Source organism: Arachidicoccus rhizosphaerae, from assembly GCF_900107765.1.
In the GTDB taxonomy this organism is placed as follows: Bacteria; Bacteroidota; Bacteroidia; order Chitinophagales; family Chitinophagaceae; genus Arachidicoccus; species Arachidicoccus rhizosphaerae.
Map to the genome: position 1 here is coordinate 229,937 of NZ_FNQY01000002.1, position 57,671 is coordinate 287,607.

The 57,671-nt window shown below is 42.4% G+C and carries 48 protein-coding genes, 1 tRNA gene and 1 other RNA gene (1 of these 50 cut by a window edge); 34 read left to right on the forward strand and 16 right to left on the reverse strand.

Features of this window, described 5'->3' with window-relative positions; genetic code table 11:
* Positions 1-55 precede the first annotated feature (55 nt).
* The 4 genes from BLU80_RS03300 to der all read left to right on the forward strand — a co-directional run bounded on the left by BLU80_RS03300 (position 56) and on the right by der (position 3,619).
* Positions 56-808, forward strand: a complete 753-nt coding sequence (locus BLU80_RS03300) for a C40 family peptidase (RefSeq protein ID WP_091393345.1) — start codon at positions 56-58, stop codon at positions 806-808.
* Between the two features lie 181 nt (positions 809-989).
* Positions 990-1,061: transfer RNA gene (locus BLU80_RS03305), tRNA-Met, on the forward strand.
* Positions 1,062-1,250: 189 nt separating this feature from the next.
* Positions 1,251-2,123 carry a GTPase Era gene (gene era, locus BLU80_RS03310; RefSeq protein WP_091393348.1) on the forward strand — a complete coding sequence of 291 codons (873 nt, stop codon included), beginning with the start codon at positions 1,251-1,253 and terminating at the stop codon, positions 2,121-2,123.
* Between the two features lie 182 nt (positions 2,124-2,305).
* Positions 2,306-3,619: a ribosome biogenesis GTPase Der gene (der, locus tag BLU80_RS03315; protein ID WP_091393351.1), complete on the forward strand. Its 1,314-nt coding sequence runs from the start codon at positions 2,306-2,308 to the stop codon at positions 3,617-3,619.
* A gap of 118 nt (positions 3,620-3,737) precedes the next feature.
* Here der and BLU80_RS03320 read toward each other — a convergent pair whose 3' ends face one another.
* The gene (locus BLU80_RS03320) at positions 3,738-5,747 is read right to left on the reverse strand and encodes an LTA synthase family protein (RefSeq protein ID WP_091393354.1); all 2,010 of its coding nucleotides are present in this window, start codon (positions 5,745-5,747) and stop codon (positions 3,738-3,740) included.
* 51 nt (positions 5,748-5,798) lie between these two features.
* On the opposite strand from BLU80_RS03320, the gene BLU80_RS03325 reads away from it, so the two are divergent.
* The 7 genes from BLU80_RS03325 to aspS all read left to right on the forward strand — a co-directional run bounded on the left by BLU80_RS03325 (position 5,799) and on the right by aspS (position 12,223).
* Positions 5,799-6,488, forward strand: a complete 690-nt coding sequence (locus tag BLU80_RS03325; RefSeq protein WP_091393357.1) for a phosphatase PAP2 family protein — start codon at positions 5,799-5,801, stop codon at positions 6,486-6,488.
* Positions 6,485-6,958, forward strand: a complete 474-nt coding sequence (locus tag BLU80_RS03330; RefSeq protein ID WP_091393360.1) for a 23S rRNA (pseudouridine(1915)-N(3))-methyltransferase RlmH — start codon at positions 6,485-6,487, stop codon at positions 6,956-6,958. The genes BLU80_RS03325 and BLU80_RS03330 overlap by 4 nt, the downstream gene beginning before the upstream one ends.
* Before the next feature lie 128 nt (positions 6,959-7,086).
* Positions 7,087-7,659, forward strand: coding sequence for a rhomboid family intramembrane serine protease (locus BLU80_RS03335; protein WP_244518701.1), 573 nt, complete (start codon positions 7,087-7,089; stop codon positions 7,657-7,659).
* 202 nt (positions 7,660-7,861) lie between these two features.
* Positions 7,862-8,620, forward strand: a complete 759-nt coding sequence (gene hisF / locus BLU80_RS03340; protein WP_091393363.1) for an imidazole glycerol phosphate synthase subunit HisF — start codon at positions 7,862-7,864, stop codon at positions 8,618-8,620.
* Positions 8,621-8,699: 79 nt separating this feature from the next.
* Positions 8,700-9,305 carry a bifunctional phosphoribosyl-AMP cyclohydrolase/phosphoribosyl-ATP diphosphatase HisIE gene (gene hisIE / locus BLU80_RS03345; RefSeq protein ID WP_091393367.1) on the forward strand — a complete coding sequence of 202 codons (606 nt, stop codon included), beginning with the start codon at positions 8,700-8,702 and terminating at the stop codon, positions 9,303-9,305.
* Positions 9,306-9,424: 119 nt separating this feature from the next.
* Positions 9,425-10,318 (forward strand): TlpA family protein disulfide reductase, encoded by an 894-nt coding sequence (locus tag BLU80_RS03350; protein WP_170831127.1) that lies wholly within the window; start codon positions 9,425-9,427, stop codon positions 10,316-10,318.
* A gap of 72 nt (positions 10,319-10,390) precedes the next feature.
* The gene (gene aspS / locus BLU80_RS03355; protein WP_091393374.1) at positions 10,391-12,223 is read left to right on the forward strand and encodes an aspartate--tRNA ligase; all 1,833 of its coding nucleotides are present in this window, start codon (positions 10,391-10,393) and stop codon (positions 12,221-12,223) included.
* A gap of 83 nt (positions 12,224-12,306) precedes the next feature.
* On the opposite strand, the gene BLU80_RS03360 is transcribed toward aspS, so the two are convergent.
* Positions 12,307-12,909 carry a peptidylprolyl isomerase gene (locus BLU80_RS03360; protein ID WP_091393377.1) on the reverse strand — a complete coding sequence of 201 codons (603 nt, stop codon included), beginning with the start codon at positions 12,907-12,909 and terminating at the stop codon, positions 12,307-12,309.
* A 185-nt stretch (positions 12,910-13,094) separates the two neighbouring features.
* Here BLU80_RS03360 and BLU80_RS03365 point away from each other — a divergent pair, with 185 nt between their 5' ends.
* Entirely contained in the window at positions 13,095-14,012 is a 918-nt protein-coding gene (locus BLU80_RS03365; protein ID WP_091393381.1) for an alpha/beta fold hydrolase, read from the forward strand.
* A 36-nt stretch (positions 14,013-14,048) separates the two neighbouring features.
* Here BLU80_RS03365 and glgB read toward each other — a convergent pair whose 3' ends face one another.
* Complete coding sequence (glgB, locus tag BLU80_RS03370) at positions 14,049-16,016, reverse strand: 1,4-alpha-glucan branching protein GlgB (protein WP_244518703.1); 1,968 nt, start codon at positions 16,014-16,016, stop codon at positions 14,049-14,051.
* 135 nt (positions 16,017-16,151) lie between these two features.
* Here glgB and BLU80_RS03375 point away from each other — a divergent pair, with 135 nt between their 5' ends.
* Together BLU80_RS03375 and BLU80_RS03380 are read left to right on the forward strand one after the other, a co-directional pair.
* Complete coding sequence (locus tag BLU80_RS03375; protein WP_139188072.1) at positions 16,152-16,832, forward strand: GLPGLI family protein; 681 nt, start codon at positions 16,152-16,154, stop codon at positions 16,830-16,832.
* 245 nt (positions 16,833-17,077) lie between these two features.
* Entirely contained in the window at positions 17,078-19,393 is a 2,316-nt protein-coding gene (locus tag BLU80_RS03380; protein WP_091393390.1) for a GH92 family glycosyl hydrolase, read from the forward strand.
* A gap of 17 nt (positions 19,394-19,410) precedes the next feature.
* Here the strand turns inward: BLU80_RS03380 and BLU80_RS19370 are convergent, their stop codons facing one another.
* The 5 genes from BLU80_RS19370 to BLU80_RS03400 all read right to left on the reverse strand — a co-directional run bounded on the left by BLU80_RS19370 (position 19,411) and on the right by BLU80_RS03400 (position 22,222).
* Positions 19,411-19,620, reverse strand: a complete 210-nt coding sequence (locus tag BLU80_RS19370) for a hypothetical protein (RefSeq protein WP_139188073.1) — start codon at positions 19,618-19,620, stop codon at positions 19,411-19,413.
* A complete protein-coding gene (locus BLU80_RS20055) occupies positions 19,566-19,796 on the reverse strand; it encodes a CPBP family glutamic-type intramembrane protease (RefSeq protein WP_091393394.1) in 231 nt (76 codons plus the stop codon). The genes BLU80_RS19370 and BLU80_RS20055 overlap by 55 nt, the downstream gene beginning before the upstream one ends.
* Entirely contained in the window at positions 19,726-20,262 is a 537-nt protein-coding gene (locus BLU80_RS03390; protein ID WP_091393398.1) for a hypothetical protein, read from the reverse strand. The genes BLU80_RS20055 and BLU80_RS03390 overlap by 71 nt, the downstream gene beginning before the upstream one ends.
* Positions 20,263-20,309: 47 nt before the next feature.
* On the reverse strand, positions 20,310-21,023 hold the full coding sequence (locus BLU80_RS03395) for an SAM-dependent methyltransferase (protein WP_091393402.1): 714 nt from the start codon (positions 21,021-21,023) through the stop codon (positions 20,310-20,312).
* Between the two features lie 68 nt (positions 21,024-21,091).
* A complete protein-coding gene (locus tag BLU80_RS03400; protein ID WP_091393406.1) occupies positions 21,092-22,222 on the reverse strand; it encodes an AI-2E family transporter in 1,131 nt (376 codons plus the stop codon).
* Positions 22,223-22,315: 93 nt separating this feature from the next.
* On the opposite strand from BLU80_RS03400, the gene BLU80_RS03405 reads away from it, so the two are divergent.
* Both BLU80_RS03405 and BLU80_RS03410 read left to right on the forward strand, forming a co-directional pair.
* The gene (locus tag BLU80_RS03405) at positions 22,316-23,155 is read left to right on the forward strand and encodes an alpha/beta fold hydrolase (protein ID WP_091393409.1); all 840 of its coding nucleotides are present in this window, start codon (positions 22,316-22,318) and stop codon (positions 23,153-23,155) included.
* Positions 23,152-24,333: a glycosyltransferase gene (locus BLU80_RS03410; protein ID WP_091393412.1), complete on the forward strand. Its 1,182-nt coding sequence runs from the start codon at positions 23,152-23,154 to the stop codon at positions 24,331-24,333. Before BLU80_RS03405 ends, BLU80_RS03410 begins: the two co-directional genes overlap by 4 nt.
* Before the next feature lie 15 nt (positions 24,334-24,348).
* Here the strand turns inward: BLU80_RS03410 and BLU80_RS03415 are convergent, their stop codons facing one another.
* Genes BLU80_RS03415 through BLU80_RS03430 form a run of 4 tightly spaced genes read right to left on the reverse strand, consistent with a single transcriptional unit; the run spans position 24,349 to position 27,866 of the window.
* Complete coding sequence (locus tag BLU80_RS03415) at positions 24,349-24,699, reverse strand: metal-sulfur cluster assembly factor (protein ID WP_091393416.1); 351 nt, start codon at positions 24,697-24,699, stop codon at positions 24,349-24,351.
* The gene (locus tag BLU80_RS03420; protein WP_091393419.1) at positions 24,668-25,981 is read right to left on the reverse strand and encodes a cbb3-type cytochrome c oxidase subunit I; all 1,314 of its coding nucleotides are present in this window, start codon (positions 25,979-25,981) and stop codon (positions 24,668-24,670) included. Before BLU80_RS03420 ends, BLU80_RS03415 begins: the two co-directional genes overlap by 32 nt.
* A 49-nt stretch (positions 25,982-26,030) precedes the next feature.
* Entirely contained in the window at positions 26,031-26,909 is an 879-nt protein-coding gene (locus BLU80_RS03425; RefSeq protein WP_091393422.1) for a DUF2249 domain-containing protein, read from the reverse strand.
* Between the two features lie 30 nt (positions 26,910-26,939).
* Entirely contained in the window at positions 26,940-27,866 is a 927-nt protein-coding gene (locus BLU80_RS03430) for a DUF2249 domain-containing protein (RefSeq protein WP_091393425.1), read from the reverse strand.
* 238 nt (positions 27,867-28,104) lie between these two features.
* On the opposite strand from BLU80_RS03430, the gene BLU80_RS03435 reads away from it, so the two are divergent.
* The 7 genes from BLU80_RS03435 (at position 28,105) to BLU80_RS03470 (ending at position 38,384) form a co-directional block, all read left to right on the forward strand.
* Positions 28,105-29,151 (forward strand): agmatinase family protein, encoded by a 1,047-nt coding sequence (locus BLU80_RS03435; RefSeq protein ID WP_091393427.1) that lies wholly within the window; start codon positions 28,105-28,107, stop codon positions 29,149-29,151.
* Positions 29,152-29,173: 22 nt separating this feature from the next.
* Entirely contained in the window at positions 29,174-29,749 is a 576-nt protein-coding gene (locus BLU80_RS03440; protein ID WP_091393431.1) for a hypothetical protein, read from the forward strand.
* 221 nt (positions 29,750-29,970) lie between these two features.
* Complete coding sequence (locus BLU80_RS03445) at positions 29,971-31,272, forward strand: radical SAM family protein (RefSeq protein WP_091393435.1); 1,302 nt, start codon at positions 29,971-29,973, stop codon at positions 31,270-31,272.
* Between the two features lie 24 nt (positions 31,273-31,296).
* The gene (gene mtaB, locus BLU80_RS03450; RefSeq protein ID WP_091393439.1) at positions 31,297-32,577 is read left to right on the forward strand and encodes a tRNA (N(6)-L-threonylcarbamoyladenosine(37)-C(2))-methylthiotransferase MtaB; all 1,281 of its coding nucleotides are present in this window, start codon (positions 31,297-31,299) and stop codon (positions 32,575-32,577) included.
* A gap of 705 nt (positions 32,578-33,282) precedes the next feature.
* Positions 33,283-36,240 (forward strand): SusC/RagA family TonB-linked outer membrane protein, encoded by a 2,958-nt coding sequence (locus BLU80_RS03460; protein ID WP_244518705.1) that lies wholly within the window; start codon positions 33,283-33,285, stop codon positions 36,238-36,240.
* A gap of 43 nt (positions 36,241-36,283) precedes the next feature.
* Positions 36,284-38,017 carry a RagB/SusD family nutrient uptake outer membrane protein gene (locus BLU80_RS03465; protein ID WP_244518706.1) on the forward strand — a complete coding sequence of 578 codons (1,734 nt, stop codon included), beginning with the start codon at positions 36,284-36,286 and terminating at the stop codon, positions 38,015-38,017.
* A 163-nt stretch (positions 38,018-38,180) separates the two neighbouring features.
* Positions 38,181-38,384 carry a dodecin family protein gene (locus tag BLU80_RS03470; RefSeq protein WP_091393446.1) on the forward strand — a complete coding sequence of 68 codons (204 nt, stop codon included), beginning with the start codon at positions 38,181-38,183 and terminating at the stop codon, positions 38,382-38,384.
* Positions 38,385-38,514: 130 nt separating this feature from the next.
* Here the strand turns inward: BLU80_RS03470 and pgi are convergent, their stop codons facing one another.
* Positions 38,515-40,170 carry a glucose-6-phosphate isomerase gene (gene pgi, locus BLU80_RS03475; RefSeq protein WP_091393449.1) on the reverse strand — a complete coding sequence of 552 codons (1,656 nt, stop codon included), beginning with the start codon at positions 40,168-40,170 and terminating at the stop codon, positions 38,515-38,517.
* A 249-nt stretch (positions 40,171-40,419) separates the two neighbouring features.
* On the opposite strand from pgi, the gene BLU80_RS03480 reads away from it, so the two are divergent.
* The 4 genes from BLU80_RS03480 (at position 40,420) to BLU80_RS03495 (ending at position 45,346) form a co-directional block, all read left to right on the forward strand.
* Positions 40,420-42,321, forward strand: a complete 1,902-nt coding sequence (locus tag BLU80_RS03480) for a DNA polymerase III subunit gamma/tau (protein ID WP_091393451.1) — start codon at positions 40,420-40,422, stop codon at positions 42,319-42,321.
* 47 nt (positions 42,322-42,368) lie between these two features.
* Positions 42,369-43,166 (forward strand): undecaprenyl-diphosphate phosphatase, encoded by a 798-nt coding sequence (locus BLU80_RS03485; protein WP_091393454.1) that lies wholly within the window; start codon positions 42,369-42,371, stop codon positions 43,164-43,166.
* A gap of 16 nt (positions 43,167-43,182) precedes the next feature.
* The gene (locus BLU80_RS03490) at positions 43,183-44,487 is read left to right on the forward strand and encodes an MFS transporter (RefSeq protein ID WP_244518708.1); all 1,305 of its coding nucleotides are present in this window, start codon (positions 43,183-43,185) and stop codon (positions 44,485-44,487) included.
* Between the two features lie 127 nt (positions 44,488-44,614).
* A complete protein-coding gene (locus tag BLU80_RS03495; RefSeq protein ID WP_091393458.1) occupies positions 44,615-45,346 on the forward strand; it encodes a class I SAM-dependent methyltransferase in 732 nt (243 codons plus the stop codon).
* Positions 45,347-45,514: 168 nt separating this feature from the next.
* Here the strand turns inward: BLU80_RS03495 and BLU80_RS03500 are convergent, their stop codons facing one another.
* Together BLU80_RS03500 and BLU80_RS03505 are read right to left on the reverse strand one after the other, a co-directional pair.
* Positions 45,515-45,904 (reverse strand): SET domain-containing protein, encoded by a 390-nt coding sequence (locus tag BLU80_RS03500; protein WP_244518710.1) that lies wholly within the window; start codon positions 45,902-45,904, stop codon positions 45,515-45,517.
* Between the two features lie 66 nt (positions 45,905-45,970).
* Positions 45,971-46,855 (reverse strand): transglutaminase family protein, encoded by an 885-nt coding sequence (locus tag BLU80_RS03505; protein ID WP_091393464.1) that lies wholly within the window; start codon positions 46,853-46,855, stop codon positions 45,971-45,973.
* 197 nt (positions 46,856-47,052) lie between these two features.
* Here BLU80_RS03505 and ssrA point away from each other — a divergent pair.
* Positions 47,053-47,431, forward strand: a transfer-messenger RNA (tmRNA) gene (ssrA, locus tag BLU80_RS03510).
* A 143-nt stretch (positions 47,432-47,574) separates the two neighbouring features.
* Here ssrA and cobA read toward each other — a convergent pair.
* Positions 47,575-48,333, reverse strand: coding sequence for a uroporphyrinogen-III C-methyltransferase (cobA, locus tag BLU80_RS03515; RefSeq protein ID WP_091393467.1), 759 nt, complete (start codon positions 48,331-48,333; stop codon positions 47,575-47,577).
* A gap of 160 nt (positions 48,334-48,493) precedes the next feature.
* On the opposite strand from cobA, the gene nirB reads away from it, so the two are divergent.
* From nirB to BLU80_RS03545, 6 genes are all read left to right on the forward strand, one after another.
* Positions 48,494-51,016, forward strand: coding sequence for a nitrite reductase large subunit NirB (gene nirB / locus BLU80_RS03520; protein WP_091393471.1), 2,523 nt, complete (start codon positions 48,494-48,496; stop codon positions 51,014-51,016).
* Between the two features lie 52 nt (positions 51,017-51,068).
* The gene (gene nirD, locus BLU80_RS03525; RefSeq protein ID WP_091393474.1) at positions 51,069-51,485 is read left to right on the forward strand and encodes a nitrite reductase small subunit NirD; all 417 of its coding nucleotides are present in this window, start codon (positions 51,069-51,071) and stop codon (positions 51,483-51,485) included.
* A gap of 128 nt (positions 51,486-51,613) precedes the next feature.
* The gene (locus tag BLU80_RS03530; protein WP_091393476.1) at positions 51,614-55,114 is read left to right on the forward strand and encodes a nitrate reductase; all 3,501 of its coding nucleotides are present in this window, start codon (positions 51,614-51,616) and stop codon (positions 55,112-55,114) included.
* A gap of 44 nt (positions 55,115-55,158) precedes the next feature.
* Positions 55,159-56,640: a rubredoxin gene (locus BLU80_RS19825; protein ID WP_091393480.1), complete on the forward strand. Its 1,482-nt coding sequence runs from the start codon at positions 55,159-55,161 to the stop codon at positions 56,638-56,640.
* A 48-nt stretch (positions 56,641-56,688) separates the two neighbouring features.
* Positions 56,689-56,988 (forward strand): Rdx family protein, encoded by a 300-nt coding sequence (locus BLU80_RS03540; protein WP_091393483.1) that lies wholly within the window; start codon positions 56,689-56,691, stop codon positions 56,986-56,988.
* A gap of 41 nt (positions 56,989-57,029) precedes the next feature.
* On the forward strand, positions 57,030-57,671 hold the 5' portion of the coding sequence (locus BLU80_RS03545; RefSeq protein ID WP_244518714.1) for a molybdopterin molybdotransferase MoeA. 546 nt of this gene lie beyond the right edge of the window; 642 of the gene's 1,188 nt are visible here — the first part of the coding sequence; the start codon lies at positions 57,030-57,032; its stop codon lies beyond the right edge, outside the window.

A 57,671-nucleotide genomic window follows, 5' to 3' on the forward strand; every position in this document is an offset into this window, starting at 1 on the left:
GAAAGCTGTTCTCGGGCTAAAAGCAGCCTAAGATAATTAAATTTAGTGAGAATATATGTTTCACGTTATAGGTATTACACCCATTGCTCCGATCCGGCAGGAGCCGTCCCACCGCGCTGAGATGGTCAGCCAGTTATTATTTGGAGAAGTGGCTGAACTATTAAACCGGGATGGAGATTTCCTGCAGGTAAGAACTGTCTTTGATCAATATGTAGGTTGGGTACAGGCGAGTCAGGTAGGGGACGTGCTGGAAAGCTGGAGGGAGAAAACGACTGTCATCGGATATCTTGACAGACCTTTAACCATAAAGGTGGGCGGACAACCTATGTGCATTTATCCGGGGTCGCCCGTTTGGAAAAGCGACACGATAGCCGGTTTAAAATTGGATTATGGAAAACTGCCTTCTATAAGAACCAAAAGGAAATCTAAGGCAGGGTTGCAGCAGGCGGTGATGGCCTATATGAATACATCTTATTTATGGGGTGGTAAAACAACGGCGGGCACCGACTGCAGTGGACTGGTACAGCAGGTATATAAACTATTCGGAATAAATTTACCCAGAGATGCCTATCAACAGGCTGAAGTAGGAGAAGTGGTTGGTTTTCTGGAAGAATCACAACCTGGCGATCTGGCTTTTTTTGATAATGCTGAAGGCAGAATAACGCATGTCGGGATTTTACTGGGTCCGAATAAAATTATTCACGCTTCAGGGCAGGTCAGAATTGATATGATCGATTCTCAGGGAATCAAGCAAAAAATCAGTCGGAAGCGCACACATTTTTTAAGAATTATAAAAAGAGTTTGGTAGAAGTTTGGCTGCTAATTATTTTCTCCTTATCTTTGCAACCCGTTTGGGAAACAAGGAATACAGAAAGCAGCTCAGGTAGATGAGCCGGCGGTTTTCAAAAGGGATAGAAGGGATTAAAAAAACAGTACAAAGCGATAAACGAATTCAAGGGGCCTGGCCCCATTAATGATAAAGATTATATCGCGAGGTAGAGCAGCGGTAGCTCGTCGGGCTCATAACCCGAAGGTCGGTGGTTCGATCCCGCCCCTCGCAACAACAAAAAAGCTCCACAATTGTGGGGCTTTTTTACTATCTGATTTTTCAGTAATGATCATGCAAAATTACCTGCCTCACAAGCGTAATCGCATCAGAAAGATTTAGTTGGAGGGTTTTTTTCGTTCGGTATTAAAATTCTACCTTTGTCTCTGGTAACGGTTCCTATTTATTTGTTTAACACCTTTACATGAAATCTGGGTTCGTCAATATCTTTGGAAAACCAAATGCTGGCAAAAGCACACTGCTAAATGCACTTTTAGGAGAAAAGCTGGCTATTGTTTCCAGTAAGGTACAGACGACCAGGCATCGGATTAAAGGTTTTTTAAATAAAAAAGACGAGTACCAGATTATCCTCTCAGATACGCCCGGAATCATTGAGCCTAAATACAAACTCCATCAAAAAATGATGGGAAATGTAAAAAGCGCCCTGGAGGATGCAGATGTAGCTGTTTTGCTGGTGGATATTTTAGATGACTGGCAGGCGTGTGTGGAACTCTTTAATGCCCTCAGATTAAAAGTACCCTGTATCGTTGCCATCAACAAAATTGACAAGGCGGATCCGGCTAAGGTTAAAGAGGCCAAGGCCTTTTTTGGAAGCTTACCCTACTGTAAAAAGGTGGTGACACTGAGTGCGATCAATCAGACAATTTTTGAAAAACTGATTCATGCAGTCGTAGATCTGCTCCCGGAAGGAATGGCCTTTTACGATGAAGATGAACTGACCGATCTGCCGACAAAGTTTTTTGTAGGAGAGCTGATACGTGAAAAAATTTATCAGCTTTTCCAGGATGAGATTCCTTATCATACAGCAGTAATGGTCAATACTTTTAAAGAAAAATCGACCCTGATTAAGATTCAGGCGGATATCATTGTGCAAAGGGAAACGCAGAAAATGATCCTGATCGGCGAAAAGGGTAATATGATAAAAAAGATAGGAACGCTTGCCAGAGAAGACATCGAAAAATTCCTGGAACAGAAAGTATTCCTGGAACTTTTTGTAAAAGTTCGACCTAAATGGCGGGAAAACGATGCACAATTAAAGGAATACGGATACAATTAATATCCAGTCATCCCTATCCATCGTCAGTAGTAAATGAAATAATAATAGATCAGTTAGATACGCACAAAGTAAACAAGGTTTTTTTAGGGTAAGGTACATATAGGCAGATTATTAAAATCTTAGGATATGGCGAGGCCAGCAAGTTCAATGCCGCCCTGATCCATCCATCCAAAAAATATTTTATGAGTTATACAGTAGCTATAGTCGGGCGACCAAATGTGGGGAAGAGCACCTTTTTTAATCGCCTGTTGGAAGAAAGAAAGGCCATCGTGGATGATGTCAGCGGCGTAACCAGGGATCGTCAATACGGCGTCACTGAATGGAATGGCCGTTCCTTTAATGTGATTGATACTGGTGGGTTTGTCCACGGCTCGGAGGATGTCTTTGAAATAGAGATCTGTAAACAGGTTAAAACAGCCATTGATGAGGCGGATGTAATTATTTTTATGACCGATGCGGCCACCGGTATTACCGATTTGGATGACTCTCTGGCCAATATCCTGCGCAGGGCCACCAAACCTGTTTTAGTAGCTGTAAATAAAGTAGACAATAATAACCGGTATTTAGAGGCGACTGAATTTTATATTCTTGGTTTTGAACAGGTGTTTTTTATCAGCTCCATGAGCGGAAGCGGAACAGGGGAACTGCTGGATGCTGTAACAGCTCTGATGCCTGCTGAGGCAGAGATCGCTGTTGAAAAAACAGATTTACCCAAAATTGCCATTATTGGCCAGCCCAATGTAGGTAAGTCTTCTTTATTAAATGCATTAACCGGGCAGGAGCGTACGATAGTCAGTGATATTGCCGGTACGACCCGTGATACCATCCATACCCATTATAATCTTTTTCAAAAAGAATTCATGCTGATTGATACGGCAGGCATCAGAAAGAAGAATAAAGAAAAAGATGATTTGGAATTCTATTCCGTAATCCGGGCCATCAAGGCCATGGATGAGGCAGATACCTGTCTTTTGGTATTGGACGCCGAAAAAGGAATTACGGCCCAGGATATTAATATCTTTTCACTGGCAGCCAGAAAAGGCAAAGGGATTGTGTTACTGGTCAATAAATGGGATTTGATTGAAGATAAAGCTACCAATACCGCCAGAGATTATGAGCATGAACTCAAGAAAAGAATAGCGCCTTTTAATGATATCCCCATTATATTTATCTCCGCGAAGGAAAAAACCAGAATCTTTAAGGCAATTGAAATCGCACTGGAGGTCTGTGAGAATAAAAAACAAAGAATCGCTACCAGCAAGCTGAATGAAGTGATGCTAAAGGCTATTGAGGCCTACCATGCACCTGTAGTGAGGGGCAATTCCATTAAGATTAAATATGTCATGCAGTTGCCCACGCATGTTCCGTCCTTTGCTTTCTTTGCTAATTTCCCGGATGATATCAAGACGCCTTATAAAAATTATCTGGAAAATCAATTACGCAGCCATTTTAACTTTAAAGGGGTGCCGGTTAGAATTTTCTTTAGAAAAAAATAGCCGTGGTTCGGGTGAACAACCCTTTTTGAGTCATTGCGATGGATATTTCCACAACAATAAAGCCCCTATATGCAGGGGCTTTATTGTTGGCTGTACTCTAAAAGTGAGCGCTGCCGGGTTAATGTACTTTGTTATTTAAAATCATGTATTTATCTGTCTGATACAAGGCATTAATGAGGGATTCATAATGATTTTTGATGGAATCAGTCAGTTTAACCGGGTTGTTGTTAAACATATTAAATACCTTGGGCTTTTGCTGGCGGTCCACATCGTAAAAATAATATAAGGAATCCTGAATTAAACCGATGGTAATATTGCTGGGATCATAGATAAATACGCCGTTATGATCCGGGTTTTCCCGCATATGCGGACTCATCAGATCTCTTCCCATCGTCGTGTTTTTATAGGGTAATTTTGCCAGACCCAATACGGTGGGTAGTAAATCCACCTGAGATGCATAGCTGTTGATCTGTTCGGGTTGAATCAGACCGGGCGCATAAAATAGTAACGGAATATGCATATTCACTAAAGAACCGTTATTCCAGGCGTCCGGATAGTACTTACTGGCATCTCCTTTCGTTCCGTGATCACCCACAAAGACAAAAATGGTGTTTTTAAAATAGGCCTCTTTTTTGGCGGCTTCTATAAAATGCCGGTAACAGTAATCGGTATAACGGAAGGCATTCAGCTCGGCCAGGCTGGTATAACCATTGGCTAATACTTCCTTTTCAGGGATATTCACCAGTTTGAAACTGTCTTTGTCATCCTCTGGTATGGTGTAAGGACGATGATTATCAGCTGTTTGGATGATAGCAAAGAAAGGTCCTTTCTTTTGCGCAAAATCCTGATTGGCTCTTTCAAAGATATGTTTGTCTGAAACACCCCAGACATTGATTTTGGGCGCATCATAATCGGGTTGTTCGATCGTCTTTAACCCTGGGATATTGTTTTCAAGCAGTCCCCGGATATTAGCCCAGCTTAAACTGCCGCCGATATAATAGCTTTTGTCGTAGTTTTTAAAGGCGTTGATCATCGTATGCTGGTTGACTGCCCCGGGATTACGACTGGAGGTAGAATTGCGTTCCACGTCCGGTAGTCCGGTTACCACCGCCCAGACGCCCCTGGCCGTTCCGACGGAAGGGGAGAAACAATGGGTGAAAAACAATCCTTGCTTGGACAGGGAATCAAAATAAGGGGTCGGATTCAGTGTATTGCCGGACATGGAACTTTTGACATAACTGAATGATTCACAGATCACCACTACGACATTGGGCGGCTGGACACTGGGGGTGTCCGGTGTTATGATTCTTTCGTAATTTAATTTTTCTGCGTCCGGGTTCTTAATATCCAGAAAATCCACTAGCTGCGGATACGCTTTTTTAACGGCCTCTTTATTATAAGAGACATTGGAATGCTGTAGGGTGCTAAAAAAACTCTGAAAGGGGTTGAGCGCCATATTGGAGGCATAATCACTGCCCAGGGTAAAAGCATCACTCCATCTGAGCGGATACTGGCCCAGCCGGCCAAATATAAAAAATGCCAGGAGTAAAAAATAAGCAATGCCAACGGAAATCCTGGGCTTCTTTGCAACGCTAAAGGTTTGATTACCACTTGCTTCCCATCTTTTTTTTATAGCTCTGTAGCTCCGGCGTATGAACAGATGTAATAGATATGTGCCTGCAATCAGCGTGAGCAGAATCCAGAAAACAGGATAAGTTTCCATGACCATCCCAAAGGAAGCGTCTTCCTGCAGGTATTCTAAGACACTTGCATTCAAACTGGCGCCCAGATAAGCAAAATAACCGAAACCGGCTATATAGAAAAAGACAAAAAGAAAAGAGAAAATGCCCCAGAATATAAAGGCCGTCTTTTTTCCTGCCTTTGTTTTAAAAGGATGCAGTCCGGGGATCAAGGAAAGTAAAAAGCCCACCAAAGCCGCCACCGACACAATCCTCAGGTCATAACGAAGACCCAGGAAGAAAGCTCTGCCCATTGGATGGTCAATATCCAATGCCGGTTTGGGGAACACGTTCATCTCAATGATGCGCAAAGCGGACATTAGAACTATAAAAAATATGCTAATTATCAATAACCATTGGATAGAACTTGGTATTTTTATGCGCTTCATGAGCTGATTTTTGGCTCCAAAAGTAGTAAATTTTTAAACCTACGCTATTAAATGATATTTTCCTACTTTGAAAATTTTGATAAATATCTATTTCTAAAAATAAATACGGTCTGGACAAGTCCATTTTTGGACGCGGTTTTGCCATGGTGGCGGGATAAAAATACCTGGATTCCTTTGTATATATTTCTGGCGCTGTTTGCTTTTATAAATTTTGGGAAAAAGGCGCTGCCCTGGTTTTTATTTGTACTGGCCACGGCAGCACTGATGGATCAGATCAGCAGTCATTTTTTAAAGGAGTTTTTTGACAGGGTCAGACCCTGCAATGATGTGGTCATGCGATTAAAGGAACGCCTTTTAGTCAGGCACCGGCCCCAGAGTGGTAGTTTCCCGTCCTCCCATGCCAGTAATCATTTTGCGCTGGCTGTTTTCTTTTTTCTGACCTTAAGGCAATATTTTGGAAAATGGACCTGGCTGTTTTTTTTCTGGGCGGCTACGATTTGTTACGGGCAGTTATATGTGGGTGTGCATTATCCGACAGATATCGTCGCAGGTGCGCTGCTGGGTTCCTTGATCGGCTGGGGAATGTATTTTCTATTTACCCGATTTTTTAAAATGCCTGCTTTGGATGCTTCGACCAAGGGTGGTAAGAACACTATTGCCAGTATCCTGCCAGCTGTTCAAGGGGAGGCCGTAAGTCCGGTTGCACAAGCGTCCAATACGCATAAAACGAAAGGCTTATGAAAATAGCATTATGGTCGGTCGGTAAATCACATGACAGGCAGTTGCATGCAGCCATCGAAGAATTTACCAACCGGATTCAAAAATATTACCCTGCAGCGTGGCATATTATTGCTCCTCCGAAAAATGCGGCATCCCTGGATATGTCTACTTTAAAAAAGCAGGAAGGGCAGCTGATTTTAGGACAACTGCAAGCCCAGGATCATTTGGTATTACTGGATGAAAAGGGTAAAATGTTCAGTTCACCGGATCTGGCTGGCTTTATAGAAGATCAGGCTACGGCCAGTTCCAAAAGAATTGTATTTTTAATTGGCGGCGCTTTTGGCGTGGATGATACGGTCAGGCAAAGGGCGGATACCGTCTGGAGTCTGTCAAAGCTTGTTTTTCCGCATATGCTGGTCAGGTTGATTTTAGCCGAACAGGTGTACCGGGCATGCAGTATAATCCGTGGAGAAAAATATCATCATATGTAGCGGGGGATCTCAAATTATTAACTGTGACATTGAAATAAGACGATTTTATGGAAAACCTGAGTGTAACGCTTATCATTATAGTTATCACCTGTATTGTATCATTTAGGGCCTTTTCTAATGAGGCCTTAATGAGCAAACTGATCTTTTATCCGCCTGCCATTAGCGAGAACGGGCAGTGGTACCGTTTTTTTAGTTGCGGGCTGATTCATGCTGATTTTGGGCATCTGGCCTTTAATATGTATGCGTTTTATACTTTTGGCATTGTGGTGGAAGATGCTTTCAGGTCCATTTTCGGGGATGGCCTGGGGCGATTTTTTTATGCGTTATTATATGTGACGGCCTTACTCGTCTGTTTGTTACCTACTTATGTAAAAAATAAAGATAATTACGCCTATCAGAGTCTGGGCGCATCAGGGGCGGTATCTGCCATCGTTTTTGTCAGTATCCTGCTGATGCCTACCGCAGAGATCGGGCTTATATTTATTCCGTTTTTTACCCTTCCTTCTTTTATTTTCGGCGTGATTTATCTGGCCATTACCGCATGGCTGGACAGAAGAGGCAGCTCCAGAATAAATCATTCGGCGCATCTGTACGGCGGCTTATATGGAATTGCCTTTTTAATCGTGATTTGTCAGTTATTCTCTCATTTTAATGTACTGGCGCAGTTCGTATTACAGGTTCGCAGCTATTTTCAGATATAAACAGCTCAGTCATAGCGGGAGGTAATGAATGCCAGGCATGTCCACAGACCCGGACCTGCTTAATGCAATAGCTTATTTGCTGACGGCCTAGTTAACGACCGGTAGTTTGTGCCGGTAAGGATTTAAGTAGTTTTTTAGGCTATAAATGGCTCTTTTTTTGTCTTTCCCATAGATTGCCAGTAATTTTGAGCTCCTATTAATTATGTTAACAAAAAGAATCATTCCCTGCCTGGACATAAAGGACGGCAGGACCGTAAAGGGGGTTAATTTTGAGAGCCTGAGAGATGCAGGAGATCCTGTTGAACTGGGTAAGTTTTATGCGGATCAGGGAGCGGATGAACTGGTGTTTTTAGATATTACGGCCACGGTCGAAAAAAGAAAGACATTAAGGGAACTGGTGAGTAAAATAGCCCGGCATATCAATATTCCATTTACGGTTGGCGGTGGTATCAGTTCTGTACAGGACGGTAAGGCTTTACTCGATAACGGAGCCGATAAGACCTCGGTTAATTCTGCTGCGTTTAAACGCCCGGAATTAATCAGTGAACTGGCAGAAGCTTTCGGCAGTCAGTGCGTTGTTCTGGCCATAGATACTAAAAAGGAAGCCGACGGCAACTGGTATGTGTATCTGAATGGCGGACGGTTGAAAACCGATATTTTATGTGAAGACTGGGCCAGAAAGGGCGTTGAACTGGGGGCAGGAGAAATTCTGCTGACCTCCATGAATAATGATGGAACGAAGCAGGGATTTGCACTGGATATAACCAATAGATTAGCCACGACACTTCCTGTGCCGATTATTGCAAGCGGCGGTGGCGGTACGGTAGCGCATTTTATTGATGTATTTAAAAATGCACATGCAGACGCGGCGCTGGCGGCCAGTATTTTTCATTTCAGGGAAATAGAAATAGGCGCATTAAAAGCTGAGCTGGCGGCAGCTGGTATTGATGTAAGAAGGTAATCAGATCGGAGGGCAAGGCGCTTGCAGCTCCATTCAGATGAAACAAAATAACAGGTACGAAAAAGAAAATTTTAAAAGCATGGAAATTAATTATGCAAAATATCCCGACGGTTTAGTGCCTGCCATCGTGCAGGATGTCAAAACCAGTAAGGTGCTTATGCTGGGGTTTATGAACGCGGAGGCGGTGGCTAGGACCAAGGAACTGGGCAAAGTGACTTTTTTCAGCCGGACCAAAAACAGGCTTTGGACAAAAGGAGAACAAAGTGAAAACTATCTGCTGTTAAAGGATATGAAAGTAGATTGTGATAATGATACTTTACTGATTAAAGCCGAACCTTTGGGGCCGGTATGTCATACCGGGGCTGATACCTGTTGGGATGAGAAAAATGAGTGTGGCAGCTTTTTGGTGCAACTTGAAAATATAATTGAACAGCGTAAAACATCCGGTGGTGAGCAGTCCTATGTCAACAGCCTTTTTAAAAAGGGGATTAATAAAATCGCACAAAAAGTAGGGGAGGAAGCAGTGGAGGTCGTTATTGAGGCAAAAGATAACGATGAGCAGCTATTCTTAAATGAAAGTGCTGATTTACTTTTCCATTATCTGATTTTACTCAATGCAAAAGGTTACCGTCTCGAAGATGTATTGAAAGTCCTTCGTCACCGTCATGACCAGGCAGCGAAATAGTGTGCCTTTAAATTTAAAAAAACGGAATTAACTGTATTTGGAAAATTGGAGGCTGTGGCCCTGATTTGCCACAATACAGTTTTTTTATGGCCTTGTTCTTTCCGTTCAATTACAACGTTATGCAGCAACTTTTATTCACCAGGTTTACTTGTCTACGCTTAGATAGAAAATGGGGCCTTGCTATCCTTTTTGTCATGCTGTGCGGAGTAGCCCAGGCGCAAAATATGATGACAGCACTTAGTGAGCCCGATGAGATTGCCTGGTATAATCAGCATTTTGCCGGTCTGGAAGACAGCGTTACTCATTATCAGGAAGCCATCAAAAAACCTCAGATCCCCATGGAGCGCAGCGCCAACCTGGCTGCTTATCAGAAAGAACTAGGGGCATACAGGGCGGCGATGCGGCAATTTGTCGTGGCACACCGAAAGGAGGATACGGCAGCCAAAGCGTTGCTTATTAGCTGTTTTAGAGAAATAGAAATCAATCAGGATACCTTGAACGCGCTGGCGGGGCTGCTGGAAGGACCGGGAGCGGATAATGCTTATTCCACCTATCTAAGTCAGGAACTGAAGGGGCGGGCGAATAATGAGGTCGGCAAACCTTTTATTGATTTTAGCCTGCCAGATGATAAAGGGGTGAATATTTCCAGCAGTAACTACAGAGGCAAATACCTCTTGGTACTGTTCTGGGCCAGCTGGTGCGGCCCCTGTAGAGCAGAGATGCCTTCTTTTATATCTGTGTATCAGCAGTTTACCCCGGGCCCCCTGGAAGTTGTGGCGGTAAGTGTGGATACGGATAAAAATGCCTGGCTCCATGCCAAAAAGCAAGACGGAACGACCTGGTTCAATGTATTTGACGCTAAGGCCTGGAATAGTCCGGTGGTGCGTGATTATGCGATTCACCGTATTCCCCAGAATATCCTGGTGGGTCCTGACGGGCATATTGCCGCCAAAAATATTTCCGCCGCAGGACTCCAGAAATTGCTTGGAAAAGCGGTAGCCAGCCATCCTTAGCTGGGGTAATTCTTACCCAAAATCATCAATAACCCTTATCTTCGCAATCCAAAAAACGAAATCATTTTTTATATGTATCGCTCACATACCTGCGGTGAATTAACACTGTCTAATGTACAACAAGAAGTTACCCTGTCTGGATGGGTTCAAACCATACGTAAATTCGGATCTATCACTTTTGTGGATTTAAGAGATCGTTATGGGCTGACTCAGTTGCTTTTTGGAGAAAATTTAAACGGTCAGCTGGATCAACAGCCATTGGGCCGTGAATTTGTATTACAGGTAAAAGGGAAGGTGGCTGAGCGTTCAAATAAAAACCCCCAACTGCCAACCGGGGAAATTGAAATACTGGTCGAAAGCTTTACGATTCTCAATAAATCTGCCGTACCTCCGTTTACCATCCAGGATGATACGGATGGAGGAGAGGACTTGCGCATGAAATACCGGTATCTGGATTTAAGAAGAAATGCCGTCAAGAAAAATCTGCAACTGCGGTATCAGGTAGGTCGTTCCGTTAGAAATTATCTGCATGAACAGTCCTTTATGGATATTGAAACGCCGTTTTTGATTAAATCTACGCCAGAGGGTGCCAGGGACTTTATCGTGCCTTCCAGAATGAATGAAGGGGAGTTTTATGCGTTGCCCCAATCTCCCCAGACATTTAAACAATTACTAATGATCAGCGGTTATGACCGTTATTATCAGATTGTCAAATGTTTCAGAGATGAAGATTTAAGAGCCGACCGGCAACCCGAGTTTACACAAATTGACTGTGAAATGTCCTTTGTGGAGCAGGAAGATGTCCTAAAGATGTTTGAAGGACTGATTCGCAGGGTGTTTAAGGATGTTTTGAGTAAAGAGTATACGGAGGAGATCATCCGTATCAGCTGGGAAGAGGCCATGTGGCGTTTCGGAAACGATAAGCCAGATATCCGCTTTGGCATGGAACTGGCCAATTTAAAATTCCCCGCACATACCTTCCCCGAAAAAGAGCCGGTTACCGGTATTTTTGAAGACGTGGATTTTAAGGTATTTAATGAAGCGGAAACCGTAGTGGCCATGGCCGTGCCGGGCGCCAACAGCTATACACGTAAGGAAATAGATGAATTGACTGCCTGGGTGAAAAGACCTCAAATCGGCATGATGGGACTGGTATACGTCAAATGTCAGGAAGATGGCAGCTTTAAAAGCAGTGTAGATAAATTTTATGATGCAACCAGACTCCAGAAAATTGCCGAAGCCACCGGGGCGAAACCAGGGGATTTGATATTAATACTGGCCGGAAAGGAAGAAAGGACAAGGAAAGCTATCAGCGAATTGCGACTGGAAATGGGTAAGCGCCTTGGGCTTCGTAAATCAGACGAATATAAATTACTCTGGGTCCTGGACTTTCCGCTGTTTGAATATGCATCGGAAGAAAATAGGTGGGTGGCCAGGCATCATCCGTTCACTTCACCCAAACCCAGTGATATTGAACATATGATTTCCAATGATCCGACGATCAGTGATCCGGAAAGATATCTGGAACATCCTTATGCAAATATTAAGGCCAACGCCTATGATATGGTGTTGAATGGTAATGAAATAGGAGGAGGTTCCATTAGAATCTTCCAAAGAGAGCTGCAGGAGAAAATGTTTGCCGCTCTGGGAATGGATGAAAAGGAACAGCAGGAGAAATTTGGATTTTTACTGGGTGCTTTCCAGTATGGAGCGCCGCCACACGGTGGTCTGGCCTTTGGTTTTGACAGATTGTGCGCGCTACTGGGTGGTAGTGAAAGTATTCGAGATTTTATTGCCTTCCCTAAAAACAACAGTGGGCGTGACGTGATGATCGATGCGCCTGCCAGTGTAGACCAGAAACAGCTGGATGAACTGGGCCTGGCATTATCTCCCAATCAGCAATAATAAAACAACCTGATTAGATTATATATCAAAAGCCTCCTTTGAATTGATTTCAAAGGAGGCTTTTGATATATATGAATGGTCGCTTAGAGTTCTTTAATGTCATAAATGGGAATCGGAGGATCAAAGGACTGACCGCGTTCAGGTTTATTATATAATAGCATGACGACATCCATCCCCCGGACAACCCTGCCAAAGGCTGCGTAACCTAAATGGTCCGGATTGTTCACACCACCTGAATCATAGCCGGGCTGATCGCCGATAACAATAAAAAATTCAGCATTTGCGGTGCCGGGTTCTTCTCTGGCTAAGGAAATGGTCCCTGTTTTATGCAAAATGCCTGTTCTTTTGGTGGATTCATGGGCGATACCCTTCAGGGTTTGTAATTTATCGGGGTTCGTCTGCCAGATACCACCTTGAATGAGTTCCGCTTTGGGGGCATCTGAGGCCTGATTGTCGGCATTGAGCACCCGGTAGAAACTTGCATTATTATACAGTCCTTGTTTGATATAGGAGAGGAAGGCTTTACAGGTTTGTGGCGCACGATCCGGGTATATTTCTACTTCAATATCCCCGAATTTGGTTTCTATTAATACATGTGGATGTGCATATTTGTGGCCGCAGCTCATTAACAGGGCGGAAAAAATACAAATAAAGAGCAGGGCCGGGGTCGTTTTTTTTGCATGCATAATACCGATGTATACTGTTAATCACAAATTTAGCTGTTTTTGGTAATTGTTATGGAATTACCCGCTTTTTTCTATAAAATGGCGGCTACCTCTTTTTGGGGGTTCTGTCAATGCCCGGAAATAATTTAACTTTTATGCGGTATTCTTTTAACTTTGGACAACAAATTCAGTGAAAAAATAACTATATGAAAAAATTGCTGGCATTAATACTAGTGGTCATTGTTTGTCAATCGCTTAAAGCGCAAAGCAGTGATCAGTCTTTATTGAAGATGCAGGACGGTACCGGTCTTTTTGTCAAGCAGTCGGGCAACGGCCCGCTCTGTATATTTGTCCACGGAGGTCCGGGCGCGTGGAGTAAGTCTTTTGAAAATTTAAAAGGTTCCCTGCTTGAAAAGGAGCTGTCCATGGTTTACTATGATCAAAGAGGGTGCGGACGTTCTCAAAACGCCGCCGCGGATGATTATAGCCTGGAAAAAATGATCAGTGATATTGAACAGATCCGCACGCACTACGGCGTGGATAAAATATATCTGATGGCTCATTCCTTCGGGGGAATACTGGCCGTTAATTATGCAGCCCGGTATCCGGAGCATCTGGCAGGCATAATCCTGGCTAATGTGACTTTACATCTTTCTTATTCTCTACAAAATCAATTGACCTATATTAACGGGTTGCTGGGGACGACATTTAAACCGGAGAATAATTCAGACAGCGCGCTTTTCTCTACTTTTCTAAGGGCCAAACAGGCCCTTGGAGAAAAAGGATTGAATTATAAAATGCTTTCAGATAACAAAGCGCATGTAGAGGAGGTGGACAAAATTGACCAAAGCAATCCCAGCAGTTATGGGTTTGCGAAAGTTGTATTTAACATGCCTGTCTACTGGAAAAACTATATTCCTTTATCAGAAAAAATCCGGGTGCCGGTGCTGGTGATTACCGGCAATAAAGATCATTCCATTGGCGAAAATCACTACCGGTCTTTCAGGTTCCCGCAAATGACTCTGAAAAAAATTGACGGCGGCCATTTGTTGTATTATGATAATAACGCTGAATTTATCCGTACCGTTTTTGATTTTGTGCATCAACAGCCAGCAGAACAGTAAATCAGGGGAGCAGCGGGAGCGAAAGCGGCCTTCAGGCTATTTTAATACGATAGCCGCCAGCGCGGGCAGATGTACTTTTAAACGGTAATGCTTGGATTTTTTATCCAGTGGCTCCATCATAATATCGGTATTGAATACATCTCCCGTACCCCAGTAAGCCTCTTTATTGGAATTGAAAATTTCTGACCATTTCGTTTTCCCGTATAACTCCAGTTCCCAATTCCAATGTACCTGGGGGCGCATATTTAAAATAATGACCAGGTCGTCCTTGGATTTTAGTCCTTTTCTTTTAAATACGATAACAGCTTGGTCTTCATGATGCAGATTGACCCACTCAAATCCTGCCGGTTCAAATTGCTTCTCAAATAATGCAGCCTCCATGCGGTACAGCATATTTAAATCAGCAATGCATTTTTTCATGCCCTGATGGCTGGGCCACATCAGTAATGACCAGGGCAGTTCGCTTTTATAATCCCATTCTTTGGTGGAAGCTATTTCGTTGCCCATAAACAATAATTTAGCCCCCGGATGACAGAACATGTAAGTATATAATAAACGCAGATTGGCAAATTTTTGCCAATCGTCTCCCGGCATCTTATAGATCATCGGGCTTTTGCCATGCACTACTTCGTCATGGCTTAATGGTAACATAAAGTTCTCATTATAGTAATAGGCCATGGAGAAGGTGAATTCATTTTGATGATAAGGACGATGCACCGGTTCCCTTTGAAAATATTTAATCGTATCATGCATCCAGCCCATCATCCATTTCATGCCGAATCCCATGCCGCCCTGGTAGGTTGGCCGGCTGATGCCGGGCCAGTCGGTGGACTCCTCGGCAATAACCTGAATGGAAGGGAAGTCTCGGTAAAGGGTCTCGTTCAGTAATTTGATAAATGAGATGGCTTCCGTATTGCCGTTTCCGCCAAATTCGTTGGGCTCCCACTGTCCTTCCTCTCTACTGTAATCTAAACGCAGGATGGAACTTACCGCGTCCACCCGGATACCATCCGCATGATAGATGCCGCACCAGTAGTGGGCGCTGGACAGTAAAAAGCTTCTGACTTCACCTCTTGAATAATTAAAAATATAGGAGTTCCAGTCGGGGTGATAGCCTTTTCTGGTATCTGCATATTCATAGACATGCGATCCGTCAAAGCGGTAAAGGCCATGAGCATCTCTTGGAAAATGAGAGGGCACCCAGTCCAGTATCACGCCGATTTGTTCATTATGGAACGCATCTATTAATTTCATAAAGTCCTCTGGTGTGCCAAAGCGGCTGGTGGGGGCAAAATACCCCACCCCCTGATAGCCCCAGCTTCCGTCATAAGGAAATTCCATAACGGGCATCAGTTCTACATGGGTAAAGCCCATTTCCTTGACATAAGGCACGAGTAAATCAATCATATTCAGATAACTGTTATAGCTATCTTCATTTTGAGGATCGGGACGCATCCAGCTCCCCAGATGTACTTCATAAACGGAGAACGGTGCATTGAGCTGGTTGACTTTTTTTCTTTTACGCATCCATTCTTTATCTGTCCAGGGGTATTCAGGCTGATAGGTAATCGTGGCTGTCAGGGGACGTTTTTCCCAATAACAGGCGTAAGGATCCCCCTTATCCAAAACTTCAGATTCAGGCGTGATAATCCTGTATTTATAAAGCTCACCCATGCCGACACCCGGAATAAAACCTTCCCAAATGCCTGAACTATCCTGTCTTACAATCAGTGGGTGACTGTCGGTGTCCCAAGCGTTAAAATCGCCAACAACGGCTACGCTGGCGGCATTAGGCGCCCAGACCGCAAAATAACTACCTCTGGAGCCCATGACCTCGATTTGGTGATTGCCCAGTAATTCATGCATGCCACAATGTATGCCCTGCTGGAACATGGTGATATCTTCATCCGTAAATAAAGAATAATTCCAGACGGGTTTACTGCTGTCCACAAAATAACGCTGTTCATATTTTGTTTTAGAAGGAGTGGGCATGGGTTTTCTCAATTTTTAAGCAATATACAACATTCCAAAGGAATAAAATTGTTGCAATTAAGCAGATAAAGTTTTATTTTCACTGGCAGAAATAGCAGCAATGGGATTAATAAATAATTTTTTTCCTGCAATATTTTGGTGAAAACTATGTCAGCATTCAGACCCATAATGAAAACCTTGCGCATACTGGTGGCAGCACTCCTGATAGTAGGGGGGCACGAGGCTGCAGTGGCGCAAAAAACAGTCGGCGATTTGACCTTAAATTATGAGCTGGCCGCCGGAAATAATCAGCACCTTGATTCTAATATAATTACTTCTGCCTCTAAAACCTTATTGATCAGGGGAGGCATGTCAAAATCAACCATGGTTTTTAATGGTTTTTCTCAGTCCATCATCTATAATCAAAATGGCGAAAAGGCCTATGTGCTCTATCATTTAAACGATCAGGATTATATGTCTGTACTCTCTCAGACTCAGTGGGAGAATCAATATCGTAAGTATAAGGATATGAAGGTGCAGCTTAATGCCAAGGATACCAAGACGATCTTGGGCTATAGGTGTATTAAGGCGGTTGCCAGCCTTAAAGACGGTACACAAATCAATATGTATTATACACCGGAACTTAAGACAACTGTCGGTGATAATCCATATGAGTTTAAGCAGATTCCAGGCCTTATCTTAGAATATGAAGCCCAGGTCATGCATAAGTATAAAATTACTTTTACGGCCACTAAAATTGATTTTGGACCCGTTCCTGCTGCGGCATTCATTATTCCCAAAGAAGGATACAGGTTATTGGATCCCAATATGTTGAAGCAAAACGACTAATCCCTGTCTTTTATAGAATTGCCCGTTATTTTTTCACGGAAGCCTAACTATTGCGGAGTCGTTCCTCTACTATTTAATTGTTATCCAATTTTATCTGAATTGTTATTTAGTGTTCCAATTTTCAGACTAAAAAACAAAAATAGCTACATTCACAGCACTGCTTAGCCGGGTTTTAGGGGCATGGCAGCAGCCTGGTGCATTTTCAATGATGCCCATGCCAGGTGTTTATTATCAAAATCAAATGCATGAAAACAAGACTTTTGAAAACAAGGCGCTGGATGGGCGCCCTCGTGGTAGCAGCCGGATTTATCCATACCACGGTGAATGGACAGTTTGTAACGCATCTGCAGGATCCGGTGGATTATGTGAATCCACTGATGGGAACCGACTCTAAATTTGAATTATCTAATGGGAATACTTATCCTTCCATCGGTTTGCCCTGGGGAATGAATATGTGGACACCCCAAACCGGTGAAATGGGCAGTGGATGGCAATATACGTACGGGGCAGATAAAATAAGAGGCTTTAAACAAACGCACCAGCCATCTCCCTGGATGAATGATTATGGACAGTTTTCCATTATGCCAACCACAGGGGGGATTAAAGTAGATCAGAATAAACGGGCCAGCTGGTTCTCTCATAAAGCAGAGATCGTAAAACCCTATTATTATAAGGTCTTTTTAGCGGATGCCAATGTTACGACTGAATTGACGCCGACAGAAAGGTCGGCGCAGTTTCAGATTACTTATCCAAATGAGGATAGTGCTGCCCTTGTCATCGACGCGTTTGATCGCGGCTCCTATATAAAAGTGCTGCCCGAACAACAAAAAATTGTCGGTTATACTTCCAGGTATTCCAGGGGTAAACTTAAAAACTTTAAAAATTATTTTGTTATATACCTGGACAAGCCCTTTAGTTACAGTCAGATTTATGACGATACCACTTTGACAGATAAAAAGGAGCTGCAGGCAAACCATGTTCTGGCTGTCATAGGCTTTAGTACTAAACAAGGAGAGAAGGTACATGCGAGAGTCGCCTCCTCATTTATAAGTGAGGCGCAGGCCGAGCTCAATCTGAAAAGAGAACAAGGAACCAAAAGTTTTGATCAATTGGCCGCTGAAGGCCGGAAGATCTGGAATGAAAAATTAGGCCGTATCAAAGCAGAAGGCGGTTCTGTGGATCAGACCCGGACATTTTATTCCTGCCTGTACCGGATGATGTTTTTCCCGTGTAAACTCTATGAAATAGATGCCCAGGGTAAACCCGTTCACTGGAGCCCTTATAACGGAGAAGTGAAGCCGGGATATATGTTTGCAGGCACCGGATTCTGGGATACTTTCAGAGCTTTATATCCGTTTTTAAGCCTGGTATTCCCAGACATTAATAAGGAAATGCAACAAGGCTTGATCAATGATTATAAAGAAGGAGGATGGTTACCTGAATGGTCCAGCCCTGGTTATTCCAATATTATGCTTGGGCAGAATTCAGCTTCTGTTGTAGCCGGTGCTTACCTGAAAGGTATTCGCGGATATGATATCAATACATTATATGAGGCGATTGTTCACGGTGCACATAGTAAGGGACCAGAGGCTTCAGGACGCAGCGGCTTTGAGGATTATGATCAATACGGTTATATCCCGAGTGATAGCAAAACAGGTAACAGCGTTGCCCGCACGCTTGAATATGCCTACGATGACTATGCGATATATGCCTTAGGCAAGGCGCTGGGAAAACCAAAGTCTGAGACAGATCTTTACCGTAAAAGAGCCCTGAATTATAAAAATGTTTTTGATCCTTCCACCAATTTTATGCGTGGGAAGAATGCAGACGGTTCTTTTGTCGCGGATTTTGATCCCTATAGCTGGAGCCGGGATTTTATTGAGGGCAATAGCTGGCATTATACCTGGTCCGTATTTCAGGATATACAGGGATTGATGGATCTGATGGGCGGGAAAAAATATTTTATCCAAAAGCTGGATTCTGTTTTCTCAGCTCCGCCGCTCTTTGCAGCACCCGGCCATAAGGCCAGAGGTATGATTCATGAAATGCGGGAAATGCAGGTGATGAATATGGGGCAGTATGCGCATGGGAATCAGCCCATCCAGCATATGATTTACCTATATAGTTATGCCGGCGCACCGTGGAAGGCGCAGTATTGGGTAAGAGAAGCCATCAATAGACTATATAAGGCGACCCCGGATGGATATTGCGGAGATGAGGATAACGGCCAGACCTCTGCCTGGTATGTATTTTCCGCCATGGGATTTTATCCGGTCTGCCCGGCATCTGCTGAGTATATCCTGGGTGCCCCTTTGTTTAAAAAGATGACCGTACAACTGGAAAACGGGAAGTCTTTTTCCATCAATGCGCCGCAAAATAGTAGAGACAACCGGTATATTGAAAGCATGACGGTGAACGGCAAGCCGTATACAAAAAATTATATCAGTCATCAGGACCTGCTAAACGGTGCTCAGATACAGGTAAAAATGGGCAGTCAGCCTAATGAGCAAAGAGGGATAGCGCCTGCAGACAGACCCTTCTCACTTTCTTTAACTAAGTAATCCAGCGTAGCGGTCTTTTAGAAACGTCGCCATGGAGTAAAACGGGGCAGCTTTATCCGGATATTGGAGGCTGCCCTGTTTGTCTTTAGCCCTTCAATGGCTACAACCAGTTTGCCGTCAAAATGGTGGTCAAAAGCACTGAGCGCTTCCGGTAAGAAAATAAAACCGCAGCTCAGATGGAGCCTATTAATAAATGGAATAGTAAAGGCAGGGTGTTGGTAATGCAATGCAATAACAAACCAAAGAAAAAGCCGTATTTGATCCGGACATAACCAAATCCAAAACCCATAATCAGCTGAGGTAAAACAAAAACAGGATAAAAATAGATCAGGTTATAATGGATGGGGGCGAAATTGAAAATGTGCCCCAGTCCAAAAATAATGGCTGCCAGATAGTAAAAAATCTTCCTTTTTTTTTAAACTGACCGACAAGGCAGGGGTTGTTGATTTTCTGGTGGAAACCATGAAGATAAGGGCCAACAGCGCCAATATCCCTTCATAAATATACTTAAACGCAGAAAGATGGATGCCCGTGATTCTGAAAAGAATCAGCGTTAAAATGAGGCCAGCTGCCATGATTAGGTGACTTACTTTATAGTCCTGCCAAAGTCTGAATATGCATTCTTCTAAAAATGGAACAAGAAACGGAAATAAAAGGAATTTTTGGATAGGGGAACTGAATACCGTTGTTATCTGATTCGTCTTTGCTATGTCGATATGAAAAGCCATTTTTATCAAAAGATCCGTGAAGCTTATAATGATGGCTGAAACGATAAAGCCCAGGAAGCAGTATCCCCATATTTTTAAAGATTCCTGCAGTTTCTTTTTAAAAGGTAAATCCAGTGCCGTTACAGAAGGATATAATTCCATTGTTTATTCAGTCTTTAATTGCATGTTGGTGCGGCCGCATCAAATATTTACCCGGCCTGTATCAAAAAGATGGCGGGGCGCTTGTGGAGTGTCAGATCCTTGAAATGCGCTTTCCACCAGGAGGTCTTCCTGCTTATAATGGACTCCTGCGCAGAGGTGATATCCACGGCCACACATAGCCTGGTGTCCGGATGGCAGGAACTTATAATGTCTTCCACCAACTGCATGTTACGGTAAGGGGTTTCTATGAATATCTGTGTACAGCCTCTTTTTTTAGCGTCTGCTTCCAGGTGCTGAATCGCTTTTTTTCTTTCCATTTTATCAATAGGCAGATAACCGTTAAACTGGAATAGTTGCCCGTTCATGCCACTGGCCATCAGCGCCAGTAAAATGGAATTAGGGCCGACCAGCGGATGTACCCTGGCTTCCAATTTTTGCGCTTCCTCCACCAGGTATTGACCAGGGTCGGCTACACCCGGGCAGCCGGCTTCGCTGATAATGCCGATATTCTTTCCGGCTAGTAAAGCGTTTTTAAAGTCGGTAAGAACCTGTTCTTCCAGCTTATGTATGGCAAACCACTGATAATCGTCAATCACCATTTCTTTCCACCATTTTTTAAAATAGCGCCTGGTTGTTTTAATGTTTTCTGCAAAAAATACGTCACAGCTTTTTATGGCCGTTAAAATATAGGCAGGCAGTACATCAAAGGCTTTTTGATCATCTTGTAATACGGTGGGAATCAAATAAACTTGACCGGTCATAATTTTTAAAATCTGAATAAAAAGTAATAATAAAGTGGGCAGATATAGCGGTTAGTGAACGGATTAAATTATGGATGCTGCTCATCCTGCCGCCTGCTCTGCTGCATTTTCTTTTTGATTTTAAGTTTCAGACTTCGTGGCTTATGGGGTCTGCTGGTGTCTTCTCCCAGTAATATACCCCAGGGTTTTAAATCCTCAACTCCATCAAAAAATACCTTTAAAAAGGCCATCATGGGGACCGCCAGGAACATGCCCGGAATACCCCAGATCTGGTTGCCGATAATAACACCCACAATGGTTACCAGCGCATTTATTTTTACTTTAGAGCCTACCACCTTAGGTAGAAGAATATTGCTGTCAATCAAATGTACAATGGAGACAACAATCAGTACGCCCACAATGGTGACCAGCTTGCCTGAAGTCGCTGTGATAATCAGACAAAGAATGGCAGCCGTGAAAATGCCCAGATAGGGAATCAGATTCAGTAGTGCGACTACAAAAGACATGAGCAGCGCATATTTAGCGCCCACAATCATAAAGCCGATAAATAACATGATGGCCACAATGAGCATTTCTATGAGTAGGCCAAAGATATAATTGCGGATAACGTATTTGGTTTTAGCTAAGACAGCCGCAACCGCCTCGCTATGCGTTTCTTTAAAACAGGCAATTAAAAAACGTACAATCAGGTTACGGTACAAGAGAAACAGGAAAGTATAGATAGGCACCAGTACCGTATATTCCACGACAGTGGATACCGTGGATACGGTAGAACCGACCAGTGCAGGCGCACTGTTCAGCACTTTGGTTCTGAGATTTTCGACGGACTGTTGTAAGTTAATAGAACTGATATGGAAATGATTTTGCAAATAGACCTGCAGATTCCCTACTGCTGTTGTGAAATGCTGTTCCAGTATGGGCAAATCTTCTTTAAAATCAATGAGCTGCTCTGATATGAAGTAAATAATACCTGCCATCAGGATAATGGCCGCCAGCATACAAAGGATGGCCGCAATGGCATGATGCATGCCTTTGCGCTCCAGATAATTGCAGGGTTTAATCAGAAAAATACAAAGAATAGCCGCTATAAAAAGCGGAACGAGTATGGATTTTCCTACAAACAAAAGCCAGAGAAGAAGACAAATCATCAGTAATACACTGCTGATCTTCATGTAAAAAGGAAGGTTTTTTTGCTCCATAAATTGCTATTGTATATACAAACCTACTATTTTAAGCTGAATGAAGTTGATTAAAAACCTGATTTTTAGTACAATGGTGGTATTTTTGTCGATATGGTGCAGCAGCGTTTATTTGAGTTTGAAAAGGCCAGCATCTGCTATTATAGATATGGCAGCGGCCCCCAGCTGGCATTTTGTCTGCATGGATATAGCAATAGCGCCACGATGTTTGAGCTTTTGGCACCGCGGTTAGGGGATTCCTTTACCCTGATTGCCCTGGATCTGCCTTACCATGGCCAAACCAGATGGGGCAGGCATAAAATGCGTGTGGAGGAGCTGGATGCTATCTTACAGGGTATTTTGAAACAGGAGCAATTAGCAAAGGCGTATATGTTAGTGGGATTCAGCCTCGGGGCAAGAATCTGCATCTCGCTGTTTAACTTTAATCCGGAGCCGGTTCAAAAAATGATTCTATTGTCTGCGGACGGATTATATAGCTCCTTTTTGTATAAGCTATTGGTCCGTACCAGGTTAGGACATTTTCTCATGGCCTGGTTATTAAAAAATCCTAAGAAATCCATGCCTACCGTTAACTGGCTGTATCATAATAAGCTGATTAATAAGACAATATATACCTATGCACGTAGTTTTGTTAATTCAAAACGACAAAGTACTTTATTGTATGCCAGGTGGGTTTCCATGTCCCGGTTACATCCGGGTCTTAAGCGCTTTCAAAGACAGCTATCCAACCGCAAGATACCTGTTTTGATGGTATTTGGTAAAAAGGATCAGGTAACTCCCCTGCATAATGCGGAGATTATCAGAAAGTACCAGAATACTTATCTCCATATCTATAAATGGGAAGCGGGACATCTGTTATTAAGACCTCAATATCTGGATAAATTAGTCGGCCTTTTTCTGGATTGTTACCCTGTTAATCTGCCTAAAAAATGAGTTTTTCAACGCTTTTAGTAGATATTACCCTCTGTATCCTGATTATATATGGATTATTGATTATGGTTTATCGTACATTTTGGAATCGTCTGGAACCGGTAAAGCTTAAGCAGGAGCCTGATGCGCATCCTCAGGCGGGGAGCCGGGACGGGATTCGGTTCTCCGTCATCATTCCAGCCAGAAATGAACAGGAGAATATTCAAAATTGTATTGAATCTATCCTGCATGGGTCCTATGCCAAAGATTTATATGAAATTATTGTCGTAGATGATTTTAGCACCGATGGAACCGGCGCCATTTTACAAAGGCTCCGTAGCCAACATCCGGCGCTGATAAAAATAATAGCACTCGCACAGGTACTGGATAGTCGTCCCATTAATTCTTACAAGAAAAAAGCGCTGGCGCTCGCCATTGAAAAGGCGCAGGGAGAATGGATACTGACAACGGATGCAGACTGTATTTTGCCTGATCAGTGGCTGGCGTATTATAATAGCTATATCAGACAAACAGGGAAGCGCTTTGTCGCGGCTCCGGTCAGGTTTATGGATACCGGCTCTTTTGTCAGCAAGTTTCAGTGCCTGGATTTTTTGAGCCTGCAAGGCGTCACCGCCGCCGCAGTGGGCGCCGGAGTGATGAGTATGTGTAATGGAGCCAATCTGGGGTATGAGAAGGCCTTTTATAAGGAGGTCGGTGGATTTGAAGGCGTTGATAAGCTGGCGAGCGGCGATGATATGTTTTTGATGCAAAAAATGCAGGACCTGCAGCCCGGAAGTGCAGGATATTTATTCACCACAGCAGCCATTGTGGATACGCTGCCCATGCCCGACTGGCGTTCTTTTATCAATCAAAGAATCAGGTGGGCCAGTAAGGCCGGCACCTATAAAGACTATCAAATAAAACTGGTTCTCGTGATTGTTTATTTATTAAACCTGAGTCTGGTCGTTTTATTTTTTACCGGTCTTTTTCACCCTGTTGTCCTGGTGAAGTGGTTGATTTTGATATTGATTAAATACCTGATAGAATTCCTTTTCATGTGGCGGGTGGCGGCATTTTTTAATCAGCGAAATCTGATGGGCTGGTTTTTAGTAATGCAACCCTTGCATCTGCTTTACACAGTGGTAGCAGGATGGTTAGGGATGTTCGGTAAATATCAATGGAAGGGCAGACAGGTTAAATAAGGGCGAAGAATTCATTTACATTTTAGGCGGCATACCCAGGAGTTTTCTGCCTTCCTCGGAGACGTCGTCCAGACTCCAGACCGGATCCCAGACTATTTGTGTTTCCACCTGATAATCCGGAAAATCCTGCAGAATTCTGTTTTGGACCCCGGCCTGTATGGCTTCTCCCAGCGGACAATGAGGGGTAGAGAGGGTCATGGTTACCAGGATTTTCTGGTCCTTGGAAAAGCTGATGCCATAGACCAGGCCTAAATCCATGATATTTACGAAGAGCTCCGGATCAATTACATCATAGAGGCTGATAAGAGCAATTTTCTTTTGTTCAAAAAACGGATCATTTATTTGGAGCTGTTGTAGAAGTTGCATGTATGAAATTTGTTTTATGTTTTAAGACAATCAGAACATTCAGCCCATAGCTAAGGGAGGTTCCGGTAAGAAAGATTAAGGCTATTTTGGTAACCCAGGGGGAGCCCCAAAGCACACCTGCCAGTAAAGCGTATAAGGCGATAACAAACAGCCACCACTGGACATTAACCAGCCATTGCCGGTAAAGCTCCTTAGGGAGCGGTATTTTCCCTTTGCCGTTCAGATGTTTATAATGCCCGTTCCAGACGATAAAAGGCAGGGTTTTAAAGGTCATGCCTAGGCCGAGTGCTGAAATCCAGCCAAGAATTGCAAGAATCCCATAGGCTATATGTCCATTACCCAGCGGGCTTCCCGTAAGTAATAAAGTCAGAAAAACCAGCGCCGCCATAAGGTTCACAAAGGAGAGTCCGCTAAACTGCAGGGTGACATCAATGGGCCTTTTAATCCGGTTTTTATAAACATCCCTTAGATACAAAAGCCAGTGACCAATGCCCGCTATTACGATCAACAGATAAAGAAGCGCTCTGGCTGTTACAGAGAAAAAATAACCATCTATTAAAAAAAGCAGCATGCCTGCATTAATCAGGATATAAGCATTTCTTAAAAGATAGGTTTTATTGGATTTACCCAGTAAAAACATCGGAATCAGTTTGGCGCTGACGCCAATGATTAACTGTAAAAACCATCCGGCGAGCCCCATATGGACATGCAGTTTTAATAATTCCAGATGGTTTTTATGGATAATATAAGGGTAGCGCAGATTCCAGGCTAGTAAAAAGCCTGCAAGCGTTGTAGCGCTGAGCCAGCAGGCCGCTGTCAGAATAAACGTTTTCTGTATATTATAAGATTTGCAAATGCGGGAGGTCCAGCCGACATTGAGTACAAAGCAGCCACTGGCTATAAATATTAAAAGGCCGCCAAGTAACCCCCATAATGGGAAACGACCTGCTAAAACAGGTGTATACCAAAAGCCGCCGCCCAGCAGTACAATGCCCGTCAAAAGTAGCCAGAAGGATAAAAAAGCCAGCAACTCACTATATAAATCTCTTTCACAAATGACAGGTAATAATTGGTAACCGGCCCCGAAAATGAGCATGGTCAGCCAACCCACCACTGTCAGATGTACGATGGATAATAAGCGGAAATTAAAATAGCCTCCTAAAAGCAGGTCGCTATGAAAAAGTAAGGTCACCGCCAGCAAAATAAAGAATACAGCCGCTGCTCCATAAAAGGGTAGTACTGCCTTATTAGCCGGAGCCTTGCCTATATTAATACCAGCCACAATTTAAATGATTAGTCTTTGATTAAAGGTACAATAATATACAGCCGGATTATTGTTTTCGATGCGTCAGTAACAGTTTGACCTCTTTATCGGAAACAGGCCAGATCAATATATTGAATGTTCCGGTGCGCTGAAGATCTTCGAGCAAGTAAACAGGAATCCTTTTGTGATAAACATATAGCGCGTCCTGGGTGGGTAATATGTCTAATTCACCAAGGATGGCATGCATGGGCTCCGGCATTTCCAGTTGTCTGACATCAATGATTTTAACATGGGCTGATCCAAATTTGTTCAGTTCCGTCATAAATGTAGATTCATCCACGGTAGCAATCTGGTCATGGGGGCCTTCCGGCTGCGCTTCAGCCTGCTGCTGCGGCTCAGAGCTGCCGGACAGCTGCACATTGTCCGGTTTATAAAAATAACTATATACCAATTTAGGTTCCGGCGTTTGCGCATAGGTCGCTGCTCCCTTATTTTCCAGTAGTTTCAATAAAGGCGTCGGAACAAAGGTATTGATGATTTTAAGGGCTGTCCCCGGCGCTACTTTTTTATAAGCAGCCATGATTTCTTTTAGCGGGTCATGGCCTGAAGCCAGCATTGCTCTTACGTCAAGAGCGGTTATTTTTTCGCCAGGCAATCCTTTCAGCCATTCGGGTTCGGGCAGGGGAGCGGCTGGTTCCGTTGGGCTGTTGTCAGAGGCCGGTGCCCCGGACTCAAATCCCAGCGGACGCAGCACCAGAAAAAACTCCTCAACACTGCAGCCCCCAATTGAGGCGGCTTCCTGAATGGTCGTTCTGGACGCCATTAATTTTCTTAATATGGGATTGCGAAGTTTTTCCAAAGGTTTAGCCAGGCTGGATATGGCATCCAGTGCCTGGCTGTTTTCCTTTAATAGCTCGCTTATTTTTGTATTGCTATTAATGATCATGATAAATGATTGTATTTTTACATAAGAAATTTAAAGCCATTGACTGATTTTGGGCAGTAGGACGGTGTTTTCCAGATGGAGATATCTGCTTAGTCTCAGATCAAATTGGGACAGCCGTTTAAAATAATAAATATAAGAATCGCAGGCATCTGCTGGTGCTTTATATTCATTAGTGTGATTTCTGATGTGCGCTAAAAGCCCTGCAAGCGTTTCATTGGCTTGCTTTTTAAGGGTCGTTCCGGTATACAGTTGCTTGAGTACTACCGTACCAGCAGGCTCTGTGGGCTGACTACCATTGGATACTTGTTTAACGGCTTCAAATAATGCGGACTTTTCCTGTGTCAGGTGAAAAAGCAAAGTGGCAAAGAGCTGGTCCTGGTACATTTTAAGGGAGGCCAGTTCAGGATGGGTCTGTTGGTGTTTGAGTCGTATATTTTCCCCTAAGTCGTCCAGCTGCGGGGCCTGCTCTCTAAAATAACTGTGGTCGGTCTGCTCGATAAAATCACAGAGAAACCCTGCATTCCACTGGTCATACTGTAAAATTATATCATCCTTCAGTTCAGGTGCGTCCGCATTTTTATCGGCTTTATTCGCATTTTCACAACTATAATCCTGGCCTTTGGCCGCGAAATAGGCGGCTTTTTTCTGTTCTTTTGCTGAAATCCCGGTGTCCGTTGAACGCTCTTCTGAGCCTGAATCATGGTTTTTCTGTATCTGGATAAACCAGTCCTCAGGACCCTTGCTTAAATATTCAAAAGTGAATATATTGCCTCTTTCTCCCAGTAGTTGATAATAGACTGGTTTGGGGTCGTGGTCGTTATGAATGATGAAATAATCTCCCGCAGTCAGGTTGTCAAAATATTTAAAGATTGTAGGGTGTTTTAAACGAGGTTCAATGAGGGTGACATCCAAAACCTTGTCCAGGTCAATTGTGGTGCTTAAATTTTCTATGTTCATGATTATTAATTATTTAAATGGTTATTTAACCGGCCTGTTTGCGCAGGCAGAACAAAGGTACTATAAAATATTAAAAGACCTTTTTATCTTTTATATTTTACAAAATTCTGACTTCCGGTTCTTGGATTGTTAAAGATTTCTTATCGGGCGGTCTGAGATATAACCAAAATCATAAATCCGGTCAAAAAGTGCTATAATCGCTAAGTTCTATTTACTTTTGCAGGCCAAATTTTAAGGTATGGTAGATTTATCCAACTTTGACCCGAATAGCGTAGGAAATCCCGAAAACGGGCTGTTCGGACTTCCTTTTAACAGTGTGGAAGACGCTGATTTGATTATTTTGCCTGTTCCCTGGGAGGTAACCGTCAGTTATGGAAGCGGGGCTGCCAGAGCCATCGAGCCAATATTAAAAGCCAGTTTACAAATTGATTTATTTGATCCTGATTATAAGGACACCTGGAAAAAGGGGTTTTATATGATGGATCTGGATAAAAAGATCCTGACCAAGAGTGATTACTTGCGTAAAGAAGCCGAGCTTTTCGTGGATTATATCTGTCACGGAGAGGAAGTAGGGAAGAATAACTTTATGTGTAAAAGCATCCGGGAAATTAATGAAGGGGGCGCCTATTTAAATACCTGGGTGTATGAGCATACTAAAAATCTGCTGGGTAAAGGTAAACTTGTCGGACTGTTGGGAGGGGATCATAGTACTCCTTATGGGTTTATTAAAGCACTGGCAGAAACACATCCATCTTTTGGTGTATTACAAATTGATGCACACTGTGATTTAAGGAGTGCCTATGAGGGATTTACTTATTCCCATGCGTCCATTATGTATAATGTACTCCAGGATATTCCACAGGTTGAAAAACTGGTTCAAATTGGTATCAGAGATTTTTGTGAACAGGAATGGGATTATATCCAGGCGCATCCGGACAGAATCAAAACCTTTTTTGATCGTCAGATTAAGGAAAGAATGTATGAAGGCGAAAGCTGGCAGTCTATCGTAGATGAAGTGGTCGCTTCTCTGCCTCAAAATGTATATTTATCTTTTGATATAGATGGACTCGATCCGAAGCTTTGTCCTAATACCGGTACACCGGTTCAGGGTGGTTTTGAAGCTTGCCAGATTACTTATCTTATTAAAAAGATTGTATCTTCCGGAAGAAAACTCATTGGATTTGATCTGGTGGAAGTTGGATCCAATAATGAAGTAGCCGATGCCAATGTTGGAGCAAGAATGCTTTGGCATTTATGTAACTGGTTGACTATCAGTAATAAATAAAGATAATAAATGAATTGACTTTATGGCTGCAAAACAATACGATTATCTGGTCACCCTTAAAAAAAACATCGATAAGAAGGTGAATGTTATTTCTCTTATCTTGTTGATTATCAGTATTTGTATTTTTTTGTATACGGCTGTAAGGCTGATGAATACCAATTTTCATAAGAACGCTGTTATTTGCGTGGTGATCGCTGCCTTTAGTGTTTTGTGGATCATTCTGAAGGAAATGGGTAAAATCACCTATTACAGGCTTGCTTTCCTGATCAGCGGCGCTGCTTTATTTTTCCCTCCATTTGGGCTGACCTGGCTAGGCATTTTATTTGTCCTGATCGGCTTATTTGAGAAACAGGCTAAATTTCCGCAGGAAATCGGTTTTGATGAAGAAGGTATTACCACCAATTCTATTCCCAGCAGGTTTTATACCTGGGATGAGGTGAGTAATGTCGTATTAAGAGGCGGATTGTTAACCATTGACTTTAAAAATAATAAACTCTACCAAAAAGAAGTACAAAATAAAGTAACCATAGCATTGGAAGAAGAGTTTAATTCATTCTGTCGTAGTCAATTAGAAGTGTCAGCTAAATTAAAAAATTAAGTACCAGTCCCATTAAACTTCCCTGATTGGTTGCTAAGTTCCGGCCGGATTAGCATTAAAGATGCCTTAGGTTTATTCGTGTTGTCATTTTTTGCCGGCTGGCTTCCTTAAAAGATAGCAGACCCAGAAGTCCTTTTATAAGGATTTTGGGTAGGAAGTGGCGGTTATTTTGTAAATTTGCACCCTTATTTGGTTTCTACATTTAATTATTGTAATACTTTATGGCCTTAAACGCCTCTCCATATCTGATGTATTCTGATGGTCAGGGAAATATCTTTGAAGATACCTCCTTATATGCTATTGGAAGAGCTGGCTGGGATGCCTTGCCTGTCGATCCTGAAGATTGGATTGAACTGCCTAACGGGGGGAATTTATATGAACTTCCGGGCAGAAAAGGTATTGGTCTTGACGTGAAAACAGGAGAACTCAGATTGTGTGACAAAGGCTGGGCCGTCGCCGCATTTATTCCGCCAGCCTATACCGGTCTTTTCCTGGCAGCTTATGAAACGACAGATCCTGACGCGCCGAAATTACCCTTGTTTTGTTATACGGCAGCCGGCTGGCATAATGAAAAATTATACGTGCCTGCTGTACGCGTGGAGCAGGATATAAGGCAGGAATGCGCCGGTTATAAAGATGATCTGGTCGCTTCAGGGGCTTTGGATATGCTTAAAAATTATCCGGAAAACCGGCTGGTAAGACATTTAATGGATAATTGCTGTAATACCTATCATTGCCCTGCCGCCAGAAATTTATCCTTAGGCAGATGGGAATGTCCGGTGCCTGTATCACCCGCCTGCAATGCCAATTGCCTGGGCTGCATCTCTTTTCAACCAGAAACAGAAACGATTGTATCGACTCAGGATCGGCTTACTTTCAAGCCAAGGGCAGAGGAAATCGTCGAATTCACGGTTCCCCATTTACTAAGTGCACCGTATCCGATCGTTAGCTTCGGACAAGGCTGCGAGGGAGAACCCTTATTAATGTGGGAGACCATTAAAGAATCTATCATTGAGATTCGCAAACATACGGATAAAGGCAGTATAAATATCAATACCAACGGTTCCAAGCCTGATGCAGTGCGTCAGCTTTGTGAAGTGGGGCTTAATAGCATACGCGTTTCCATGAATTCTGCTCAGGAGTCTGTTTATACTAAATATTATATGCCCAATAATTACGTTTTTCAGGATATCGTAGAGAGCCTGAAAGTCGTTAAAAGTTTCGGGGGATGGACCAGCATCAATTATTTTGTCTTTCCGGGAATGACAGATACAGAAGCTGAATATGAGGCCTTACGGGAATTAATCCGGCAAACGGATTTAAATATGATTCAATGGCGGAATTTTAATATTGACCCCGATTGGTATTTAACCCATCAAGGCGTCGGAGATTCCGCAGAAATGATGGGTATTAAAAACCTGATGGAGGAAATTCATGCAGAATTCCCTAACCTTAAATACGGTTATTATAATCCTCCTATTGAAAGAATAAAAGGGCGTTATGAGCAGGATTTTGCTCATTAGCTGTTGTAAAAGCTTACATCAACCATGGATACTCAAAAATCTGTCGCATTTCATACACTAGGGTGCAAACTCAACTTTTCTGAAACATCTACGCTTTCCAGAATGCTGGAAGCGGAGGGATTTGAGAAACGGGAGTTTGAAGATCTGGCCGATGTGTATGTGATTAATACTTGTTCTGTTACGGATAATGCAGATAAGGAATGCCGCCAGCTCGTAAGGCGTATTGGTCGCAAGGCTCCACAGAGTCTGGTAGTGATTACCGGTTGTTACGCCCAGCTAAAGCCTAAAGAAATTTCAGAAATACCCGGCGTGGATTTGGTCCTGGGTGCAGCGGAAAAATTTAATATAGCCGATCATTTAAAAGAACTGACTAAAGGCGATTCTACCAAAATTTCCAGTTGTGATATTGAACAGGTCAGTGGTTTTAATAGTGCCTTCTCCTTAAATGACCGTACCAGAACTTTTTTAAAGGTGCAGGACGGTTGTGATTATACCTGTTCATTTTGTACGATCCCCAAAGCCAGAGGCAAAAGCAGATCCAGTAATATTCAAAGCGTTCTTGAAAATATCCAAAAAATTGCGGATACCGGAAACGTAAAAGAGGTCGTGCTAACTGGTGTAAACCTGGGGGATTTTGGAAAAGGACCGGATGGCATGAAAAAATCCGAAGAAGCATTTTATGATCTGATTCAGCAAATCGACAATATGGAAGGAGTAGACCGTTACCGGATATCTTCCATTGAACCCAACTTGTTAACGCCTGATATTATCAGATTTGTGGCAGGCAGTAAACATTTTATGCCACATTTTCATATCCCATTACAAAGTGGCTCTAATAAGATCCTGGGGCTGATGCGCAGAAGATATCAAAGAGAGCTCTATTTGGAAAGAGTGGCCGAAATTAAAAGCCTGATGCCGGATTGCGGAATCGGAGTGGATGTGATCGTCGGATTCCCTTCGGAGACAGATGAAAACTTCAAAGAAACCTTCGATTTTATCCACCAGCTGGACGTGAGCTATCTGCATGTATTCACTTACTCTGAAAGGCCGGGAACACCTGCTCTGGATATAGAGGGTGTGGTTCCTGTCCATGTCCGCCATGAACGCAATAAAGTGCTGAGGAATCTGTCCTATAAGAAAATGCAGTATTTTATTGAGGGACAAAAAGGAAAACAAAGAACGGTATTGTTTGAAGATCATAACAAAAATGGGATGATGGAAGGATACACAGATAATTATATTCGTGTAAATACGCCGTTCCGGGAAGAGTGGACCGGGCAATTAATTGATTGGACCATTCAATAAACCAGATAACCTTTCTCAAAAACAGCGGGGGACTCTTCTTATCATATTTACGGCTGGCAGATGAACTTTGTTCTGATGTCAGCCTTTTTTGTTTTTATTTTCGATACCGGATAAAAAACGAAAATGATCATACTTGCCTGTATATGTTAGGATATTCATGTAATTTTTGCATTTATTTGAAAGAGGCAGTTTTACCCGATGCCCAGACGTGGTTAATAATGATAAGCGATTATTGATGTAATTTTTGCATGATGTATTTTTTAATACATGGTAACGCATTTTTACATGTTTAAATGTAGGTACATATTGGTTTAAATTTTCAAAATAAGGCGATTGTGTTTTGATAAATTTAATTACTTTCATGGTCTTGATGTGGCCATTATTGTGTGGTGCCTAATCATCTTATTATTCTATCCTTTTTTGATTCTAAATTTGACCTGTTATGAAAAATGCTTTTTGCTATTTAAATTGTCATTCTCCCGGTCCTTTGAATGTAGCGAAGGGAAGGCCCGAAAAATTATATTTATCATTATAGGGGATTAGCTTCAGGCAAATTGCCGTATTAATGATAACAAGGCTAGTCGCTGGGGCTTTCGTATGCCTCTAAGTGAGGCCTTTATATGCCATGGATAGAGTCCTTTTATCCTGGTAGCGGATGTTTTGTTCATACTCTTTCATTCTCTCATTATCTAAATTATTTAACTCATGGAATTAAAACAATTCTTAAAATCAGGGATGATACTGGCTTTTTTGCTTTTATCCCTGTATTCAAGGGCGCAGAACGTACCCATTGAAGGTACGGTAATGGATTCGGCCGGTAGCCCGATATCAGGCGTTTCCGTAAAGATAGCAGGCGGCAATGTAGGTACCTTGACTGATAAGGATGGTGCTTTTCAGTTAAGTGCCAAGGGCACTGATTCTTTGAAATTTGATTACATAGGCTATGCGTCAAAAGTAATCTTGGTAGGTGCACAAAAAAACATAAAAGTTACGTTGCTTGCAGCCGCAAATCAATTGGCGGATGTAACGCTGGTCAGCGTCGGTTATGGATCTTTGGAAAAATCGGAAGTATCCAGTGCCATAACGCATCTTGATGCCAGTGAATTATCTTCTGTGGCCGGAAATGGTGCACTGATGTCCATGCAAGGTAAAGTGGCCGGTTTGAATGTAACCAACACGGCAACCGGCGACCCGAATTCTTCTCCGAGTATTCAGCTAAGAGGGGCTTCTTCCAGGAATGCCGGACTGGGCCCTTTATATGTTATTAACGGGATACCAGGAGGGAATATTGATAACCTGAATCAAAATGATATCCTGAGTATTGACGTTTTAAAAGGCGGGGCAGCCTCTGCTATTTATGGAACCAGGGGTAGTAATGGGGTGATTGTCATAACTACTAAAAAAGGAAGTGCGGACGCCAAGTTAGTGTATGATGGATATTTGGCCTTGGATTATCCGACTAACACACTGGATGTATTAAACAGCCAGCAGTTTTTAGCCCATGACCGTGGTGTAGATTATGGTTCTAATACGGACTGGCTGAAAGCGGTGACCCGTTCCCCGGCAGTATCCAATAAGCAGACTGTGCAGTTCTCAGGCGGCTCTTCTTATACGAATTATATAGGTACTGTTGACTACCGTAATGCTCATGGTATTGATCTTAGAAGCTCCAAAACTGAATACGGGGCCAGGGTCAATATCAATCACCGGTCAAAGGACAATCTGTATGAGGTTAATTTTAACGTAGCTCCCAGATATGCAAAGACAAACCTGGCAGATAAATCCTTTTTTGCCAAGGCGCTATCCTTAAATCCGACGCTATCTCCCTTTGATGCAAACGGGAACTATGCCTATATAAATAATGGCGGACTTTTCCCTTTTAATCCTGTCGAAAGATCGAATTTGGTAAAAGATCAACAGGAAATCAAGTATCTGGATATCAGTGGTTCGTTTAAGTTAAATCTGACTCGGGGTTTAAATACAATTGTTACTGCGGGAGAGATCAGCTCATCTTTTAGAAACTATGATTTTGAACCGTCTATTCTTAGTACAAGGGCCGCAGAAAACGGAGGTACAGGCCGGAATTACGCCAAGCAACAATTAGATGAAAGTGACCAGAAGAGCTTTGAATGGATTGGCAATTACGATAAAACTTTTGGAGCTCATTCCATTAAAGTACTGGGAGGATACTCCTTTCAGTTATTTACAAATTCCGGCTTTGGAGCCAGCAATGAGGATTTTCCATCAGATCTGCTGACCTGGGATAATTTAGGCACGGGACTATATGGGCAGGAAAAAGGAGTGGACGGTACCAGCTCTTATAGAAATCAATCCAAACTGATTGCTTTTTTTGGGAGAGTAAATTACGATTTTGATAAACGATTTTACCTGTCTGCTTCCTTGCGCCATGAAGGGTCATCTAAGTTCGGACAGAATCACAAATGGGGGGACTTCCCTGCGCTTTCCGCAGCCTGGAGAATCTCACAGGAACCCTTTATGAAATCAGTTGACTGGTTAAATGAATTGAAACTCCGTGTGGATTATGGAGAAACCGGCAACCAGGACTTTAGTAGTTATAAGTCTATTTTGACCTATGGCGGGTTTGGATTTTTTACTTTTAATGGAAGGAACTACCAGGTCATTGGACCTACCCAGACGGCCAATCCGGATCTGGCCTGGGAAAAGGCACAGAATTTTAACCTGGGCATGGATTTCGAAATCAAAAACGGGCTTGTCTCAGGGAGCTTAAATTATTATATCAGAAGGAATAAGGATTTATTGGGCGATTATCCTATACCGGTTCCACCCAATATTGAAACCAGTATTTATGCCAATGTCGGCACGATGAAAAATACCGGATTTGAATTGCAATTGGATGCACAAATTGTCAGAAAGAAAAATTTCACCTATAGCGCCTCCTTTAACGGTGCTACTAATAGCAATGAATTTGTATCCTTTTCTAATAGTTTATATGAAGCCTCTAATTATTTGGATGTGGTGGGTATGCCTGCCCCCGGATCACCCGGCACGATTCAAAGACTTCAGGAGGGCAAAAGAATCGGTAGTTTTTATTTACTGAAATCAGCGGGAATAGACAGCACCGGGGCGCTTCTGGTATATAATAAAGACGGAGAGGTAATAAGAGGCGACAAAGCCAGTAATGACGATAAGCAATTTATCGGTAATGGACTGCCTAAATTTACGGCAAGCCTGGGTAATAATTTTACGTATAAAAACTGGGATCTGAGTGTGTTTTTCCGGGGAGCTTTTGGTTATGATGTGTTTAATACAACCGCATTTTATCTGGGAACACCCGCCACTCAACAAGATGCGAATGTTTTGACATCCGCTTATGGCAACGGAAAATACGCTAAATTGACAAATGCAGCGACATCTGCAATTTTAAGTGATTACTTTTTGGAATCAGGTAGTTTTGTCAAATTAGATAATGTAACACTAGGATATACTGCCCATTTTGAGCATACATATATTCGGCAGTTACGTGCCTATATTACAGGCAGAAATCTCAAAACTTTTACAAAATTTAAAGCAGGTGATCCTGAATTAATTCAAACTAACGGACTGTATCCGGGTGTGACTAATAGTCTGGATTATTTCCCTTCTACCTTGCAATTGATATTCGGGGTACAGGTGACTTTTTAATTCGGTTTTGATAGAAATTATTCAATCCATAAAATATTAAATAATGCTTAATAAATTTAAGAATCATAAAATCCTGATGATCGCATTAGTATTTGGGTTAATGTTCAATTCAGCATGTACTAAATTGGATGAAACCGTTTATGATCAGATCAAGGGAGAAGATTTTCCCAGTAATAAAAATGATGTTATAAGAAGTTTTTTGCGGCCATTTGAACATGCCTATTGGAGTATACAGGGGGGAAGTACTTTTATGTTGCAAGAAAACAGTTCTGATGAGCTGATGACGCTTAACCGACAGGGGGATTGGTATGATGGTGCGCAATATCAAAGAGTGCATTATCATACCTGGACACCAAATGATGGGTATACCAGTGATGCTTGGAACGCCTTTTACCAGGGGATTACGCTAACCACCAATTCTCTTGAAGTATTAAATAAAGTGGATGCTCAAAAGATGGACATGGAAGAAGGCGAATTGAAGGATTTAAAAGCTGAACTCCATACTTTAAGAGCTTGGTTTCATCTTCGGGCCTTTGATTTTTACAGAAATATTATCATTGTTGATTCTGTAGGAGATAACACGGAACCTATGACGCAATCAACGCCCAAAGAGACATTTGATTTTATAGAAAAAGAATTGATCGATGCAATCCCTGATTTACCTACCGTACAGGATCTAGGGGCTGCAAACGCTATAGGCAGGTGGACAAAGGCCGGAGCCGCGGCACTTTTAGTCAGACTGTATCTTAATGCTAAGGTGTATATCGGGGAAGATAAGTACGCTGAGTGTGCTAAGATATGTGAGGATATCATTAGCGGAAAGTATGGCAGTTATTCTTTAGAGAACAAATGGGACGCTCCTTTTGATTATACCAATAGTACTTCTTCAGAGACAATATTTGGATTTCCGGGTAGCCTGAATCAGACCCACTGGCAATATACAGACGGGATGTATTTTTGGTGTGTGACATACCAGGCTCCCAGGTATTTTGGCTTCTCTGATTTCGGAGATGCCAATCCTAAATTTGCCCTGCAGCCGGGCAGAGATGTGGACAGTGTAGAATATAGTTTTAAGTTAGGTAAGCCTTTTTTGAAATTCCAGAAGTATAAAGATGATTACAGATTAAAACTTTATAAGAATCTGGGAAGTAGTAAAAGGGAAGGAATGTTTTTATATGGTTATCTGCCATATACAAATAGTGAAGGAAATCCCGACACGGTGCGGGGCAATAAGGGAGATTATCCGTTATTTATCCGAGACCAGGTTGGGATGTTTCTGGATGCAAAACCCGGTACCAGGATTGCCGATAAAGAGTCTGATATGAATCATGCAGATCATAATTCAGGTGTATTCCCGGTGAAATATCCATTTTATCCTGACGGAGATGATAACCGGATTACATCGGCTTATGCTGAGATCAGGCTGGCTGAAATATATTATTCCTTAGCGGAATGTAAATACAGGGCGGGGGATAAGGCCGGCGCTGCTACCTTATTAAATGATGTCAGGAAAAGAGATTATCCGGATGGCTCAGCCAGTTTATATAAAGCGGATGGTAGTCAATTGACGGATCAGGAAATGCTGGATGAGTGGGGAAGAGAATTTCTGGTAGAAGGAAGAAGACGGACAGATTTAATAAGGTGGGGTGTCTTTAACACCGGAACCTGGTGGGATAAAAAACCAGATGCTGATAACCATACCGAGATTTTCCCTATTGGTGTAAATGTGCTGAATGCATCTGCCGGGTCACTTAAACAAAATCCCGGATATGAATAGTTCATTAAACTGATCAACCAATTGCCATGTTTATTTAAAAATTGGTTGGTTGTTGGCGCTCCTTTTTATGTGGGGAGCGCCATTTTCCTATGGTTGAATATGGAACTTTAATAAAAATAACTTATATTGTGTTTCAATTTATAACCTTTAAAAGAAAAATATCATGGCAGTATTAAAAGTTATTGAAGTAATGGCCAGTTCATCCAAAAGCTGGGAAGATGCGGCGGCGCAGGCAGTTACAGAAGCCTCTAAAACGCTCAAAGGTATTCGCTCCGTATATGTTAAGGAACAAAGTGCAGTTGTGGTGGACAATAAGATTACTGAATACAGAGTGAACCTGAAGCTTTCTTTTACCGTGGAGAATTAATCCGCAAATTTCAAATCAGCGCATTTAAAGAGTTCTTAAGGCTAAAACCTACTGAGAGTTCTATTGTTATTAAAAAGACCATTCAATATTGAATGGTCTTTTTAATAACAATGATATCTTATAGTATCTGTTAATTTCTAAGAGATTTATAAGCGTTGATCAGACCGTTGGTGGAGCTGTCATGTGCACTAACGCTTTGATCATCTTTTAATTCAGGGAGAATTTTGCCAGCCAGTTGTTTACCCAGCTCAACACCCCATTGGTCAAAACTGAAGATATTCCAGATAACGCCTTGCACAAATATTTTATGCTCATATAAAGCGATTAAGCTGCCCAGCGTTTCCGGCGTAATTTCCTTTACCAAAATGGAATTCGTCGGGCGGTTCCCTTCAAATACCTTAAAGGGCGCAATTTTTTTAATTTCTTCAGCCGACTTTCCTTGTGCTTCTAATTCTTCTATGACGGTTTGCTCTGATTTGCCGTTCATAAGAGCTTCAGTTTGGGCAAAGAAGTTACTGAGCAGTTTTTGATGATGATCACCAATGGGATTGTGGCTGATGGCAGGTGCGATAAAATCTGCTGGGATAATAACGGTTCCCTGATGGATCAGTTGATAAAATGCGTGCTGACCATTGGTGCCGGGCTCACCCCAGATGACCGGGCCGGTACTGTAAGAAACTTCATCGCCTTTTCTGTCAACGCTTTTACCGTTGCTTTCCATATTGCCTTGTTGAAAATAAGCACTGAAACGGTGTAAGTATTGATCATAAGGTAATATGGCCTCTGTCTGGGTGCCAAAAAAGTTGGTATACCATAATCCGACCAGCGCCATAATGACCGGTATGTTTTCCTTAAAGGCCGTTGTTCTGAAGTGCTCATCCGTTTTATAGGCTCCTTTAAGTAAAGATTCGAAGTTGTTATACCCGACACTTAGGACAATGGACAGTCCGATGGCACTCCATAAAGAATAACGACCGCCTACCCAATCCCAAAACTCAAACATATTGGCAGGGTCAATACCAAATTTCTTTACTTCCGTTTCATTAGTGGAAAGTGCAACAAAATGTTTTGCGACGTGCGCTTCATCCTCAGCAGACTTTAAGAACCAATCTCTGGCCGTATGAGCATTCGTCATGGTTTCCTGCGTAGTAAAAGTCTTGGAGGCAATTAAAAATAAGGTTTCTTCGGGAGTGACTTTTTTTAAGGTTTCGGCAATCTGTGTTCCGTCCACATTACTCACAAAATAAGGTTGTATTCCTTCTACCCAATAAGGTTTCAGGGCTTCAGTTACCATCACCGGACCTAAATCGCTGCCTCCAATGCCAATATTGACGATATATTTGATTTTTTTGCCGCTATAACCTGTCCAGGCACCGCTATGGATTTTTTCAGCAAATGCCTTCATCTGTTGCAGGACGCGGTTAACATCTCCCATGACATCTTTGCCATCGCTTAATACCGGCTTTCCGGAGAAATTTCTGAGCGCGGTATGTAAAACGGACCTGTTTTCGGTTTCATTGATCTTATCACCGGTGAACATCGCTTCGATGGCCGGTTTTAATTGGCATTCCTCCGCCAAGGCTAATAGCAGGTTAATGGTTTTATCTGTAATGATGTTTTTGGAATAATCAAACAGTATGTCATCCAATTTAAGAGAGAATTGGTTAAATCTATCGGGACTTTTTGAAAACAGATTTTTCATCTGCGTTTGGCTCATTTCTTCCTGATAATGTTTTTTCAGCAGGATCCAAGCCTGTGTGGTTGTCGGATTAATTTTCGGTAGCATGACAATTTTTATGTTTAATTGATAAAATAGTTGATTTTATTTTCAATTGATGAATGATGACAAAATTAACCCCAAAATCCTTAAATACCTGCTTTATTTTTGATATATGAAAATTTGTGATAATGTTGAAGAAAGCGGCATCTGGTTACCTACTATATTTTGGAAACTGGGCACAATTTATCCACATTAAGCAGTCGTCTGGGTAAAGGATCGTTTAGAAATTGCTGAATTGTTTATCTTGCATCACATATGGACAATTTTGTAGTATCAGCCAGGAAATATCGCCCCCAGACCTTCGATACAGTTGTGGGTCAAGGACATATAACAACAACATTAAAGAACGCAATTAAGAATGGTCAACTTGCACATGCTTTCTTGTTTTGTGGTCCAAGAGGGGTGGGGAAAACAACCTGTGCCCGTATTTTGGCTAAAACCATTAATTGTGAGAATCTGCAACCAAATGGTGAAGCATGCGACCAGTGTCCATCCTGCAAAAGTTTTAATGAGGGGATTTCCTTGAATATTCATGAATTGGATGCTGCCAGCAATAATTCGGTGGATGATATCAGGGCACTGGTGGAACAGGTGCGGTTTGCACCACAAGCGGGGAAATACAAAGTGTATATCGTGGATGAGGTGCATATGTTAAGTTCCAGTGCCTTTAATGCCTTTTTGAAAACATTGGAAGAGCCCCCTTCTTATGCGATATTTATTTTGGCCACCACTGAAAAGCACAAAATTCTGCCGACCATTTTAAGTCGATGTCAAATTTTTGATTTTAAAAGAATTACCAATCAGGATACAGTTGGTCATTTAGAACAAATAGCCACTAAAGAGCATATTGAAGCTGAAAAAGCTGCCTTACAGTTGATCGCACAGAAAAGTGAGGGCTGTATGCGTGATTCATTAAGTATTTTGGATAAAATCGTCAGCTTTACCAACGGAGCGGTGACCTATCAAAATACACTGGAGCATTTAAATATCCTGGATGATGAATATTATTTTCAGCTGCTGGACAGTCTTGTCGCTCAGGATATGGCCAGTGCATTGTTATTATATGATCAAATAAATAAAAAGGGTTTTGAGGGGGATATCGTGCTCAACGGCTTTGCAGGATTTATCCGTAACTTACTAGTTTGTCAACAGCCCAAAGCATTGGAATTATTGGATGTCGTTGATGCCATGCAGGTGAAATATAAGGAAAGGGCAGGGCAGATCTCTGCTTCTTTTCTGGTCAGCGGTCTGAATATTTTAAATCAGGCGGAAATTGAATATAAGATGGCCAGAAATAAACGACTGCATGTTGAAATGGCACTGATTAAACTTAATTTTTTGCAACAGGCCATTGAACTGTCATTGGATGAGTCCGGAAAGGTGGTAAAAAAAAAGCAGATTGATGGTCCGGTAGCCTATAGAGAAAGAAAGATTCTAAGCATGGATGTTGCCAGTTCTGCCACTGGTAAGAAGACCGCCGCGCCGGTACTTAATCATCACGCTAATGCATCTGCTACAGGTTCTGCGCTATATGTACAGCCTGAAAATAAAACGCCCGCTGCCACAAATGAGCAGTTTAATGCAAATCCCGTTGTAGGCAATCTGCGGTCAAGTGACCCAATCAGCCCTTCTGAACCACCTGCTTCTGTTACCAGTCGTCCGGTGGAACAAAAAATAGAAGGTAGTACCGGAAATACGCTGAAGAGGCCGGCCAGGCAAAATCTCCTGGATGCTATTAAGGCAAAAGTCGGCCGTGAATATGAGGTAAGGGAAGTGGAAAACCCTGATCCGCTTACCATGGAGAAATTAAAGCCGCTATGGGATGAATTTGCTGATAACTTGCTGGCCCAGGGCAAGCACTCTGCAGCGAATACTTTTAATGCGGCAAAATTAACCATACAGTCAGAGGAACTCTTTCAAATTGAGGTGCAGGCTGTGACGCAAAAAAAGATTATTGAACATGAAAAAATGATGCTGTTGGATTTTCTGCAAAGGAAATTTAAAAACAGGTTACTGACATTTACGTTATATGTGCCGCCGACGGCGATGGAAGTGAAATTGCCTCCTAGCAGCAGGGAACGTTTTGATGCGATGGTGAAGAAAAATCCCGCTTTACTGGCACTAAAAAATCAATTAAAACTTAATTTAGATTATTAACCCAAGCGGCTTTGCCGCTTATTTATTTACCCTAACTTCTCTCTTTTATGGATTACATTCAGGCCATTATTCTTGGAATTATAGAAGGTTTAACTGAATTTTTACCTGTTTCATCTACCGGCCATCTGATTATAGGAAGTTCCCTGTTAGGAATTGATCCCAATGATCAGTTTGTCCAACTGTTTAACGTCGCCATTCAATTAGGTACTATATTATCGGTAGTGGTACTTTATTTTAAGCGCTTTTTTAAATCCCTTGATTTTTATTATAAACTGTTTGTGGCCTTTATACCGGCCGTAGTACTTGGTCTTTTGTTTAATAAGCAGATTGAAGCTTTTTTAGGCAATGTTACGATCGTTGCTATTTGCCTGTTGTTGGGCGGTATTGTGTTGTTATTTGTAGAAAAGCTATTTAAGAATCCGACCCTGGACAATGCGGATAATGTCCCTTATCCAAGTGCCTTTAAGATTGGTATCTGGCAGTGTCTGGCAATGATTCCGGGTGTGAGCAGAAGTGCGGCAAGTATCATTGGTGGTATGCAACAAAAATTGACAAAAAAGGCTGCGGCTGAGTTTTCTTTTTTCCTGGCCGTACCTACCATGTTTGGCGCTACTGCAAAAAAGCTCTATGATTTTTATAAACAAGGTCTCGTTATCAGCAGCCATGAATGGGGAATCTTAGGTGTAGGTAATTTGGTTGGATTTATAGTGGCCATAATCGCTATTAAATCTTTTATTGGTTTTGTGACCAAACACGGCTTTAAGGCGTTTGGTATTTATCGTATAGTTGTAGGACTGGTGATTTTAATTTTGATTTTCTCTGGCCATAGTTTACAAATGGTATAGTTTAAATTTAAGCTCCATGGAAATGACTGCTGCTTCCAAGAAGATGATCCGGGGATGGGCGATGTATGATTGGGCCAATAGTGCTTACAATCTGGTAATCACCTCTACGATATTTCCGGTATATTATGATGCACTTACAGCAGTCAAGGATACAGGCGGCACCGTGATCAGCCGCAGTGTGGATCTGTTTGGATGGCATGTTGAGAGCGGTGCTCTCTATAACTATGCTATTGCATTCGCCTACCTTGTCATCGCTTTTTTATCCCCGATTCTCTCCTCCATAGCAGATGGCCGGGGTAATAAAAAGCGTTTTTTACAGTTTTTCTGTTACTTAGGGGCTGTGGCCTGTTGCCTGCTTTATTTTTTTACTAAAGAACGCCTGGTTTTAGGCCTTGGAGCCTGTATTATTGCTGCCATTGGCTACTGTGGCTCTTTAGTGTTTTACAATGCCTATCTTCCAGAAATAGCACCGGTGGAATTGCAGGACAAAGTGAGTGCCAAAGGGTTCGCCTATGGTTATGTGGGTAGTGTGTTGCTACAGATCATCTGTTTTGTGCTTGTTCTGGTAAAACCTTTTGGGATGTCTGACGGACTGGCGGCCAGAATATCCTTTTTATTAGTCGGATTATGGTGGATGGGTTTTGCGCAGATGACTTTTAGGGCACTCCCTGGGAAGTCAAAAACAGCGGGCGCCCAGGTTACGCTTTGGAATAATGGCTTGAAGGAACTGAAAAAAGTCCTTTCCGAAGTGAAAACAATGCCTGTGATGAAAAGATATTTGACTGCGTTTTTCTTTTATAGCATGGGAGTGCAGACGGTTATGATTGCCGCGACCTTATTTGGCAGCCAGGAACTGAACCTTAGCGCCACTCAGCTCATCAGTTGTATTTTGATTATACAACTGGTGGCCATTGGAGGTGCCCAGATGATGGCCTGGCTATCGGGGCGTTACGGAAATATAAATGTATTATTATGGGTTGTGCTGGTCTGGATTGGTATCTGTATATTGGCCTATTTTATTCAGACTGCAACCGGTTATTATATCGTTGCCACCCTGGTCGGTATTGTGATGGGAGGTATCCAGTCTCTGAGCAGGTCGACTTATTCGAAGTTTATGCCTGCAACCACAGACACTGCGTCTTATTTTAGTCTTTATGATGTTACTGAAAAAATAGCGATTGTTTTGGGCACCTTTAGTTTTGGTTTCGTGCAACAACTTACAGGTAGTATGCGTTACTCAGTGGTCGCTCTTGCCATTTTCTTTTTAATCGGTATGATTGCCTTAGCCACTATCCGAAAAAGACTATCCCTCAGCAGGTAATTTGATAGCTAAATTTTAGCTCAGAGGAACAATTCTGAATAAAAAAGCTTAAATTGTATGTGGTATTTTTGATTTCCCCTACATCGAAATTAAAAGGCAGGAATTTCTCTCAAAAATAGAGGCAGTTATGGCAAAAATAAAGGCAAAATATGGGATTGATGCACCTGGTGTTATCAGAAATTTAATTATTATTGGCGTGGTGCTTTATGTCCTGGGGATTTTTGTATTACCGCGGATTAATGCAGGGTCGTGGCTGACAACCCTTAACTGGACCATGTTATATACAGGGATATTTATGATCATTGAAGCTTTGCTGATGATCTGGTATAGCAAATACGGCAAACTCAGGCACAGGGATCGCATGTTGGCGCTTTATTCATTTACCGGACATGAAAAAGTATTGGACGTGGGAGCGGGCAGAGGGCTACTTGCCATAGGGGCTGCCAAGCACCTGACAGATGGCCAGGTGACGGCCCTTGACATCTGGCGTACGCAGGACCTGTCTGATAATACAAAAGGTGCCTTGCTGGCCAATGCCAGAAGCGAAGGGGTGGAGGAGAGAATAGATGTGCTGAGTGATGATATCTGTACGACTAATTTGGCGGATGATAGCTTTGATGTAATACTTAGTAATTTGTGTTTACACAATATACCAAAGGCAGAACTGCGGGCTCAGGCTTGTCATCAGATTTTACGAATTCTTAAACCGGGCGGCACGGCCGTTATTTCTGATTTTAAACATACGGCTACCTATAGTAAAGTATTTCATGAGGCGGGAGCCGGGGTCAGCAAAGTAGGTACCTATCTGTTTAGTACATTTCCTGCCCTAACGGTCATTAAAATAACAAAACCAATCTGACTTCAATAAAGCTCAGACTGGTCTTGTTTTTATCTGCCGTTCCGACATTGTCAATCGGAAGAGCGTGGTATAGAGTCCAATCGTGTAATAATCTAAAGCCTCTGTTTACAACCGTATTACCTGTTTTTAATCTTTGAGGTATTTTTACTGAAATTCTATTTTAATAGGTTACTGCTGCTCTATTAAATGGTGAAACCAAACCTGCGTACTGTCATTGGGATCGGCATTATAATTAATGGAAAGTTCTTCACCTTTGGATATGGCTCTAACTGTTTTAATCGTAATGGTGTTGTCATCAAAATCCATTTCATATTCGCAATTAGACTTATAACTGTGGTTATATACAGATACATAACCTAAAGCGACAGCCGCTTTTTTGCGGGATTTGCCCCATTCAAAAATATAATTGAATAATTCAGTCTTTTCGATGTGTTTTCGGTCTTTGGCAGACAAAACCACTACCGGAGAAATCTCTATAATCTGACCTTTTGGGATAGCCTGAGTGGTAAAGACTCCTCTACCTTTATTGCCGGAAGGGGCAATAGTAAGATAAGGCATTATCATGTTTGTTGTAATAATTTAAAAGTACAGGTAAAATTAATGCATATATTGGCAAAAATGCAATTATTTTTCCGTGCGGGTTAAAAGGTTGGCAATCTTGTCCAGATCTTTTTTCCGTTCCAGGTCTCGGGCAGACAGGTAGCATTTGCCGAGCTCAGCTGCCATATTTCCGATAATCATCTGATGGGAGAGCGGTTTAAAATAACTATCCTTTTTGGGAATGCGGTATTGTTGAAAGTATTTGTCCAGATCGTATTGACCATAGAGCTTGCCTGTCGTAGCGTCTATATAAAATAGAATCTGTGCCTGAAAAGACTGGTCAGTCACTAAATCTCCCATAAAACCTCTTTGAAAGCAGGCTAGTATATTTTGATCCGGAACAGAGATCTGCAAAATAGGGATTTCCAGCATCTCACAGAGTAATTGGTATAATATCCCAGTAGATAATGCATTTCCCTTTTTCTTTTCTACCACTGAATGCAGGCAAAAATGCTCAAGATGTTCATAGTTATTTCGTTCGCTGCGAATTTTCTGGAATTGAAACAATATTTTAGATACCAGGGTGGCCGTCTCCAGTGATGTAAGTAAGTCATTGGTTTCCAGCCATATTTCTTTTTTGATATGGGCTACCTTTTCCCGGAGCGCATTTAAAGAAAGATGCGGATAGGAATAGCTGGCAATCAGGTGACTGCCTGTTAAAAGGTCATGGGTGTTTTCCGCATTCCAGAGCTGGATTTCGCTGACAAGGCTGTCAAACTGAACCTGCCGGATGATCTCCCCAATGCGACGTTGAATCTTATCGTCGGGAGTTTCTTCACAAAGGTCTTCCAGCCGTGGGATCACTTCCCTGCCGTAAGTGACAATTCTTTTTGAGATCAGATCGAAGATTTCTTCATCCGGATCATCTATTAAAGAAAATAAAGCATTAAGCTCGGCGTTCAGGTGCATGGCGCTTTGTGAAAATGATTAGGACAAAACAAAGCAAAAAAATGTTTATTTTAAAACAAAATAATCCACCAGTGTTAATAATTGTGAAGACCCTGCATAGATAAGGGGCCGAACGGCAAAATATTCTCTTTGATGTAAAAAAGTTGTACCTTTGTAAAAGTTCTTTGAGTCAAAAGTGACTACAATTTACTTGTTAAGGGGCTGTACCTGGTTTTGACAGCGCTAGTAGCGGTAGGTGTAAGCATGCAGCGCGTTGTGTAATTAGCGCTTAAATCTGAATACTCAAAATTCAAATGGCAACAGACAGTTTGCTATGGCTGCCTAATTAGTTAATTAGACAACCGTTCGGGCCGCGTTGAGCAGGTCGTCCTGATACCAGGCTCCGCCGCCGACTCAAAATCAAACACAGGATGCTGTCACCTCAGGCTGTGCCGGTGACAAAAGATTTATTCAGCTAAGGAAAAGGTTGGTTGGTTCTTTCCCTGCCTTTTTCCGACAAGTAATAAAGAACTAAGCATGTAGAAAGCTTATGGTAGCGGCGTTTGGACAGGAGTTCGACTCTCCTCAGCTCCACCTTTTATTTCCTATTGAGTTATAAATGACCTTATTTGCCAGGAAGTAAATAAAGACAGAGATTAATGGAATGTATATTTATTTTAATAATATACGGGCTGTTTATCTCTGTTTTTTTTTATATAAGCGTATTGTTTGCTGTATGCTTAAATGGCCTGTTTCAAGGATACTATACCCGACAGTTCCTGTTGACTCAGAACTACGTCTCCTATAATCACCACCGAGGGATTGGACATCTGATGCTCCTCTGCCAAACGACAGATGTTATTTACATCTGCACAAATCATTTTTTGGCGACCGGTGCATCCTTCCTGAATGATCGCAACAGGCGTATTGCCCCGGTTATAATTTAAAAATACGGACATGATTTCCGGTAGGTGATTCATGGCCATTAGCAGGACAATGGTTGCGGTTGACTGGGCGGCTAAATAAATGTCTTTGGAGAGTTTGCCGTCTTTGGTGGTGCCTGTCGCTACCCAGAAGCTTTGGCTGATACCTCTGGAGGTAAGGGGGATAAATGCCGAAGCGGGAACGGCAAGTGCGCTGGATATCCCCTGGACTACCTTTACTTCCATGCCCACTGATCTGGCTGCCTCGATTTCCTCCGTAGCTCTTCCGAAAACAAAAGAGTCGCCACCTTTTAGACGAACAATAATTTTATACTTATTAGATAATTTAATAATAAGATTGCAGATTTCTTTTTGTGTCAGGGAATGCTGGCCAGCACGTTTGCCGACATACTGCTTAATACATGCTTTTTTACAATAATATAATAATTCAGGGTCAATTAATGCGTCATATAGCACAATATCTGCCTCTTTCAGTGCTTTAATCCCTTTCACGGTAATTAAATCGGGGTCTCCCGGGCCGGCACCTACCAATATTAATGTGGATTGTTGTGTCATTTATATAAATTATAAAAAAATAAATATAATAAAATTGCTTAAAAAATTATCTAAATTCAAATTATGAATTTAAATTTACATCGAAATTAGAACAAATAAATGAAAAAAGTAATTGTTTTAATTAAAAATATAAATATAGAATTAAAAATAATATAATAATATGAAAAGAATAATTGTCGTAGGCAATGGGATGGTGGGCTATAAATTTTGCGAGAAAATGGCCGCGAAAGCCCCTAAAGGGACTTATCATATTACTGTATTAGGCGAAGAACACAGACCTGCATATGATAGAGTACACCTTACATCCTATATTAATGGGACTTCAGCAGAACAGTTAACCATGGCTCCGGTTTCCTGGTATGAAGAGCAGGGCATTGACCTGCATCTAGGGGATGCAGGGGTGAGCATTGACCGTGAAAATAAAATATTATTCACCCAAAGCGGGTTGGAGCTTCCTTATGATATACTGGTAATGGCAACAGGTTCTGCGGCCATGGTGCCACCTATTCACGGAGTGGATAAAACGGGCGTATTTGTATACCGAACCATTGATGATCTGGATAAAATCATGGATTATGCCAAAAATGTCAAAAAGGCAGCGGTTTTAGGAGGAGGGTTATTAGGCCTGGAAGCTGCTAAAGCAATGGTAGATATCGGTGTAGAAAAAACCTATGTTATTGAGTTTGCACCCAAATTAATGCCTCGGCAACTGGACGATGCAGGTGGCGCTGTATTAAGAAGTAAACTAACTGCCCTGGGTTTAAGAGTCCATACACGTAAACATACTTATCAGGTTTTAGGCAAGGATAGAATTACCGGAATTCAGTTTGTTGATGAAAGCGAGCTTTCTTTGGATATGTTGGTGATCTCTACCGGCATCAATGCCCGGGACGAACTGGCTAAGGCTGCCGGGCTGGCTACAGGCAGCAGAGGCGGTATCATAGTCGATGATCAGATGTTAACGGAAGATCCGAGCATATACGCCATTGGTGAATGTGCAGTGCATGGAGGAATGGTTTATGGTCTGGTAGCTCCCGGGTATGATATGGCTGAAGTAGCCATGACGCATATTATTGCCCATCATCTGGAAGGGGAAAATAAGCAACGCACTTTCACCGGGTTTGACATGAGCACTAAATTAAAACTGATTGGTGTGGATGTTGCCAGTTTCGGTGACCCATTTTTAACGGCTGATAAAGCCCAGCATGTCATTTATGAGGATAAAGTAAATGGGATTTATAAAAGGTTAAATGTCTCTTTGGACGGCAAATACTTACTGGGTGGGGTGATGGTTGGTGAGGCCTCCCAATACAATAATTTATTACAGTATTATAAAAACAGCATGCTTTTACCGGAAGCCCTGGACAGCCTGGTCTTTCCGGAGCAAAAAGGAGATAAGCCTGCAGGTGCTGGTCTGGCAGCATTGCCGGATGGCGCGCTGATTTGTAGTTGTGAAGGCGTTACCAAGGCAGATATCTGTCAGGCAGTGAAAGATGGCCATGAAAGCGTTGATGCACTTAAAAAATGTACAAAAGCCGGTACGGGTTGCGGAGGATGTGTACCCATGCTGAAAGATCTGGCGGCCATGACCCTTAAAACGATGGGTAAAGAGGTGCGCAAGGATATTTGTGAACACTTCACTTATAGCAGACAACAGCTTTATGATCTGATACGACTCGATAAATTAAGTTCATTTGAAGAGGTTTTGGATAAACATGGAAAAGGAGACGGTTGTGAAGTCTGTAAACCTGTTGTCAGCTCTCTACTGGCCAGTACACTGAATGAAATGATTTTGCGCAAGAATAATGATACTGCACAGGATAGCAATGACAGATTTCTGGCGAACATACAAAAGGGTGGAACTTATTCTGTTGTACCCAGAATTGCAGGCGGTGAAATTACCCCGGATAAATTATTGGTAATTGCATCAGTGGCTAAAAAATATAATCTCTATACCAAGATAACCGGAGGACAGCGTATTGATATGTTTGGTGCACATTTAAGTGATTTGCCTTTTATCTGGAAAGAGCTGATTGACGCCGGATTTGAAAGCGGACACGCTTATGGCAAATCCCTTAGAACGGTAAAAAGCTGCGTGGGTAGTACCTGGTGTCGGTTTGGACTTCATGATAGTGTAAGTTTTGCCATTCAGATTGAGAATAGATATAAAGGACTAAGAGCACCTCATAAACTAAAATCTGCCGTTTCAGGTTGTATCAGAGAATGTGCTGAGGCACAAAGCAAGGATTTTGGTATCATCGCCACTGAAAAAGGCTGGAACCTGTATGTTTGCGGCAATGGTGGAAGTAAACCACAGCATGCCTTATTATTAGCGCAGGACCTGGATAGTGAAACCTGTATCCGTTATATTGACCGCTTTTTGATGTATTATATTAAAACGGCGGATCCGTTAACCCGCACGGCAACCTGGTTGAATAAACTGGAAGGCGGAATTGATTATTTGCGCAAGGTGGTCGTAGAGGATAGTCTTGGAAAATGTCTGGAATGGGAGGTTGAAATGCAGACCATATTAAGCCAGTATGAATGTGAGTGGAAGGCGGCCATTGAAGACCCGAATATCCGAAAAAGATTCGCTCATTTCGTTAATGCGCCGGAACAGAAAGATCCGACCATAGAATTTGTGCCCATGCGGGATCAAAAACGTGTATTGGAATGGCAATAGTTTAGAATACCCGAAATGCATCCGCACATTGTAACTCATTAAAACAAAAAATATGCATCAGACAGAATATATAAACAGCAATGATATTAAATGGTTTCATGCCTGCCAGGTAGAAGATGTGCCGCACAATGGCGGCGTCTGCGTAAAAAAAGGAAATGACCAGATTGCCCTTTTTTATTTTGCCAGGACAGACAAATGGTATGCCACCCAGAATTTATGCCCTCATCGCCACCAAATGGCGCTCAGCCGTGGAATGACCGGATCGGTGGGTGAACAGCAAGAACCTAAAGTGGCCTGTCCGTTTCATAAAAAGACTTTTTCTTTAGATTCCGGCAAATGTTTAAGCGGAGAAGATTATCATATTAAGGTATATCCTGTGAAAGTAGAAGGCGGAAAGGTATTTATAGGAGAAAACGCAATCAACGAAAACGCCCAGATCGATAAGGATTGCCTGCAATGTGCATCCTGATGGAAGGTAACTGAATATTGCGTAAATGATCATTATGCAGCGATAATAAGGATTAATATAAGAGTATGTCTGCCAAATGGCAGTCCCTTACTAGTCTCAATTAAAGGACCGTGTAAAAGAGCTGAGGTATGCCAGAAAGTTTTAAAACAACTTGTTGTTACTGTGGCGTTGGGTGTGGGGTTATTGTCCACAAGGATAGTAATGGAATGCTTGTCGCCGAAGGGGATAAAGGGCATCCTGTAAATAAAGGCATGTTGTGCAGTAAGGGCATGAATCTGCATTATACGGTTATGGATAAAAGTGACCGGTTACTGTATCCGGAAATGCGTTACCATAAGCAAATGCCCAGAAAGAGGGTCAGCTGGGACACTGCGCTGGAAAGGGCGGCCAGGGTTTTTGCTTCCATTATAGAGAGATACGGGCCTGAAAGTGTTGCATTCTATGCTTCCGGCCAATGTCTGACGGAGGAATATTATATCGTCAATAAGCTGGTTAAAGGTTTTATCGGATGCAATAATATTGATACAAACTCCAGGCTCTGTATGAGTAGTGCAGTGGCTGCCTATAAAATGAGTCTTGGAGAAGACAGTGTGCCCATTTGTTATGACGATATTGAACAAACCGATCTCATTTTTGTGGCCGGCGCTAATCCTGCCTGGTGCCATCCTATAGTTTGGAGAAGGGTGGAAGCCGCCAAAGCTGCTAACCCCGACCTTAAAATAATTGTCAGTGATCCAAGAAAAACGCAGACTTGTTCACTGGCCGATGTGCATTTGCAGATCAGGCCCGGCACTGATATTACTTTACATCATGCCCTGGCCAGAATACTTATAGAGAATGGGGATATTGATATGGATTATATCAATCATCATACGGAAGGATTTCTGCCTTTGGCTAAAAAGGTAATGGAGCGCACGGTTCATGAGGCGGCTATCATCTGTGACGTGCCGCCGGAGGATATTTATCAGGCAGCGTCACTCATTGCGCATTCCAAAGGATTACTCACCATGTGGACCATGGGTCTTAATCAAAGTGTCCGTGGAGTGGATAAGAACCTGTCTTTAATCAATCTCAATTTAATTACCGGCCGCATAGGCAGGCCTGGTTGCGGGCCGTTTTCTCTGACAGGACAACCCAATGCCATGGGAGGAAGAGAGGTGGGAGGACTGGCCAATATTTTACCGGCCCACAGATTATTATCTAATGAGCAGGACCGGTTATACGTGCAGCAATTCTGGGGTGGAAAACCCATTGGAGAAGCCCCCGGCCTTACGGCAACTCAGATGTTTGATGCCATGGAGCAGGGATCCCTAAAAGCCATCTGGATTATGGGCACCAATCCGTTAGTGAGCCTGCCGGATGTAAGAAAGGCGGAAGCAGCACTTGCAAAAGCTGCATTTGTCGTTGTTCAGGAAGTAAGTAATAAACCTGAAACTTTGCAGTATGCTGATTTGATTTTACCAGCTGCCGCATGGGCCGAAAAGGAAGGTACGATGACCAATGCAGAGAGGCGCATTACCTATCTGAGCCGTATTACTGAAGCCCCGGGTGAAGCCAGACCTGACGCAGAGATTCTCTGTGATTTTGCAACTAGGATGGGGTTTGCCGGATTTGAGTTTAAAAACAGTGAAGAGATATTTTTAGAACATTGCAGGCTGACCGAGGGTACGAATATGGATATTGGTGGCCTGAATTATGCGATTTTAAAGGAAAAGCGATCTGTACAGTGGCCTTACCCCAAGGAGCCTTTACTGCAAAATATGCCCAGATTATTTGCTGATGGACGATTTTATACAAAATCAGGGAAAGCCATTATCAATGATCCCAATGATGAAAATGAATCTGAACCGTTATCTGAGGATTTACCGCTCATTCTAACGACCGGTCGAATCAGAGATCAGTGGCATACCATGACCAAAACGGGAAAAGTAAATAAATTAAAGCAACATATTGCGCGCAGCTTTCTGGAAATACATCCTGAGGATGCTTTTGAAAGAGCCATATCGGAAGATGAACTAATTGAAGTAACAGGTGTCCGGGGAACGGTAAGGGTAAAGGCGAAGCTGACTTCCGATATTAAAAAAGGAGTCGTGTTTTTACCCATGCATTGGGGGAAAATGCAAGGTAGTGATTTAAACAGAGCGAATAATATTACGAATGCACTTTTGGACAAGGTTTCCAAACAGCCGGATTTTAAATATGCGGCAGTCCAGGTCAGAAAATATATAAAGCCTAAACAGCGTATAGTAATTGTCGGTGCCGGCGCCGGCGCATTTGGTTTTGTCAAAAGATACAGGGAACTTAATGGTATTGATGAAATAGAGGTCTTTAGCAAGGAGGATCAGCCTTTTTATAATAGGGTGATGTTGCCTGATTATATAAGCGGCACTCAAAGCTGGGAACAGATTGTGAAAATGACCGGAGATGAAGAACTTGATCATAAGGTGGTTTTGCATCGCGGCTTAAGTATCGTGAGCGTTGATAAGGATAGTAAACGAATTAAGGATGATAAAGGCCAGTGGCATCATTATGATATTCTGATACTGGCCACTGGCAGCCGGCCGTTTATTCTGAAGGACACGCCCAAGATGCCTGGGATATTTGCGATGCGAACCAGGATGGATGCGGATCAGTTTATGGAACATCTGGACAGAAAAGGTGGAAAGGTCGTTATCATTGGTGGAGGGCTACTGGGTATAGAATTAGCAGGGTCTTTAATGGAGATTGGTGTGCAGTCCTGCATTTTGCAGCGATCCAGCAGACTGATGGACAGGCAGCTGGATAGTTTAGGATGTCAGCTGTTACATGAGGAATTAGTTGAAAAAGGGATTGAAGTTTTATTCAATGATGAAGTTGACAGATTTTTAGGAGAAGAAAAATTAACGGGCATAAGACTCAGGAGTGGTAATGAAATTACCTGTCAGGCAGTCGTAATGGCTATCGGGACGAGACCCAATATGGAGCTGGCCATTCAGGCAGGGCTGAATTGCAAACGGGGGGTGGTGGTCAATGCCTACCTGCAGACGAGTGAGCCGGATATTTTTGCAATCGGAGAAATAGCGGAACATAACGGGATGCTATTTGGTATTACAGCCGCAGCTGAAGAGCAGGCCGCCATAGTAGCCTCTTATCTGAACGGTGATATTGCCTCCTATTATAGCGGTTCCTTAGCCATGAATCTTTTAAAGGTACACGGCATTCAACTGTGTTCCGTGGGGATTTCGGATGCGCCCCAGGGTGACGCAACCTACGAAGAGGTTATTTTCCTGGATCGTGCCAAAAGATATTATAAAAAATGTATTGTGCATCAGGATAAGCTTGTCGGAGCTATTCTGATTGGAGATAAAACAGAATTTTTAGAATTTAAAACACTAATCGAGAATAGGACAGAGCTTTCTGAAAAAAGATTGGAACTGTTGAGGAGTGGAGGCGCCGCCGAACCTGTGCTTGGGAAAATTGTATGCTCCTGTGGAAATGTCGGTGAAGGCAATATCATTAATAAAATTAACGATGGGCACTGTGAGCTAAAAGCACTTTGTCAGGCCAGTGGCGCGGGAATGGGATGTGGAAGTTGTCGACCGGAAGTCCAGGCAATTCTGGAAAGGTCACTTGCTGCATCTTCTGTATAACTTAGTAAGTTAATAATGGCAATAAAAAGTACAAATGAATAGCTATGCAGAAATTAAAAACCTATAGTATTCCCTTTAAGGGAGGGATTGTGTCTCCGGGGTACCTGGCCAATATTCTGGAGTTAGCATCTAAAGCAGGTGTTCGCAAAGTAAGACTTGGCTTACGCCAGCAATTACTACTGGATGTTAAGGAAAGTAGTCAGCCCTTTTTTGAAAAAGCATGTGCAGTTGAAGGCGTCGAACTGGAAGAGAAGAGATTCGCTAAACCTGGAATGCTGAGTGCCTATCCGGTGATCCATTTTTATCAGGAAGACAGCTGGTTAAGAGAAGGCGTGTATAAAGATGTATTTGACCAGTTTGAACAGCATCCGAAATGTAAAGTCAACGTAACAACATTTTGTCAGAGTTTTGTACCTCTGTATACGGGACATATCAATTGGGTGGCTACTGAAAAGAGCCATTATTGGCGCCTGAGTTTAAGATTGCCGGAAAGTGAAGAAGTGCTGCATTGGGGTGAATGGATTTATACCAATAATATCGGCGCTATTACCAAGGCTATTGAAGAAGTTTTTGAAGACCCGGCTCTGGCCTTACGCAGGGATCTTGTCTTTTTTGAAAGGCTGGTTACAAAGAAACTTTCTCAGATACATTACATTCATATTCAGGCAGAAGGGCCGGAGAAGATTGCCAGATTTTATTTGCCTTATTACGAAGGCTTTAATAAAGTAGGCAATTCATATTGGTTGGGGATCTACCGCCGGGATGAATTTTTTGACCTTGCTTTTTTACTGGAACTCTGTCAGCTGTGTCTGAAAAATAAAGTGGCAGAGATGTATACCACACCCTGGAAAAGCCTGATCATTAAAGATATTGATCCGGCACTCAGGCCCATGTGGGATTTTATTTTAGGTAAGTACAGGGTGAATGTCCGTCACGCTGCCAATGAACTCAATTGGCAAATAGAGGATTGCTCTGAAGAAGGACTAAGTATTAAAAGAGCTGTTATCCGTCATTTTGATAAAGAGGATGTCCGTACCTATGGGCTATGTTTTGGCGTGCAGATTAAGCCCATGTCCAAACTGTTTTCCTCCGTTTTAATTAAAAAGAAAAACCTGAAAAATCCTCATAGATTAAAATCTTTGGACAGGTATGATATTTTACATACGGTTGATTTTAACCCTAATACTCAAAAATGGGTGGTCTTCAGAGAGGACGTGAAAAAAGAATATATAGGCACCTACCTGGTCTCCTTATGCAAGGAATTTTATAGCCGTAACCTGAGTCAGGAATTTCCATTGGAAACGGAGGTGGCAGAACAGGCCGAAATTGAAGATAACAGGCAGATTTATCAGTGTAATAGCTGTCTGAGTGTATATGATCCGGAAAAAGGGGACGCGTTTTTTGATATAGAACCCGGAACAACCTGGCAGGAAGTGCCGGATAATTATCAATGCGCGGTCTGCGGGAAAGACAAATCCGGGTTTGTATGCACCAGTCCTTCTGCTTTACAATATTTAGAGGGATAGTTAAGTTGGGTGAAAGTATGTTGCAGGCAGTAATAAAATATAATAAAAATGAAAATTAAACCAATTATTGAAATAGAATATTGCCCGAAATGTGGGTGGTTGCTGAGGTCTGCTTATGTGGCCCAGGAATTATTAACCACTTTTGCGGACGAGTTAGGCGGGGTAACGCTGACTCCTTCTGCTGTAACCGGAAGGTTTCAGATTCGGTTGGACAAAAAAGAATTATTTGACAGGAAAAAAAACGGAGGATTCGAGGATGTTAAACTCTATAAAATAATGATCCGAGATCTGATATGTAAGGATAAGCCCCTGGGACATACAGAAAGAAAAAAGACCTTGGAATCCTAGATATTGATTTGTAACTATTTAAATGGAATGTTTTGATAAGTGTGAAAGAGGCCAGAGCCATTATAAAAGAACAAGTATCCGCCGGGAATTTTTTGCAGGAAGACCGCAGGATATTAGACGCGCTAGGGTATTATCTGGCTACGGCTCCTTTAGCCACTACGGATGTTCCGGGTTTTGATCAGTCTGCCATGGACGGTTATGCGATAAGAATGGCAGAAAGGGGCGTGGCCTTAAAGGTGACCCAGGAGAATTATGCCGGAGTATTAAGCCCCGGGGAATTATCACCCGGGGAAGCCGTTAGAATATTTACGGGAGCTCCGATTCCCTATGGAGCAGATACCGTTGTTGTGCAGGAAAAGGTGGTCAGGGTGGAGGATTATATTCGGGCGGAAGACCCGGGTCTCACCAGAGGGAGAAACATAAGAGTAAAGGGGGAATCTATTAAAAAGGGGCAGCTCTTATTGGCAAAAGGAACGAGACTTACCGCAGCCAAAATTGGTCTTTTGGCCAGTGCAGGGGTTGACCTTGTACGTGTGTATAAGAAGCCCAGGGTTTCACTGATTGTAACCGGCAGTGAGTTACAAATACCTGGCAGGCCACTGGTGGGAAGTCAACTTTATGATGCTAATTCTTATCAGTTAATGGCCGCTTTAAAAACCGATGGAGTAGATTTTGTATTTCTA

Excerpts from the sequence above, each read along its gene's own strand:
- BLU80_RS03350 (WP_170831127.1), top strand. The coding sequence starts at position 9,425 with ATGCAGCAACTTTTATTCACCAGGTTTACTTGTCTACGCTTAGATAGA.
- BLU80_RS03500 (WP_244518710.1), bottom strand. The coding sequence starts at position 45,904 with ATGCCTTATCTTACTATTGCCCCTTCCGGCAATAAAGGTAGAGGAGTC.
- BLU80_RS03495 (WP_091393458.1), top strand. The coding sequence starts at position 44,615 with ATGGCAAAAATAAAGGCAAAATATGGGATTGATGCACCTGGTGTTATC.
- pgi (WP_091393449.1), bottom strand. The coding sequence starts at position 40,170 with ATGCTACCGAAAATTAATCCGACAACCACACAGGCTTGGATCCTGCTG.
- BLU80_RS03360 (WP_091393377.1), bottom strand. The coding sequence starts at position 12,909 with ATGCATGCAAAAAAAACGACCCCGGCCCTGCTCTTTATTTGTATTTTT.
- BLU80_RS03410 (WP_091393412.1), top strand. The coding sequence starts at position 23,152 with ATGAGTTTTTCAACGCTTTTAGTAGATATTACCCTCTGTATCCTGATT.
- mtaB (WP_091393439.1), top strand. The coding sequence starts at position 31,297 with ATGGATACTCAAAAATCTGTCGCATTTCATACACTAGGGTGCAAACTC.
- BLU80_RS03460 (WP_244518705.1), top strand. The coding sequence starts at position 33,283 with ATGGAATTAAAACAATTCTTAAAATCAGGGATGATACTGGCTTTTTTG.
- BLU80_RS03470 (WP_091393446.1), top strand. The coding sequence starts at position 38,181 with ATGGCAGTATTAAAAGTTATTGAAGTAATGGCCAGTTCATCCAAAAGC.
- BLU80_RS03330 (WP_091393360.1), top strand. The coding sequence starts at position 6,485 with ATGAAAATAGCATTATGGTCGGTCGGTAAATCACATGACAGGCAGTTG.
- BLU80_RS03415 (WP_091393416.1), bottom strand. The coding sequence starts at position 24,699 with ATGCAACTTCTACAACAGCTCCAAATAAATGATCCGTTTTTTGAACAA.
- nirD (WP_091393474.1), top strand. The coding sequence starts at position 51,069 with ATGCATCAGACAGAATATATAAACAGCAATGATATTAAATGGTTTCAT.
- BLU80_RS03505 (WP_091393464.1), bottom strand. The coding sequence starts at position 46,855 with ATGCACCTGAACGCCGAGCTTAATGCTTTATTTTCTTTAATAGATGAT.
- BLU80_RS03375 (WP_139188072.1), top strand. The coding sequence starts at position 16,152 with ATGTCAGCATTCAGACCCATAATGAAAACCTTGCGCATACTGGTGGCA.
- der (WP_091393351.1), top strand. The coding sequence starts at position 2,306 with ATGAGTTATACAGTAGCTATAGTCGGGCGACCAAATGTGGGGAAGAGC.
- BLU80_RS03390 (WP_091393398.1), bottom strand. The coding sequence starts at position 20,262 with ATGGAATTATATCCTTCTGTAACGGCACTGGATTTACCTTTTAAAAAG.
- BLU80_RS03395 (WP_091393402.1), bottom strand. The coding sequence starts at position 21,023 with ATGACCGGTCAAGTTTATTTGATTCCCACCGTATTACAAGATGATCAA.
- nirB (WP_091393471.1), top strand. The coding sequence starts at position 48,494 with ATGAAAAGAATAATTGTCGTAGGCAATGGGATGGTGGGCTATAAATTT.
- hisIE (WP_091393367.1), top strand. The coding sequence starts at position 8,700 with ATGGAAATTAATTATGCAAAATATCCCGACGGTTTAGTGCCTGCCATC.
- BLU80_RS03485 (WP_091393454.1), top strand. The coding sequence starts at position 42,369 with ATGGATTACATTCAGGCCATTATTCTTGGAATTATAGAAGGTTTAACT.
- BLU80_RS03400 (WP_091393406.1), bottom strand. The coding sequence starts at position 22,222 with ATGGAGCAAAAAAACCTTCCTTTTTACATGAAGATCAGCAGTGTATTA.
- BLU80_RS03440 (WP_091393431.1), top strand. The coding sequence starts at position 29,174 with ATGGCTGCAAAACAATACGATTATCTGGTCACCCTTAAAAAAAACATC.
- aspS (WP_091393374.1), top strand. The coding sequence starts at position 10,391 with ATGTATCGCTCACATACCTGCGGTGAATTAACACTGTCTAATGTACAA.
- BLU80_RS03435 (WP_091393427.1), top strand. The coding sequence starts at position 28,105 with ATGGTAGATTTATCCAACTTTGACCCGAATAGCGTAGGAAATCCCGAA.
- BLU80_RS03425 (WP_091393422.1), bottom strand. The coding sequence starts at position 26,909 with ATGATCATTAATAGCAATACAAAAATAAGCGAGCTATTAAAGGAAAAC.
- era (WP_091393348.1), top strand. The coding sequence starts at position 1,251 with ATGAAATCTGGGTTCGTCAATATCTTTGGAAAACCAAATGCTGGCAAA.
- BLU80_RS03480 (WP_091393451.1), top strand. The coding sequence starts at position 40,420 with ATGGACAATTTTGTAGTATCAGCCAGGAAATATCGCCCCCAGACCTTC.
- BLU80_RS03380 (WP_091393390.1), top strand. The coding sequence starts at position 17,078 with ATGAAAACAAGACTTTTGAAAACAAGGCGCTGGATGGGCGCCCTCGTG.
- BLU80_RS03405 (WP_091393409.1), top strand. The coding sequence starts at position 22,316 with ATGGTGCAGCAGCGTTTATTTGAGTTTGAAAAGGCCAGCATCTGCTAT.
- BLU80_RS03465 (WP_244518706.1), top strand. The coding sequence starts at position 36,284 with ATGCTTAATAAATTTAAGAATCATAAAATCCTGATGATCGCATTAGTA.
- BLU80_RS19825 (WP_091393480.1), top strand. The coding sequence starts at position 55,159 with ATGCAGAAATTAAAAACCTATAGTATTCCCTTTAAGGGAGGGATTGTG.
- BLU80_RS03335 (WP_244518701.1), top strand. The coding sequence starts at position 7,087 with ATGAGCAAACTGATCTTTTATCCGCCTGCCATTAGCGAGAACGGGCAG.
- BLU80_RS03300 (WP_091393345.1), top strand. The coding sequence starts at position 56 with ATGTTTCACGTTATAGGTATTACACCCATTGCTCCGATCCGGCAGGAG.
- hisF (WP_091393363.1), top strand. The coding sequence starts at position 7,862 with ATGTTAACAAAAAGAATCATTCCCTGCCTGGACATAAAGGACGGCAGG.
- BLU80_RS03430 (WP_091393425.1), bottom strand. The coding sequence starts at position 27,866 with ATGAACATAGAAAATTTAAGCACCACAATTGACCTGGACAAGGTTTTG.
- BLU80_RS03320 (WP_091393354.1), bottom strand. The coding sequence starts at position 5,747 with ATGAAGCGCATAAAAATACCAAGTTCTATCCAATGGTTATTGATAATT.
- cobA (WP_091393467.1), bottom strand. The coding sequence starts at position 48,333 with ATGACACAACAATCCACATTAATATTGGTAGGTGCCGGCCCGGGAGAC.
- BLU80_RS03530 (WP_091393476.1), top strand. The coding sequence starts at position 51,614 with ATGCCAGAAAGTTTTAAAACAACTTGTTGTTACTGTGGCGTTGGGTGT.
- BLU80_RS03365 (WP_091393381.1), top strand. The coding sequence starts at position 13,095 with ATGAAAAAATTGCTGGCATTAATACTAGTGGTCATTGTTTGTCAATCG.
- BLU80_RS03490 (WP_244518708.1), top strand. The coding sequence starts at position 43,183 with ATGGAAATGACTGCTGCTTCCAAGAAGATGATCCGGGGATGGGCGATG.
- BLU80_RS03325 (WP_091393357.1), top strand. The coding sequence starts at position 5,799 with ATGATATTTTCCTACTTTGAAAATTTTGATAAATATCTATTTCTAAAA.
- BLU80_RS03445 (WP_091393435.1), top strand. The coding sequence starts at position 29,971 with ATGGCCTTAAACGCCTCTCCATATCTGATGTATTCTGATGGTCAGGGA.
- BLU80_RS03540 (WP_091393483.1), top strand. The coding sequence starts at position 56,689 with ATGAAAATTAAACCAATTATTGAAATAGAATATTGCCCGAAATGTGGG.